Genomic DNA, 45,177 nt, shown 5'->3' on the forward strand with positions numbered 1-45,177 from the left:
AACGGTACGAACCACGAGGGCGGCACGTGCCACGCCGTGGTGCGGATGTGGGTGCGCAGGGCCGAGGAGTCGCCCCCGCGCTTGTAGCGGTCGAAGTCGTCGGCCGTCTGGTCGGCGATCGCCTTGGGGACGAAACGGTCCATCAGCTTCACAGGAGTGCTGCCGCGCAGCCTTGAGAACGCCAGCCAGGAGCGCAACCGCGTCTGCCACGGGCAAACGTACAGTCGGTCCTCGACGCGCCGCAGGTAGGCGTTGGGGCTCTCCTGCGACGGAACGGGCTCTGGGGGCATGCCGAGCAGGCGCCTGAGCGACTCGCCGTGCTCGGCCTGAAGGGCGTTGGCACGCCGTGGACGGTCGCGGGAGTCGGCGTAGTCGGCCCAGACCTTGCGCTCAACTTCGGCGAACGCGGTCAGCGGCTCATAGACACGGAGGTAGGCGGCATAGGGCAGCACGCAGGCATCGTGTCATGAAGGCCAACCTGCTCGCATCGTCGTGCCTACTACGCTGGGAGGCGATCTCCGCCGCGAAGGTGCGGCGGACCGGACAGGGAGTCACTACCGTGACCGACGTCTTCAGTTCGTCCCACAAGGACGTTCACGAGCAGGTCGTGTTCTGCGCCGACGAGCAGAGCGGCCTGCGTGCCATCATCGCCGTCCACAACACCGCACTTGGTCCCGCGCTCGGAGGCACCAGGTTCTACCCCTACGCCAGCGAGCAGGCCGCGCTGGCCGACGTGCTCAACCTGGCCAAGGGCATGTCCTACAAGAACGCGCTGGCCGGGCTCGACCACGGCGGCGGCAAGGCCGTCATCATCGGCGACCCGGGCCGCGACAAGAACGAGGCGCTGCTGCGCGCCTACGGCCGGTTCATCCAGTCGCTCGGCGGGCGTTACATCACCGCCTGCGACGTCGGCACCTACAGCGAGGACATGGACATCGTGGCGCGCGAGTCGCGCTTCGTGACGGGCCGCACGCTCGCCCACGGCGGTGCCGGCGACTCCTCCATCCTCACCGCGTTCGGCGTCTTCCAGGGCATGCGCGCCTCGGCCGAGCGGGTCTACGGCACGCCGTCGCTGCACGGCAGGCGGGTGGGCGTGGAAGGCGTCGGCAAGGTCGGCCACCGCCTGGTGGACCTGCTGCGCGAGGACGGCGCCGAGGTGGTGATCTGCGATGTCAGCGAGCAGGCGATCGAGCGTGTGCGGCAGCGTCACCCCGAGGTCGACGTGGTGGCCGACGCGCAGACCATGACGGGTGCCGACATCGACATCTTCGCTCCCTGCGCCCTGGGCGGCGCGCTCGACGAGGCCACCGTGGCGAGGCTGGGAGCCAGGATCGTCTGCGGCGCGGCCAACAACCAGCTCGCCCATCCCGGCGTGGAGAAGCAGCTCGACGAGCGCGGCATCCTCTACGCGCCCGACTACGTGGTCAACTCGGGCGGCGTGATCCAGGTGGCCGATGAGATCGAGGGTTTCAACATGGACCGGGCCCGCGCCAAGGCGACCCAGATCTATGACACGACTCTGAAGATCTTCGGGATCGCCGCTGACGAGGGCGTCCCTCCGGCGGTCGCAGCGGATAGGCTGGCCGAGCGCAGAATGTCGGAAGTCGGGCGTATTCGGGGCATTTGGCTGGGCCGCTGACGCCCCGCGCCCATACGACGTACCGAGCTGGGCACAAAACAGGTACGGTAATAGGCGAACGATAGGCTGACGCCCAAAGTCAGGGCGGCGTCAGTGTGTGGTGCGTTAGCGACGAGGGGTCGGGGACGACCCCACACGAGGGGGTCGAGCCAATGGGGCGCGGCCGAGCAAAGGCCAAGCAGGTCAAGGTTGCTCGCCAGCTGAAGTACAACAGCGGTGGCACAGATCTTGACCGACTTCGCGACGAACTCGGGGTCGGCGAACCCGGCCAGAACGACGACGCCGACGACATCAACGACGAGCTGGCGGATCGCTATGCCGATTACGCCGAGGACTACGGCGCCGGAGACGACGACGAAGACCGTACGTCCGGCCGTCGATAGCCGTTCTTCAGAGTGATCTGGGCACGCGCTCCGGCGCGGGTCCATCGGTTCAGGGTGCGCGAAGCCCCACGGGTAACCGTGGGGCTTTCGTCGTGCCCTCGTCAGCCGTAGCTCGCCTGCCCGGTGCCGGGGACGATCTCGCCCAGCACCCACGCGGGCAGGCCGCGGCCCTTCAGCAGCCGGATCGACTCGTCGGCAGCCTCGGGCGCGACGATCGCGGCCATGCCGACGCCCAGGTTGAAGGTGCGATCCATGTCCCTCTGAACGATGCCGCCGTGGCCGGCCAGCACCTCGAACACGGCGGGCGGAGTCCACGACGAGCGGTCCAGGAGGGCGTCGAGGTGGCCGGGCAGCGAGCGTGACAGGTTGCTCTCGACTCCGCCGCCGGTGATGTGCGCGTAGGCGTGCACGTCGACGGAACGGGCCAGCTCCAGGCAGTCGAGAGAGTAGATGCGCGTCGGCTCCAGCAGCTCCTCGCCCAGCGGCCTGCCCAGCTCCGGCAGCACCGTGTCCAGGGCGAGCCCGGCGTTCTTGAGCACGTGGCGCACCAGGGAGTAGCCGTTGGAGTGGATCCCCGACGACGCCAGCCCCAGCACCACGTCACCCTCCCGCACCCGGGAGGGGCCCAGCATCCGGTCGGCCTCCACGACACCGGTGCCCGCGCCCGCGAGGTCGTACTCGTCAGGGCCCATGGCGCCGGGGTGCTCGGCCGTCTCGCCGCCGACCAGCGCCGCGCCCGCCAGCCGGCAGCCCTCGGCCACCCCGCCGACGATCTCGGCGATCCGCTCCGGGACCACCTTGCCGCAGGCGATGTAGTCGGTCATGAACAGCGGCTCGGCGCCGCACACCACCAGGTCGTCCAGGACCATGCCGACCAGGTCGATCCCGATCGTGTCGTGCTTGCCCCACTGCTGGGCCAGCATCACCTTGGTGCCGACGCCGTCGGTGGAGGTGGCGAGCAGCGGCCGCCTGAAACGCAGCAGGGCCGAGGCGTCGAAGAGCCCGGCGAAGCCGCTGTCGTCGTCGACCACCTCGGGGCGGCGCGACCGGGCCACCTTGTCCTTCATCAGCTCGACGGCGCGCTCGCCCGCCTCGATGTCGACCCCGGCGGCCTCGTAGCTACTCACGCCTTGCTCTCCAACACGAACTTGCCGACGTTGTCCTGGTCGATCGGGATGGGGTAGGAGCCGTCGAAGCAGGCTCGGCACAGGCGCTCCGCGGGGATCGTGGTGGCCTGGGTGAGCCCCTCGAGCGAGATGTAGCCGAGGCTGTCGGCGCCCAGCGAGGCGCGGATCTCCTCCACCGAGAGCGAGCCCGCGATGAGCTCGGCCCTGGTGGCGAAGTCGATGCCGTAGAAGCACGGCCACGACACGGGCGGCGAGGAGATGCGCACGTGAACCTCCCGCGCGCCGGCCTCGCGCAGCATCTTGACGATGGCGCGCTGGGTGTTGCCGCGCACGATCGAGTCGTCGACCACGACCAGGCGCTTGCCCTCAACGACCTCGCGCAGCGGGTTGAGCTTGAGCCGGATGCCCAGCTGGCGGATGGTCTGCGACGGCTGGATGAACGTACGGCCCACGTAGGAGTTCTTCACCAGACCCTGGCCGTAGGGGATCCCGCTCTCCTGGGCGTAGCCGACGGCGGCCGGCGTGCCCGACTCCGGAGTGGGGATGACCAGGTCGGCCTCCACGGGGTGCTCGCGGGCCAGGACGCGGCCCACCTCGACCCGGGTGACCTGCACGCCACGGCCGGCGATGGTGGTGTCGGGACGCGCCAGATAGACGTACTCGAACAGGCAGCCCTTCGGCTCGGCCAGCGCGAACCTGCGCGACCGGACGCCGCGCTCGTCGATCGTCAGCATCTCGCCGGGCTCGATCTCGCGGGTGAACGTGGCGCCCACGATGTCGAGTGCGGCCGTCTCGGACGCGACCACCCAGCCGCGCTCCAGGCGGCCCAGGACCAGCGGGCGGATGCCCTGCGGGTCACGCGCCGCGTAAAGGGTCGTCTCGTCCATGAACACCAGCGAGTAGGCGCCCTTGACCTGCGGCAGCAGCTCGGCGGCGGAGTCCTCGATGGAACGGGTGCGATCCTGCGCCAGCAGCGTGGTGAGCACTTCGGTGTCGGTGGTCGCCCGGGTGGCGCCCGGCGCCAGGCGCTGGGCCAGCTCCGGGGTGTTGATCAGGTTGCCGTTGTGGGCCAGCGCCAGCCCGCCGACGTCGGTGGAGCTCAGCGTCGGCTGAGCGTTCTCCCACACGCTGGAGCCGGTCGTGGAGTAGCGGCAGTGCCCGATCGCCAGGTGCCCACGCAGGGTGCCCAGCACGGACTCGTCGAAGACCTGGGCCACCAGGCCCATGTCCTTGTAGACGAGGATGCGGCTGCCCTCGCTGACTGCGATGCCCGCGGACTCCTGGCCGCGGTGCTGCAACGCGTACAGCCCGTAGTAGGTGAGTTTGGAAACTTCCTCGCCTGGCGCCCAGACACCGAAGACACCACATGCGTCCTTCGGTGCGCGGTCATTGGGGTCCAGGTCATGGCCGAGTCGGCCGTCGCCCTTCAGCACGTACTTCAGTCTAGGTCGGCGACTCTCGTGCTCGCGCACCAGGGGCGGGATCAGGCCGGACGCGCCGGCCGCCGCCTGCGTGTTTGGCGCATGGTGGGCCAAGGATGACCGGGCTCTTACCGTGTCGCATGGTTACAGATGCCGCTCCCGCGAAAGGGTGAAGTATCCGGCATGCAGACCCATCGGGAGACGCAGACGTGACCACACCTGGGGACCCGAACCAGCATCCTCGGCGCGAGGACCGTCCCGACCGGGACGAGCCCGGCCGCGAGCCGGCCTCCTCCGAGGCCACTGACGAGACGCCCGCCTGGTGGACCGAGGGCGCGCCGGAGGAGCCGCCCGCCCACGAGTCGCGTCCGGGTGGGGAGGCCGCGTCCGGGGGTTCCAGAGGCTCCGACGGCGAGCGGGATCCCGAGGAGCCCGGTGAGGGCGAGGAGCCCATCACGCCCGCGCCGCCGGTCGTGCCGCCTCCCGACCAGCCACCGCCCCCCGGACCAGCCGGTCCGGCCCCGGGCCCGGAGCCTGGTCCGGGACCTGTGCCCGATCCAGGTCCGCGCCCCGGTCCCGCGCCCGGTGGCGGTCCCGGCGAGCCTCGGCACCCCGACCTGCCCACCTCGCCCGAGACGCCCGAACCCACGCAGGTTCCTGAGGAGACGGACGCCGAGCGTACGGCGGTCTTCGACACCAGGGACCTGAACCGCCCCGGCGAGACCCAGTCCTACCCGAGGCCCGGTGGCACCCCGCCCTACCCCGGCTGGGAGGAGGCCGCCACGGAGGGTGAGCCCGGCCCCGCGGGCGCGCCGGCCCCGTCCCGCTACGACCCGCCCACCGAGCCACAGGACGCGCCCGGCCCGTACGAGGGCGGGCGGAGGGACCACGGCGAGGAGACCCCGTACGAGGAGCGGACGGCACCTCAGCGCCTCCCCGAAAGCGGTCAGGGCGCGCCGCGTGACGGCGGCGTGTCCCCGCACGGCGACCAGGAGCCCACGGCGTCTCCTTCCGGCCCTTACGGCGGGCAGGAGCCCGGTGGCACGCCTGCCAGCCCGTACGGGCAGGAGCCGCAGGAGCCCGCGGTGCCCGGCACCTCGCCTTCCAGTCCGTACGGCGGGCCGCCGGGAGTCGGGCCGGTCTACGGCGCGCCCGCGGGAGGGGCCGTCCACACGCCGCCGCCGGGTGGGGCGGGGCCGTACTCGCCGGGTGCGGCAGGCCCGTATCCGCCTGACTGGCGGCCGCCCGCCCAGCCCGGCAACGGGCTGGCGACGGCGTCGCTGGTGCTCGGGGTGGCCAGCCCGTTTCTGGTCTTCGTCTGCTTCACCGGTCTGCTCACCGCGATCCTGTCGATCGTGTTCGGCATCGTGGCGCTGGTCAAGCGGGCGGGCAAGGGACGGGCGATCACCGGGATCGCCTTCAGCGCGCTGGCGCTGATTCTCTTCATCGCCGTGGCCATCTGGTTCTACACCGTGATGGTGGAGTGCGGCCAGCTTCCCGGCGCGCTCGCCGACCGCTGCTTCGAGGAGCGGGTCCCCTGGATGGGCACCCCTCGCTAGGGTCCTACGGCAGCGGTAGGTGCTCGGAGAGGTCGGCGCGGGCGCCGCTCGCCGAGACGGCGCCCTTCGCCATGGCGTCGGCCCAGGTGAGGCGGCCGACGGCCAGCTCGATCCAGGTGCGCGCGTCGGTCTCGACCACGTTGGGCGGGGTGCCGCGGGTGTGCCGCGGCCCGGCGACGGCCTGCACCGCGGCGTACGGCGGGACGCGCACCTCCACGGTCCGGCCCGGCGCGGCGGTGGTGAGCCGGTCGAGCAGGTGGCGCACGGCCTGGCGGGCGGCGTCGCGCTCGGGGCTCAGGCCGCGGTCGTAGGCGGTGAGCACGGCGGCCACCAGAGCGTCGGCCAGCGCGGTCGCGGGGCCGTCGTAGGGCGGCTCGTCGAGCGCGACGAGTTGCGCGTCGAGGGCCGCTCTCAGCTTCTCCGGATCCAGCTTGCGTGGTGGCATCGGACCATTGTGCTCTCCGGAAGCGTTCACCGTGCCGGAGGGTGTCGTTCACCTGCGGTTTTCGTGGTGACCGTAGTGTCCCGGCCGGAAGACCGCGCACTACCTTGGAGGACCTGTGGCGAATCTGTCGCCGCGCCGGCTGCTGCCGCTGCTTTCCACCCCGCACAAGGGTGGCCGTTCCGCGATGACCTGCCAGTTCCGTTGCGGCAACGCGTGCGCGCACGACGTGGCCAACACGAGCGGCAACCCGTACTTCGGTGAAGTGGCAGAGCAGGCGCTGTCGCGGCGCGGGGCGCTGCGCGCGGGTGCGCTGGGCGTGCTGGTGGCGGGCGCCGGTGTCGCCGGGGCCGGTGTCGCGGGGGCCGCGCCGGCGTTCGCCGATCCGGCCGAGCCCGCGGCGGAGGCGGCCAGGCACTCCGGCCACGCCGGCGACATCGCGTTCAGGCCCGTCCCTCCGAACACCGACGACGCGCTGACCGTCCCCGACGGTTACCGCTCGTCCGTGGTGGTGCGCTGGGGTGACCCGGTGGTGCCGGGTGCGCCGGCGTTCGACTTCGACAACCAGAGCGCGGCCGCTCAGGCCAAGCAGTTCGGCTACAACTGCGACTTCGTCACGCTCTTCCCGATGGGCGGCGACCGGGGCCTGCTCTGGGTGAACCACGAGTACACCGACGAGAGCCTGATGTTCCGCGGCTACACCGGCGGGGCCGCCGCCACCGAGGAGCAGATCAAGATCGCGCTGGCCGCGCACGGCGGTTCGGTCGTGGAGGTGGAGCGGGCGCGCGGCACCGGGCAGTGGAAGCTGGTGACCGGCGGGCGCCGCCGCTACAACCGGCGCATCACCGCCCAGACGCCGATGCGCTTCACCGGGCCGGCCGCCGGCAGCGACCTGCTGAAGACCGCCGCGGACCCGGCCGGGGTGAAGCCGCTCGGCATGCTCAACAACTGCGCGGGCGGCACCACCCCGTGGGGGACGGTGCTGACGGCGGAGGAGAACTTCGACCAGTACTTCGTCAACGGCGACAAGGTGCCCGCGGAGCAGGCGCCCTACATCGCCAGGTACACGATCCCGTCGGGCGTCTCGTCGAGCGGCCGCCGCTTCGACCGGATCGAGGAGCGGTTCGACCTGGCCAAGCACCCGCACGAGGTCAACAGGTTCGGGTGGATCGTGGAGATCGACCCGTTCGACCCGGATTCCACGCCGGTCAAGCGGACCGCGCTGGGCCGCTTCAAGCACGAGGCCGCCACCACGACCCTGGCCCGCGACGGCCGCCTGGTGGTCTACATGGGTGACGACTCCCGCTTCGAGTACGTCTACAAGTTCGTCTCGAAGGAGCGCTACATCCGCGGCCACGACCGCCACAACCGCACGCTGCTGGACGAGGGCACGCTGTACGTGGCCAGGTTCACCGGCGACAGTCCGGCCGCGGAGCTCGACGGGTCGGGCAAGCTGCCGTCCGACGGCGCCTTCGACGGCGCGGGCGAGTGGATCCCGCTGGTGACGGGCGACAGGTCGCACGTGGAGGGCATGACGGCCGCCGAGGTGCTGGTCTACACCCGCACCGCCGCCGACAAGGTGACGGCCACCAAGATGGACCGTCCCGAGGACGTCGAGCGCAACCCGGTGACCGGCGCCGTCTACGTCGCCCTGACCAACAACACCAACCGCACCCCGGCCCAGGCGGACGAGGCCAACCCGCGCTCGGCGAACAAGCACGGCCACGTGCTGGAGCTGGTCGAGCGGCGCGGCGACGCGGCGGAGAGGACGTTCGCCTGGTCGGTGCCGCTGGTCTGCGGCGACCCGAACGACTCGGCGACGTACTTCGCCGGTTACGACAAGTCCCAGGTCTCGCCGATCTCCTGCCCGGACAACCTGGCCTTCGACCGTGACGGCAACCTGTGGATCTCCACCGACGGCAACCAGCTCGGCAGCCACGACGGCCTGTTCGTGATGCCGGTCCGCGGCCGGGAGCGCGGTCATGTGCGGCAGTTCCTCACGGTCCCGGTCGGGGCGGAGACCTGTGGACCGCTGATCAGCGAGGACCAGCGCAGCGTGTTCGTGGCGGTGCAGCACCCGGGCGAGGTCGACGGGGCGAGCCCGGACAAGCCGGCCAGCCGCTGGCCTGACGGTGACCAGCCGCGGCCGTCGGTCGCGGTGGTGTGGCACGGCAAGGGCAAGAAGATCGGCGCTTGACCTCTACTTAACTTGAGGTCCTAGGCTCCGATGCCATGAGCATGGAAGTGACTGCGTGGAACCAGCTTTACTCATTGAACAACCGCTCGGAGCGTCGCCAGGTGTCGAAGGCGACGCTCCGTCGCGTCTGGGGCTTCGCCCGGCCGCACCGGGGCAGGATCGCGGTGTTCCTGGCGCTGAGCGTGGTGATGGCGGCGCTGGCAGTGGCTCCACCGGTGCTGGCCGGCAGGGTGCTGGACGCGATCGGGCAGAGCGCGCCGCTGGGCGTGGTCATGGGCCTGGCCGGCCTGATCGCGGGGCTGGCGGTGGCAGAGGCCGGGCTCGGCCTGGTGACCCGCTGGATGTCGGCGGGTCTGGGCGAGGGGCTGATCCTGGACCTGCGCACGGCCGTCTTCGACCACGTGCAGCGCATGCCGATCGCGTTCTTCACCAGGACGCGCACCGGCGCGCTGGTCAGCCGGCTCAACAACGACGTGATCGGCGCGCAGCGTGCCTTCACCGACACGCTGTCCAGCGTGGTGGGCAACGTGGTGACACTGGTGCTGGCACTGACCGTGATGCTCGGGATCTCCTGGCAGATCACCCTGCTGGCGCTGCTGCTGTTGCCGGTGTTCGTGCTGCCCGCCCGCCGGATGGGCGTCAGGATCGCCCGGCTCAGACGTGAGGCGGCCGACCACAACGCGACCATGGGCACCCAGATGACCGAGCGCTTCTCGGCGCCGGGCGCGACGCTGGTGAAGCTGTTCGGCAGGCCGGCCATGGAATCGGCCGACTTCGCCGCCAGGGCGAGCCGGGTGCGTGACATCGGCGTGCGCACGGCCTTCACGCAGTCCGTCTTCGTCACCGCGCTGACGCTGGTGTCGGCGCTGGCCCTGGCGCTCGTCTACGGGCTCGGCGGCTTCTTCGCGCTGCGCCAGCAGCTCGACCCGGGCTCGGTGGTGGCGCTGGCGCTGCTGATCACCCGCCTCTACTCGCCGCTGACCGCGCTGGCCAGCGCCCGGGTGGACGTGATGAGCGCGCTGGTCAGCTTCGAGCGGGTCTTCGAGGTGCTCGACCTGGAGCCGCTCATCAAGGACAGGCCGGGCGCGCGCGAGGTGCCCGCCGGGCCGGTGTCGGTGGAGTTCGACAAGGTGCGCTTCGCCTACCCCTCGGCGGACAAGGTGTCGCTCGCCTCGCTGGAGGAGGTGGCCGCGCTGGACAGCCGTGGCGGGGTCGAGGTGCTGCACGGCGTCTCCTTCAAGGCCGAGCCGGGCCAGATGGTGGCCCTGGTGGGCTCCTCCGGCGCGGGCAAGTCGACGGTCGCGCAGCTCCTGCCGAGGCTCTACGACGTGGACGAGGGCGCGGTCCGGATCGGTGGCGTGGACGTGCGCGACCTGACCGCCGACTCCATCCGCGAGACGCTCGGCATGGTCACCCAGGACGGCCACCTCTTCCACGACTCGATCAGGGGCAACCTGCTGTTCGCCCGCCCGGAGGCGAGCGAGGCGGAGCTGTGGGACGTGCTGCGCCGGGCCAGGCTCGCCACGCTGATCGAGTCGCTGCCCGACGGGCTCGACACCGTGGTGGGCGAGCGGGGCTACCGCCTGTCGGGCGGCGAGCGCCAGCGGCTGACCATCGCCAGGCTGCTGCTGGCCAGGCCCAGGGTGGTGATCCTGGACGAGGCCACCGCGGCGCTCGACTCCACCTCGGAGGCGGCCGTGCAGGAGGCCCTGGCCGAGGCGCTGGACGGGCGGACCGCCGTGGTGATCGCCCACCGGCTCTCCACGATCCGCGCCGCCGACGTCATCCTGGTCGTCGAGGACGGCCAGGTGGCCGAGCGCGGCACGCACGCCGAGCTGCTCGCCGCGGGCGGCCGCTACGAGGAGCTCTACCGCACTCAGTTCGCCGACCCGGCCATCGCCGCCTGAGGCCGCTCCTCCTGCTCCGGGTTACGGGGCGGGCGCAGCGTGTAGAGGGCGACCGGGATGGCCGCCAGCACGACCGCGGCCGCGATCACCAGGGTGAACTGGTAACCGTCGAGGAAGGCGGCCAGCGGCGGGCCGTCGCTGGCCGCCTGCCTGGCGCTCAGCAGGGCGCCCAGGACGGTGATGCCGAGCAGCCCGAAAACCTCCCTGGATACGTTCAGCACCCCGGAGGCCACCCCTGACCGGCCGGCCGGCATCCCGCTGAGCACGGCCGCGGTCAGCGGCACCAGCATGCCGCCGCCCAGGCCGTACAGCACGAACCAGGGCAGCACGTCCCCGTAGCCCGCGTCCGCGCCCACGCCGGAGAGCATGAAGATGGCCGCCCCCATGAGCGCCATCCCGAGCGCCACGGTCCGCCCGATGCCGAGCAGCCGGCTGATCCGCTGCGACAGCACCGCGACCACCGCCATGATCAGCGCCATCGGGACGAACGCGGCGCCCGCCTCGGTCGGGCTGAAGCCGAGCACGTTCTGCAGCCAGAGCGCGCTGAAGAAGTAGATGCCGAACACGCCGAACGACCAGATGCCGCTGGTGATGGTGCCGCCGGTGAACTGCCTGGCCCTGAAGAGCGACAGGTCGATCATCGGCTCCGCGGCCCGCCTCTCGATGAGCACGAAAGCCACCGCGGACACCAGCGAGAGCGCGAAGGCGGCCAGGATCTCAGGCGAGGTCCAGCCCGCGGCCTCGCCTTCGATGAGCGCGTAGGTCAGGGCGAACAGCGCGATCGCCGAGGCGGCCAGGCCCGGCAGGTCGAGGCTGTGCCGTACCCGGGTGAAGGCCGGCCGCACAGCCCACAGCGCGAGGCCGAGCGTCGCCGCCCCGACGGGCACGTTGATCAGGTAGATCCAGCCCCAGTGCAGGTTCTGGCTGATGAAGCCGCCGGTGACCGGGCCGAGCGCCATGGACAGGGCGCCGGAGACGCTCCAGATGCCCACGGCCCTGCCCCGCTCGGCGGGGTCGGGGAAGATCTGGGTGAGCAGTGACAGCGAGGTCGGGGTGAGCAGGGCCGCGCCGACGCCCTGCACGGCACGGGCGGCGATCAGCGTCCCGCCGCCGGTGGCGAGCCCGGCGGCCAGCGAGGCGAGCGTGAAGACGGTCAGGCCGGCGACGAACACCCGCCTGGCGCCGAACAGGTCCGCGAGCCTGCCGCCGACGAGCATGAGCCCGGCGAACACCAGGATGTAGCTGCTGACGATCCACTCCAGGCCGGAGATCGTCAGGCCGAGCTCACGCTGGATCGTCGGCAGGGCGACGTTGCCCACGTTGTTGTCCAGATAGGTCATGAAGGTGCCGAGCGTCACCGCGCCCAGGGCCCACCACTTGCGGTCCACAAACGCCTCCTATACGTCGTACTTGTACGTCGTATAGTGGAACTTGTACGACGTATAGTTGTCAACCGTGATGGGAAAACTGACCGCGCCGGCGATCGTCGAGCGGGCCCTGGAGATCGGCGACGCCGAAGGGCTCGACGCCGTGACCATCAGGCGGCTGGCGACCGACCTCGGCGTCACCCCGATGGCCCTCTACTGGCACTTCAAGAACAAGGAACAGCTGCTGATCGGCCTGGCCGACCACCTCATCGCCGGATTCGCGCCCGAGCCCGCCGACGACCGGCCGTGGCAGCAGCGGCTGCGCGGACTGCTGGAAGGGCTGATCGGCGTGCTGCGCGGCCACCCGTGCGCCAGAAACGTGCTGGAGCAGGTGAGCCAGACCTCGGTGCCCAGGTTCCTGGCGGTCTGGGACGAGGCGCTCGGGCTGGCCCGCTCGGCCGGTTTTAGCGTGGAGGAGAGCTGCCTGATCACCAAATACCTGCTGCAGAGCGCCATCACCATCGCCGACGCGCCGGTCCACTACCAGCCCGGCCGAACCGCTGAGGAGGTGGCCGAGATCTTCAGGGTGAAGCGGCTGGAGCTGGAATCGCTGCCCGCCGGCCGCTATCCGCACCTGGTGGAGATGGCCGGCCCGATGGTGAGCGGCACCCCCGGCCTCTACGACACCTTCGGCGTGGACCTGATCTGCGCGGGCATCGAAGCCCTGGCGGCCAGACGTTAGAGTCCTGGCCATGACCTTCGAGCTGGTTTGCGAGATCGAGCCACCGACCAAGCCCGATCTGAAGCACGTACGGCATCAGATAGGCACGCTCAGCAAGATCGCGCACTCGTTCCTCGTCCCCGACAACCACATCGGCCGCGCCACCGTGTCGAGCGTGGCCGTGGCGCACGAGGTCGAGGCGATGGGCGGGCGGAGCATCGCCTGCCTCAACTCCCGCGACCGCAACCTGCTCGGCTTCCGCCGCGACCTGCTGACGGCCGCGGCCTACGGGGTCGACCAGTTCCTGTTCGTCTACGGTGACAAGCCCACCAGCGGCAACCGCACCAGCGACCTGACCGTGCGCTCGATGATCGAGGAGGCCAGGGAGTTCTCGCCCGACCTCCGCGTCGGCGCCGCCGCCGGCCTGCGCCCGCTGCCCGCCTGGAAGCGCACGGCGGACTTCCTGTTCGCCCAGGTCAGCTTCTCGCTGGAGGCTCTGCTGCGCTGGCGCGAGGCCAACCCTGTGGACGTCCCCGTCTATGCCGGCGTCATGGTCCTGGCCAGCGAGCGGCACGCCCGCACCATGGCCGCCACCATCCCCGCCATCGACATCCCCGAGGACCTGATCGCCCGCGTCGCCGCCGACCGCATGGCGGGCGTGGCGGCCGCGTGCGAGCAGGTCCTGGCGATCCGCGACTCGGGGGCCTTCGACGGCGTCCACCTCATCCCGGTCTCCCGCTACCGCGACGTCGAACCCCGCCTGGCCGCCGCGCTCACCTAGGCCGGCGCGGGGAGCGGGCCAGGGCGGCGAGGAGGGCGCCGGCCAGGGCGACGGCGAACAGGACCGTGTACGTCCGCTCGAAGCCCTGCATGAGCTGGCCCACCGCCACCGGTGAGAGCGCCGACAGGGTGCCCGCGTACACCTGGGCCCGCACCTCCGGGCTCACCGCGCTGCCCAGCACGCTGAGCGACAGTCCGACGCTGAGCACGACGCCGACGTTCATCACCATGAGCCGGAAGCCGTTGACCACCCCGAGGCTCCCGCTCGGCAGGGCGCCCATGACCTGCGTGGTGTTGCCGGTGAGGAACGTGCCACTGCCGCAGCCGCAGACGAACAGGCCGATGCCGATGATCCAGTAAGGGGTGGCGGGATCGGCGGTGAGCAGGAGCGTGCCGAGCCCGGCGGCGCTCATCAGCGCGCCGCCGATGGACAGCAGGTACGGCGAGACCCTGCGGCCGAGCAGGCCCACGACGGGCGAGGCCAGCGCCATGCCGACCGGCACCGGCAGCACGCTCAGCCCGGCGGTGAACGGGTCCACGCCCCTGGCCGCCTGGAAGTAGAGCGCCACCACCAGGATGAGCGCCGCGCGGGCGATCGCGTTGCAGAAGGACGCCAGGTTCGCGCAGGCCAGCATCCGGCCGCCGAACAGCCGCAGGTCCAGCACCGGGTGGGTGGCCCGCCGCTCCACCAGCACGACCAGCGGCAGCAGCACCACGAACAGGCCCGCGCCGATCAGGGCGACGGGGCTGGTCGGCCCGGCGGAGCCGGCTTCGGACAGGGCCAGGATGATGGCCGACAGCGCGGCGAACACCAGCGCGTTGCCCATCGCGTCCACCGGCCGTTTCGGCCCCTTCGGCACCTTGCGCAGCGTGACGGCGCCCCAGACGATCGCGATCACCCCGGCGGGCACGTTCACCCAGAAGATCCACTGCCAGCCGGCGGTCGCGGCGATCAGGCCGCCCAGGGTGGGGCCGGCGAGCTGGGCCACCGACAGGGTGCCCATGTAGACGCCCATGCCCTGGCTGAGCCGGTCGGGCGGGAAGGCCTCAGTGATGATCACCGTGCCGTTGGCCAGGATCATCGCCGCGCCGATCGCCTGCAGCACCCGCATCGCGACCAGGAACCACACGTCCGGCGACAGCCCGGCGAGCAGGGAGGCCACGGTGAACAGCGCGAACCCGGCGAGATAGACCTCCCGCCTGCCCAGCAGGTCGGCCACCCGTCCGAAGAACACCAGGCTCGCGGTGTTGACCAGGAGGAACGCCAGCAAGATCCACCCTGACTGAAACGGCGTGGCGTGGAAGTGCCGCACGACCGTGGGGAGTGCCACGTTGAGGGTGCTGCCCGCGATGCCGATGAGGACGAGTCCCAGGCTGGTGACCGAGCACACGCGCCAGGCATAGCGCATGCGGCCGGCGTAATCGGGGGTGATCGCGACCATGCCCTCCACTATGACGTACGACGTACGTACGGTCCGCGTCGGGGCCGAGTTCTATTCTAGAAACGCATTCAGCGCGCGCGTCTGCGCAGGCCATCCATGTCGTGGACCACCACGCGCCGCCTGCCGGTCTCGATCAGCCCGCGGTCGCGCAACGTGCGCAGCGCCTTGCTGACCGCCTCCCGCGAGGAACCGGTCCAGCCGGCCAGCTCGTCCTGTGACAGCGGCAGCGCCACGCGCACCCCGCCGTTCGTCTTCTCGCCGTAGCGCTCGGCCAGCTCGATCAGCCGCGTCGCCACCCGTCCCGTGGTGTCGAACGCGCCGAACTCGATGCGCTTCCTGTCGGAGTCACGCAGCCGCTCGGTGACGAGCTGCATGAGCAGGACGGCGATCCGCCCGTGCTCCTGCAGGAAACCGGTAAAGTCGCGGATGACGACGCCCACGATGGGTTCGAGCGTGGTCACGGTGGCCGATCGCGGCGAGCCGTCGATGGCGGACATCTCGCCGAGCAGCGCGCCGGGGCCGCGAACGGCGAGCACCACCTCGGTGCCGCTGCTCGTGTGGGAGGAGACCTTCACCCGGCCCTCCATCAGCACGAGCGCCCACTCCGAGGTGTCGCCCTCGGACATCACTGTGGTCCCGCGATCCCACCGCCGAGGCCGTCCAGCGGCCCGCAGGGCCTCGACGTCTTCGGGGGTGAGCATGGAGAGGAACTCGCCGGGATCTGGCTTCATGTGCCTGATTATGTCCGTACGGCGCGCGACCTTTCTATGTCATTGCCGTCAGAACGTACGCCTCCACGGCCTCTTCCTTGCCCTTCAGGTTCAGCTTGCCCAGCGGCCGCACCGTCGCGCCGGCTCCGAGCTGCTTGTGCGTGGTCGCGCCGATCACCACCGTGCCGGGCTCGGCCAGGGTCTGCAACCTGGCGGCCACGTTGACGCAGTCGCCCATGGCGTTGAAGCCGCGCAGCCTGGGGCTGCCGATGTTGCCCACCAGAGCCGGACCGGTGTTGACCCCGACCCGGAACGTCGGCCACTCGACGTCGTTCGCCCGATTCCAGGCGGCTTCCTCGGCCACCTCGGAGGCCGCCTGCTGCATCGCCAGCGCCGCCCGGCACGCCGCACCGGCGTGGTCGTTCTGCGTGGCGGGGGCGTTGAAGAGGGCGAGCAGCGCGTCGCCGACGAACTGCACGATCGTGCCGCCGTTGTCGAGGATGCAGGGCACCGCGGCCGTGTGGTAGCGGTTGAGCATCTCCACGATCTCGCCGGGCGTCACCCGCTCGGAGAACGTGGTGAAGCCCTTGAGGTCGGCGAAGAGCGCGGTCAGCTCCTTCATCTGGCCGCCCAGCGCCGCCTGCGTGGGATCGGCGAGCAGTGCCTGGGCCACGTCGGGCGACATGTACTGCCGGAAGAGCGTGTCGAGCTCCTGGTAGAGGCGCGCGTTCTCCAGGGAGATGGACAGCTGCCCCGCCAGCGTCGCGGCGAGGGCCTCGTCCTGCCCGGTGCGCCCGAGCGGCACCTCCAGAACCCCCGCCAGATGGTTCTTGACGGTCAGCGGGTAGGCGACCAGATTGTCGCGCCTGATGGGGGTCGTCCCGGTGAACTGATACTCGCGCGAGCCGATCTGCGCCCGCCCGTCGGCGACCAGGCCGATCCGCACGTCACCGTACGCCTGGCGGACGCTTTCGAGCGCGGTCGCGAGCAGCTCGGTCTCCGGCAGGCCGATCCGGGTCTGGGCGCTCACCGTGACCAGCGCGGCCAGCCGCTCGGACAGCTCCCGCTCCTCGGCCAGCGCCCGGCCGGCCCGGTCGAGCACCGCGGCCTGCCCCTCGTTCAGCCGGAACTTGCCCGACATCCGGGTCGCGGCCAGCGGCTCTCCCCTCCGCACGTGCTCGACCAGCTCCTCCAGGGCCGCGTCGTAGTCGCGCTGGATGCGCCGCACGGTCGCCGACAGCGCCACCGAGTCGAACAGCCCCGCGCTCGACCCCTCCCGCCTGAACTGCAGGTAGGCGCTGTAGGCGACGAAGACGAACGCGAACGTCAGCAGGATGTGCCACTCCCACCACGTCAGATGCCAGTTGAGCTGCGACATCCCGGCGATCATCGATTCGGCCAGCAGCGCGTAGGCGGTGAGGAGGCTGATCAGCATGGCTGACGGCCGGCGCCGGTGCAGCTGGAACATCATCACGCCGGCCGCCACGTACAGGGCCAGGCCGGGCAGCGACAGGATCGCCACCCAGTCGACCGGTGAGGTCAGCGGCGGCCGGCTGAGCGGCGTCACGCCCGGGATCAGTGAGGCGAGCCCCCACAGGGCCATGAACCCGAACAGCACGCCGCGCACCAGATGCTGGGAGCGCAGCACCGCCTGCGCCGCCTTCTCGCCCAGCGGGAAGGCCGAGGCGAAGGCGAACCCCGCCGCGATCGTGAGCCCGACCTGCTGCCCGAGGTCGAAGCCGAGCGTGCCGGTCGGCAGGATGACCTTGGGCGTGGCGAGCCCGTGCAGGAAGAAGAACCCGGCGCTGCTCAGGAAGACCATCGACACCAGGAACAGCCTGGCGTCCTGCCTCCGGCGGGACGCCTCGCTGATCATCGTGCCGAGCGCCACGTTCAGCCCGGCCACCAGGACGATCATCCAGAAGTGGCTGGGGTTGTGCTGCCACATGATGTTCAGGTGCGGCTGGGCCAGGAGCAGCCAGAGCCCGAGCAGGGGCAGTCCCAGATGGATGGCCCACACGACCCCGCGCACGGGTTGCGTGGCGGGAGGGAGGTACGGGCTGGGGGTGGACAAGGTCACTCTCCGCTCAACGCGCTTCGCTACGAACGCCCTTGATTATCCACCCGCTAGTGAGCATGCCAATGCGGCTTTTTACGCACATGAATCTTCTTGACTCGTCAAGTAGCGTCAATCGCTTGTGTCACGCTATGCGCCGTAATGAACACGTTATGTGAACCCTGTCATCCGTTGGAACGATCGCCGCCTCACTGCTCACCGTCGGTGGCGTCGCCACCGCCTCCTCGGCGGTCAACGAGGTGACCGCGTGCGTGCACAAGCAGTCCCGGTACGCCCGCATCGTCAACCCGAAGACCCCGTGCCGGAAGACGGAGGTCCGGATGGTCATCGGCGGCGGCAGCACCGGTCCGCAGGGCAGGCCTGGCCTCCAGGGCAAGCAGGGCATCCCCGGCAAGGACGGCGCAACGGAGGCAGCCATGGAAACGCCGGCACCGTCTACGCGGTCTGCCTGAAGAAGTCCTAGGCAAGAGAAAGGGCCGGTACGGAGTCCGTGCCGGCCCTGGGTGTCTCAGATCAGCCGAACAGCGCCGGAAGCGTCGCCGAATGGGTCTCGCGCAGCTCCTCGACCGGCACGTCCAGCACGTTCTCCACCACGAGCGACGTGCCGCCGGTGGAGCCGAGGCCGTAGCAGGGGACCTCGTGCTCGGCGCAGAGCGCGGCGAGCTCGTCGAAGGACTCCGGCCGGACCGCGACCAGCGCCCTGGCCGCGGACTCGCTGAACAGGCCGATGAACGGGTCCTCGGTCAGCGCCACGGTGACGCCGACGCCCCGCGCCAGGCAGGACTCCGCCAGTGCGATGGCCAGGCCGCCGTCGGACAGGTCGTGCGAGCCCTCCAGCAGGCCACGCCTGGCCGCCTCGACCAGGACGGTGCCCAGCGCCTGCTCGGCCACCAGGTCCGCCTCCGGCGGCAGGCCGCCGAGGTGGCCGTGGGCGACGTGCGCCCACTCCGAGCCGCCGAACTCCTCGCGCGTCTCGCCGAGCAGCGCCACCCGCAGCCCCTCGGCGGCGAAGCCGGTCGGGACCCGCTTGGCGACGTCGTCGATCACGCCCAGCACGCCCACGACCGGAGTCGGGTGGATGGGGGTCGAGCCGGTCTGGTTGTAGAACGAGACGTTGCCTCCGGTGACCGGCACGCCAAGGGTTCGGCAGGCGTCGGCCAGGCCGCGGACGGCCTCGGCGAACTGCCACATCACCTCGGGGTCCTCGGGAGAGCCGAAGTTGAGGCAGTTGGTGACCGCCAGCGGCTCGGCGCCCGTCACCGCGACGTTGCGGTAGGCCTCGGCCAGCGCGAGCTGGGCCCCGGCGTAGGGGTCGAGCTTGGCGTAGCGGCCGTTGCCGTCGGTGGACAGCGCGATGCCCCGGGTCGTCGGCTCGGCTCCGGCCATGACCTCGGAGATGCGCAGCATCCCCGCGTCGGCGGGCTGGGCCAGCACGGTGTTGGAGCGCACGTAGCGGTCGTACTGACCGGTCACCCACTCCTTCGAGGCGAGGTTGGGCGAGCCGAGAAGCTTGAGCAGGGTCGCCTTCAGGTTGAGGGGCCGGGCCAGCCTGTCGGGGGTGTCGGCGTTGAGCGCCGCCTGACCGGCGGGCTCGTGGAAGGGCCGCTCGTAGACGGGGCCGTCGTCGGCGGCCGTGCCCGGCGGGATGTCCACGATCGTCTCGCCGTCCCAGGTCATCACCAGCCTGCCGGTGTCGGTGACCTCGCCGATCACGGTAGCCGGGACGTCCCACCGCTCGCAGATCGCCATGAACGCCGGGATGTCGGAGGGCCGGACCACGGCCATCATCCGCTCCTGCGACTCGCTCATCAGGATCTCCTCCGGCCTGAGGGAGGCATCGCGGAGCGGGACCAGGTTGAGGTCGACGTGCATGCCGCCGGTGCCCTTGGCGGCCAGCTCGGTGGTCGCGCACGACACACCCGCCGCGCCCAGGTCCTGGATGCCCACGACCACGTCGGCCGCGTAGAGCTCCAGGCAGCACTCGATGAGCAGCTTCTCCATGAACGGGTCGCCCACCTGCACGGCGGGACGCTTGGCCTGCGACTCGTCCTCGAAGGTGGCGCTGGCCAGCACGCTGGCGCCGCCGATGCCGTCAGGGCCGGTGGAGGCGCCGAACAGCACGACCTTGTTGCCGGGGCCGGGAGCGGTGGCGAGCTTGATCTGGTCCTTGCGCAGCAGGCCCACGCAGAGCGCGTTGACCAGCGGGTTGCCGATGTAGCAGGGGTCGAAGACGACCTCGCCGCCGATGTTGGGCAGGCCCAGGCAGTTGCCGTAGTGGCTGATGCCCTCCACCACGCCGGGCAGCACCCGCCGCGTGTCGTCCTGGTCGGCGCCGCCGAAGCGCAGCGCGTCCATGACCGCGATCGGGCGGGCGCCCATCGACATGATGTCGCGGACGATGCCGCCGACGCCGGTGGCCGCGCCCTGGTGGGGCTCGACGTACGACGGGTGGTTGTGCGACTCGATCTTGAAGGTGGCGGCCCAGCCGTCGCCGATGTCGACCACGCCGGCGTTCTCGCCCATGCCGACGAGCAGCGCCTCGGAGTGGGGCGCCTTGGTGGCGAACTGCTTGAGGTGCACCTTGGACGACTTGTAGGAGCAGTGCTCGGACCACATGACGCTGTAGATGGCCAGCTCGGAGCCGGTGGGACGACGGCCGAGGATCTCGCGGACCCGGTCGTACTCCTCCTGCTTCATGCCCAGCTCGGCGAAGGGCATCGGCTCGTCGGGCGTGCCCTCGGCCCTCTTGACGGAGTCGGTGCTCATGCGTTCACCAGCTTCTTGAGGATGGAGGTGAAGAAGCCGAGGCCGTCGGTGCTCGGGGCGCCGACCAGCTCCTCGACGGCGTGCTCGGGGTGCGGCATGAGGCCGACGACGTTGCCCGCCTCGTTGCGGATGCCGGCGATGTCGTTCATCGCGCCGTTGGGGTTGCCGCCCACGTAGCGCACGACCACCTGCCCACCGGCCTCCAGCGACGCCAGGGTCTCCGCCGAGGCGACGTAGCGGCCCTCGCCGTGCTTGACCGGCAGCACGATCTCCTGGCCGGGCGCGAACGCGCTGGTCCAGGCGGTGTCGGTGGACTCGATCCGGACCCGCTGGTCACGGCAGACGTAGTGCAGGGAGGCGTTGCGGGTCAGCGCGCCGGGCAGCAGGTGCGCCTCGCACAGGATCTGGAACCCGTTGCACGTGCCGAGCACCGGCAGCCCCGCGCGGGCGGCCGGGATGAGCTGCTCCATCAGCGGCGCGAACCGCGAGATGGCTCCGCACCGCAGGTAGTCGCCATAGGAGAACCCGCCGGGCAGGAAGACGGCGTCGACCCCCTTCAGGTCGTGGTCGCCGTGCCACAACGGCACGGCCTGCGCACCCACGAGTCCCACGGCCCTGGCGGCGTCCTGGTCGTCGAGAGTGCCTGGAAACGTGACTACGCCCACACGGGCAGCGCTCATGACTGTCGTCCCCTCCGAGGAAATGAGCACACGCCACCGTCTCTCGGGGCGGACGGCGGGCGGCACTCCTAAGGTTATCCGGTGCCGTCAGGTGTTCTTCGACGCGCCCTGACATGCGAGATCGTGCTCGGCGCGGAGGAACGGGGCGTCAGACGGCGGCGAGCTCGCGGGAGCGGTCGTCGGCCGCGTCGTCCCAGGCGAGCTGCTTGCGCATGTGGACCGTGGTGCCACGGCCGGGGGTGATGCCGAAGGAGATCTCGTCGACCACCGAGCGCATGATCAGCAGGCCGCGGCCGTTCTCGGTGTCGGCAGGTGGAAAGTGGAGCGGCATCGACGGCAGACCACCCCCGTTGTCGGCCACGCGCACATCGCAGCGGCCGTATCCGATCGACGCCGTCACTTCGTAGCGGTTGGCGGGACCGCCGTGCCGCACCGCGTTGGAGCAGGCCTCGGAGACCGCGAGCAGCATGTCGGCGATGCACGACTCGCTCACATGCAGCGATCGCATCGCATCGCCAAGCACTCGCCTGACCATCGGGATGCCGATAGCATCCCGAGGCAGTGCCAACGAGAACTCAATGTCCACCGGACTCCTCCGGGCTCCGGAATGTCACCTGGAGTAGGTTTCCCCGTGAAATCGGGGCTAACCGCAAAATCACGCTGTTGTTATTTAGTGTTGGGTAGCCCGTGGCATTGTGGCACGCCAGAATCCCGCTTTAACCCATCAGGGTTATTTCAGGTATCAAATGTGGCGTTCTACCACGCAGGCTAGCCCTCGACGCGGAGGGTGAAGTCCTCGATCACGGTGTTGGCCAGCAGGGTTTCGGCCATCTTTCGGACATCCTCCAGCGCCGCCTCGTCGGCCGGGCCGTCGAGCTCCACCTCGAAGCGCTTGCCCTGCCGCACGGCTGACACGCCGGAGAATCCCAGCCGTGGCAGCGCACGGGCTATCGCCTGGCCCTGCGGATCGAGAATCTCGGGCTTCAGCATGACGTCTACGATGACGCGCGCCACTGCGTTCCTCCTGGGTAAGGCGGGGTTGGCAAAGGACAGCCTACCGGCGCGTGTGGCAACGGGTACAACGGGAACGGGGAGAGGATGGGGCTTGCGCGAAGGGCTGTGACGTCTGCCACCATGGCCCCAAGCGCGTTCGAACCACCACCAGATGGTCCGACGCTGAGAAGGCCGGACATAGGTGGCGACCCCATCGAAACCGGCCCTGACCACAGGAGTGGCACGTGACCTCCGACGCCTCTCGTGGTGCCGAAGCACCCCCTGAGCTCGTCCAGTTGCTCACCCCCGAGGGAGAGCGGGTCGAGCACCCCGACTACGACATCGACCTGACGCCCGAAGAGGTCAGGTCCCTCTATCGAGACCTGGTTCTCGTCAGGCGTATCGACCTGGAGGCCGTGGCCCTGCAACGGCAGGGCGAGCTCGGCATCTGGGCCTCCCTCCTCGGCCAGGAGGCCGCGCAGATCGGCTCCGGCCGGGCTCTGACCGACACCGACATGGCCTTCCCCACCTACCGCGAGCACGGCGTGGCCTGGTGCCGCGACGTCGACCCGGTGAAGCTCCTCGGCCTGTTCCGCGGCGTCAACCACGGCGGCTGGGACCCCAAGGAGCACAACTTCCACCTCTACACGATCGTGATCGGCAGCCAGACCCTGCACGCCGTCGGCTACGCCATGGGCATCCAGCGCGACGACGCCACCGCGGCCACCATCGCCTACTTCGGCGACGGCGCCACCTCCCAGGGCGACGTGAACGAGTCGTTCATCTGGGCCAGCGTCTTCAACGCGCCGATCGTGTTCTTCTGCCAGAACAACCAGTGGGCCATCTCCGAGCCGCTGGAGAAGCAGACCCGCATCCCCCTCTACCGCAGGGCCTCAGGCTTCGGCTTCCCCGGCATCAGGGTCGACGGCAACGACGTCTTCGCCTGCCTCGCCGTCACCCGGCAGGCGCTGAAGAACGCCCGCGAAGGCCAGGGCCCCACCCTGATCGAGGCGTTCACGTACCGGATGGGCGCCCACACCACCACCGACGACCCCACCCGCTACCGCGTGGCCAGCGAGCTGGAGGCGTGGAAGCTCAAGGACCCGATCGAGCGCGTCAAGGCCTACCTGTTCAAGAACGAGCATGCCGACCAGGAGTTCTTCGACTCCGTGGAGGCCGAGGCCGACCGGCTCGGCGCCGATCTGCGCACCCGCTGCCTGGCGATGCCCGACCCCGAGCCGCTCGACATCTTCGACCACGTGTACACCGAGCCGCACGCGCTGATCGACGAGGAGCGCGCCCACTACGCCGCCTACCTGGAGGGGTTCGAGAGATGACCGTGCTGAGCCTTTCCAAGGCCCTCAACGAGGGCATGCGCAAGGCCATGGAGGACGACCCCAAGGTCCTCATCATGGGCGAGGACGTCGGCAAGCTCGGCGGCGTCTTCCGGGTCACCGACGGCCTGCAGAAGGACTTCGGCGAGGACCGTGTCATCGACACGCCGCTGGCCGAGTCCGGCATCGTGGGCACCGCGATCGGGCTGGCGCTGCGCGGCTACAGGCCGGTGTGCGAGATCCAGTTCGACGGGTTCGTCTTCCCCGCCGCGGACCAGATCATCACCCAGCTCGCCAAGATGCCGATGCGCTCGCTCGGCGCGATCAAGCTTCCCGTCGTCGTGCGCATCCCCTGCGGCGGCGGCATCGGCGCGGTCGAGCACCACAGCGAGTCGCCGGAGGCCTACTTCACCCACACCGCGGGGCTGCGGGTGATCGCCTGCTCCAACCCGGCCGACGCCTACTCGATGATCCAGCAGGCAATCCACTGCGACGACCCGGTCATCTTCTTCGAGCCCAAGCGGCGCTACTGGGAGAAGGCCGAGGTCGACACCTCCGACACGGGCTGGTGGACCCCCATGGACAGGGCCAAGGTGGTCCGGCCCGGCGCCGACGCGACGCTGCTCGCCTACGGTCCCATGGTCAAGACCTGCCTGGAGGCCGCCACCGCGGCCGAGCAGGACGGCCGCTCGCTGGAGGTCGTCGACCTGCGCTCGCTCAACCCGCTGGACGCCCCCGTGGTCATGGACTCCGCGCGCAGGACCGGCCGCGTGATCGTCGTGCACGAGGCCCCCGTCAACAGCGGCTTCGGCGCCGAGCTGGCCGCCCGCATCACCGAGCAGTGCTTTTACCACCTGGAGTCGCCCGTGCTGCGGGTGGGTGGGTTCTCCACCCCCTACCCGCCGTCCAAGCTGGAGGAGCACTACCTGCCGGACCTCGACAGGGTGCTCGACGCCGTCGACCGCACCTTCGCCTTCTGAGAGGGGGACTCGTTCATGAGACGTGAATTCAGGCTCCCCGACGTAGGCGAGGGGCTGACCGAGGCCGAGATCGTCCGCTGGCACGTGCAGCCGGGTGACGAGGTGAAGGTCAACCAGATCGTCGTCGAGATCGAGACCGCCAAGTCCATCGTCGAGCTGCCCATCCCCTGGGCCGGCGTGGTCGCCGGCCTCCTGGCGGGCGAGGGCGAGACCGTCGACGTGGGCCTGCCCATCATCGCCGTCGACACCGGCGCTCCCGACACCGGCGCTCCCGCCGCGGCCGAGGAGCGGCCGGCGCTGGCGGAGGACCTGGTGCCCAACCCGCCGGCGGAAGGCGCCGTCGAGCCCGGAACCCACGGCAGCCCGGCACCCAAGGAGGAACGCCAGGCCGTCCTGGTCGGCTACGGGGTCAAGACCGGCGCGACCAAACGCCGCCCCCGCAAGTCCTCCGCCGGTCCGGCGACTCCGGTCGCCAACCCCGAGCGCGTGGAAGTGGCAGGCTCCCCGGCCCTCCCCAGTACCGGGCCGGCGGGGGGGACCACGGCGGAGCCCGGCGCTGCCGGCCTGAGCCGCGTATCCGTCCTGGCCAAGCCGCCGGTGCGTAAACTCGCCAAGGACCTGGGCGTCGACCTCGCCGGCCTCACCGGGACGGGGCCGCAGGGCTCCATCACCCGCGAGGACGTCCACGCCGCGGCCGGCGCAGAGCAGGCGCCGCAGGCGATCCAGGCCGCACAGCAGCCCGAAGAGCGCATCCCCGTCAAGGGCGTCCGCAAGATGACGGCGCAGGCCATGGTCGGCAGCGCCTTCACGGCCCCGCACGTCACCGAGTTCCTCCAGGTGGACGTGACGGAGACGATGGAGGCGGTCAAGCGGCTGCGCGCGCTGCCCGACTTCGCCGAGGTCAAGGTCTCGCCGCTGCTGCTGGTGGCCAAGGCCGTGCTCACGGCGGCCAGACGGCATCCGGTGATCAACTCCGCGTGGGACGAGGCGGCCCAGGAGATCGTGGTCAAGCACTACGTGAACCTGGGCATAGCCGCCGCGACCCCGCGCGGCCTGGTGGTGCCCAACATCAAGAGCGCCCACCTTCTCTCGCTCCCCGACCTGGCCACGCAGCTGGGACAGCTCGCGGAGACCGCCAGGGCGGGCCGCACCCAACCGGCCGAGATGGCGGGCGGGACGATCACGATCACCAACGTGGGCGTGTTCGGCGTCGACACCGGCACCCCGATCCTGAATCCGGGTGAGGCCGCCATCCTCGCCTTCGGCCAGGTCAGGGACATGCCCTGGGTGGTCGACGGCGAGCTGGCCGTGCGCAAGGTGACGACGCTGGCGCTCTCCTTCGACCACCGCATCGTCGACGGCGAGCTGGGCTCGCTCTTCCTGCGTGACGTGGGCGCGATGCTGGAGGACCCGCTCCGCGTCCTCGCCTGGAGCTGAAACCCGCCGGGAGGGCCGTCACCCGCCGGCCCTCCCCGCGCGGGGTTCACGACGCCCGGGCCAGCGCCTTCTTGTCCCGCGCCGTGGGCCCCCAGGAACCGGCCACCACGGGGACGCCGAGCGCCTCGGACACGGCCGACGGCCAGTCCGTCACCGCCGCGCCGTACACCGGCCGCTCCCGCATCAGCCGCGCGGCGAGGGCGCCCTGCCGCTCCAGCGCCCGCCCCTCGTCCAGGTGCGCCTCCAGGACGGCCGGCGGCCCTCCTGCGTAGGCCACGCACATCCTCGACACCGGCGCGTCCAGATGCGTCAGCACCAGCCCGTCGCACCCGCCGGCGGCCTCCAGCGCGTAGCGGTGCGCGACCGCGTCGAAGTGTCCCAGTCTGAACGGCCCCTGCCACGGGCCGGCGCCGTTGTGCGGCTCGGGCAGCTCCAGCGCCGGGTCCTCGGTGACCAGCGGCCCAGGCCCGTGCCTGGGCGTGTAGGTGCGCAGCACGCCGGTCCGCACCGCGCCGGCCCCCTGGAGCAGGTCCAGCGCGTTGCCGAAGGTCGTGGTGCTCCACGTCGTGTACGGATGGAAGCCGTGCCGCTCGTCGAGCAGCACCCCCTGCGCGCCCTCGAAGACCACCGGCCCCCGCCCGAGCAGCCCCGGCAGGTGCCCGTCATCGGTGAGAGCCACCCGCGAGGCGAACGCGCCGTAGGCCGCGACGCAGTCCTCCACGGGCGGCCCCGCCGCGCCCAGCGCCTCGCGTACGGCCGCCAGTTTGCCCGCCAGCGCCCGCGGCCGCGCGCAGTCGCCCACGCGCGGGGCCAGCTCGGGCGACGCCAGCGCGAACGCCATCGTTTCGCCCACGCCCATCCCGCACGACCCGTGCCGGTCAGCCCCGCGCGCCAGCTCGCGCTGCCTGCCCGCCTCGACGTGGTACGGCGTCGCGAGCAGCGCCTCACGGTCCACGCTCAGCAGCCCGTACGGATCCGGCACGCCGATGGAGGACAGATGGGCCGCTTCGGCGGACAGGGCGAGCGGATCGACGACCACGTACCTCGACAGGTGCGTGGGCACGCCTCGCAGTGTGCCGGACCCGAACTGGGCGAACGTGTGCCGCCTGCCGTCGGGCAGCACCACGTTGTGCGCGGCCTGGGCGCCCCCGTTGAACCGGACCACCGCCTCGACCGGCCGCGAGGCGCACAGCCAGTCCACCACCGAGCCCTTGCCCGCGTCGCCGTAGCCGAGGTCGGCGACGATCACGTGCTCGGTCACCCGTCGAGCCCGTCGAGCGGCTCCGACACGACCAGCGTGCCGCGGTCCAGCTTGGCGAGCGCCTTCGACACCGACGGCCCGGCGGTGGACCCCAGGCCGGCCAGGTCGTCGAGCCCTTCCTCCAGGTCGATGGCGTCCTCGCCGAGCCCCACCGTGAGCGCGATCGTCTCGCACACCGCGTCGAGGTCGTCGAGCTCCAGCACGTTCTGCCCGAGCAGGCCGCGCCAGGTCGCCAGGACCTCCCGGTCGCCGGCGTAGCTGCTCCCGGCGGGCAGGATGAAGTAGACGTCGTACTTCCTGGTCAGCTCGGCGACCAGGTCGGCCACCTTGATGTCGCCCTCGTTCGGGTCGCCGATCAGCGAGCTCACCATCTTGCCGCTGACCCGGGGGTAGGGCAGCTCGTCGCCGATGATGAACAGATAGCCGCGCTTGCCCCGCTTGTCGTAGCAGTCGATCGAGGTGTGCCTGGCCATGAAGTACATCGCCAGCTCGTAGGACTCCCTCTTCTGCCCGCCGCCCCCGCCTTCCAGCAGGATCCGGCCGAGGTGCTCGTCCATCCGGTTGTCGGACTCGAACTGGCCCACCTGCAGCGGCGCGCGGTCGCAGGTGGCGTCGCCGATCGCGCCGAACATGATCTGCGGGTCCTCGGCGTAGCCCTTGCGCAGCAGCAGCCCGAGCAGGTCGGGGAGCCTGGTCTGCAGCATGCGCGGCACGTGGCCCATGGAGCCGGTCACGTCGAAGAGCACCGAGACGGCCAGGGAGTTCGGGTGCTCGGCCGAGTCGCGGCTCTCCCTGGTGACGCCGTACGGCGCGAGATCGGGGTGGGTGGTCCTGGCGCCGCTGTCGGTGTGGGCGAAGGCGCTGGCACCGGTGGCGGCCCGGTAGTTGGCGGCGGAGGTGTAGACGTCGGTGGACCAGATTCCGCTTCCCATGGGGGATCCTCTCTAGAGGTGAAGGGGCCGGTACGCGCGCGGCCCGTAGAGCTTTTCGAGCAGCTCGTCCAGCTCGGCGAGCAGCGCCCAGGCGTCGGCCGGCGGGCGCAGCAGGCAGCCGCGGACGAACGCGCGCATCGGCTTGGGATGCTCGCCGAGCAGCCCGGCCACGCACCGCGTGACGGCCTGGACGTCGGCCCGCGCGCCGGTCGGTGCCGCGTCATGGGCGTGGCACCAGTCGACGAGGATGAGGCCGTGGTCGAGGGGGTGGACCAGCACGTGGCGGGGGAGGACCGCGCCGTGGGCGATCCCGGCGTGGTGGGCCAGCCCGGCGGCCACCAGCATGCGCCGCCAGATCCACGCCACGTCCCTGGGGTCGAGCCCGGTGCCGATCCGGTCCAGGGCGACGAACCCGTCGGGGGCGCGGCTGATCACGTTCGCTTGCCGTACGGTACCGCCGGTTTTGTGACGAAATTTGTCGATCAAGCGGGGGATGTAGGGCAGGAAGCGCGGGTCACCGTGGACGGCCATCCTGCGCAGTGCCGTGGCCTCGCGCACCAGCAGGTGACTGTGCGCCGGGACGCGCGCCACCTTGAGCACCGCGTCCCTGCCGTCCGGGTGCGGCCCCGCCGTTCCGGGCGCGGTGTCGCGGCTCGCCGGGTAGAGCACGGCGGTGCCGCCCCTGTGCAGCGGCGGCCCGATCCGGTAGGGGCCGACGAGCTGCCCGCGGTTGAAGTCCTCCCACAACGCGGCCAGCCGGGCGAACGCCGCCCCGGAGCCGGGGGAGAGGTCGGGATGCAGCAGCCGGGCCAGCCGCCGGTAGACCCGCACGGGGGAGTCGCCCGCGAACAGCTCGGCGGCCGATCGCGCCCCTGTGACGATCGCCTCCGCCTCGGCCGGGTTCACCGGATCTCCTCCTCTCGCGAGGGCCGGAGCAGGGCCGGGTGGAGCAGCCGGGCGTCGCCCGCGCGGTAGAGCCTGGCCCGGGGGCCACCCCTGGCCCCGCCGGTCTCGGTGGTCTCGCCGGTGCTCTCCACGAAGCCGGGGACGGACAGCACCTTGCGGTGGAAGTTGCCCGCGTGCAGCGGGGTGCCCCAGACGGTCTCGTAGATGAGCCGGAGCTCGGAGACGGTGAAGGTGTCACCGGCGAAGGCGGTGGCCAGCGGTGTGTACTCCAGCTTGGCGCGGGCCCGCTCGACCCCGTCGGCCAGGATGCGGCCGTGGTCGAAGGCGAGGGGCGGCAGGTCGTCGACCGGGTGCCAGACGGCCGCCGCGGCGTCCGTGCCCGCCTGCGGGTCCGGCAGGTCGGGGGCGAAGGCGAGGTAGGAGATCGACACGACCCGCATCCGCGGGTCCCGTGCGGGGCTGCCGTAGCTGGCGAGCTGCTCGATGTGCGCGGGCCGGGTGTCCAGGCCGGTCTCCTCGGCCAGCTCCCGCACCGCCGCCTCGGTCAGGTCCTCGTCCGGCTTGACGAACCCGCCCGGCAGCGCCCAGCTCCCGGCGTAGGGCTCGACCCCGCGCTCGACGATCAGCACGTGCAGCCGCCGGTCGCGGATGGTCAGCGCCACCACGTCGACCGTCACCGCGACGGGGGCGTAGTGCCGGGGGTTGTAGCCGGCCAGGAACTCTTCCATCGACGTCCTTCTCAATCTGAGTATTTCTCGATTCGAGAATAACCATGGAGGGGCGGCGCTGTCGATAGGGTTGCGCCATGATTCGTCACGTCGTGCTGTTCACCTGGACCGAGGACGCCACCGAGGAGCAGAAGGCCACGGTGGCGGCCGAGCTGCGCAAGCTTCCCGGGCAGATCCCGCAGCTCCGCTCCTACACGGTCGGTCGGGACGCCGGTCTCAATCCCGGCAACCACGACTTCGCCGTCGTCGCGGACTTCGACGACGAGGACGCCTACCTGGTCTACCGCGACCACCCCCAGCACCAGGCGGTGATCGCGGAGCACATCAAGCCGATCGTGGCGAGCCGGGCCGCCGCGCAGTTCAGCTGCTAGGCGGCGCGTCGTCACCCCAGCCGAGCCGCTTGATCACGAGCGAGCGGTACGTCGGGCCCACGTCCCGCACGGTGACCAGCTCGCCTCTGTAACGCCCGACGACCACCTGCCGGGTGCCCAGGACCAGCGCCGGCGAGGGCGCCCTGTTGCGATCAGACTTCCGGCGGGTTGTTCTCGCGGTGCATCAGCCGGTTCTCGGAGGTGTGGCCACGCCTGGGCGCCAGCACGATGCTCAGCACGACGCCGATCCCACCGACGATCATGAAGATCAGGCCGATGATGTCCATGTGCACGCTCTCGCCGAACACGTCCGGCTCGATCGCGAATCTCAGGATGGCGCCGAGCGTGAGGAAGAAGATGCTGACCCCGACACCCATTACGGCCTCCCAAGCAAACGGCGAGTACGCCCACGGTCATACCCGAGTATGGGCGATCACACCCGCCACATGTCAGCCCTCGCCGGGGGACTCGTCCCTAACGGCGGAACGCCCGCTCCGCGAGACGCGGGACGGGCGTTCTCCCCGGTGACTGCCGCGGGAGGCAGAGGGGTCAGAAGGCCTCCTCCGGGAGCTGCATGAGCTCCTGGCCGGTGGCGGCCAGCACCCGGCGCTCGGCGGCCAGGCGGGGCAGCACGGTCGTCGCGAAGAACGAGGCGGCGGCGACCTTGCCCTGATAGAACGGGTCCTCGCCGTCGGCCAGCTTGGCCAGCGCCACCTCGGCCTGGCGCAGCAGCAGCCAGCCGATCACCAGGTCGCCCAGCGCGAGCAGGAACCTGGTCGTGTTCAGGCCGACCTTGTAGACCTCCTCGGGTGCCTCCATCGAGCCCAGCGCCCATCCGGCCATCGTGTCGCCCATGGCCTTGATGTCGGCCGCGGCCTCGGCGAGCAGCTTGCGCTCCTCCTTGAGCCGGCCGTTGCCCGCCTCCGACGCGGCGAACTCGTTGATCTCGGCCAGCAGCGCCCCGATGGCCACACCCTGGTTCCGCAGGATCTTGCGGAAGAACAGGTCCAGGCCCTGGATCGCGGTCGTGCCCTCGTACAGAGAGTCGATCTTCGCGTCGCGGATGTACTGCTCGATCGGGTAGTCCTGCAGGTAGCCGGAGCCGCCCAGCGTCTGCAGCGACCGGGAGAGCAGCTCGTACGAGCGCTCCGAGCCGACGCCCTTGACCAGCGGCAGCAGCAGGTCGTTCATCGCATGTGCGTGCTGGTCGGCGGGGTCGAGCTGGATGGCGTCCTGGAAGGTCGCCGTGTAGAGCACCAGCGCGCGCATGCCTTCGGCGTAGGCCTTCTGCAGCATGAGCTCGCGGCGCACGTCAGGGTGGTTGAGGATGGCCACGCGCGGGGCGGTCTTGTCCGACATCCTGGTCAGGTCGGCGCCCTGCAGCCGCGACTTCGCGTATTCCAGAGCGTTCAGGTAGCCGGTGGACAGCGTGGCGATGGCCTTCGTGCCGACCATCATGCGGGCGTGCTCGATGACCATGAACATCTGCTTGATGCCCTCGTGCACGTCGCCGACCAGCCAGCCGATCGCCGGGTGCTTGTCGCCGAAGGTGAGCTCGCAGGTCGTGGAGACCTTCAGGCCCATCTTCTTCTCGACGTTGGTGACGTACGCGCCGTTGCGCTCGCCCAGCTCGCCGGTCTCGAGGTCGACGTGGAACTTCGGCACCAGGAACATCGACAGCCCCTTGGTGCCGGGGCCGTGCCCCTCGGGGCGGGCCAGCACGAGGTGGAAGATGTTCTCGGTCATGTCGTGCTCGGCGCTGGTGATGAAGCGCTTGACGCCCTCGATGTGCCAGGTGCCGTCAGGCTGCCGCACCGCCCTGGCCCGGCCCGCCCCGACGTCGGAGCCCGCGTCGGGCTCGGTGAGCACCATGGTGGCGCCCCAGTTGCGCTCGATGGCCAGCTCCGCGAAGCGCTTCTGCTCCGGGGTGCCGAGGTTCCACAGGGTGTAGGCGAAATTGGGGCCGGCGGCGTACATGTAAAGGGCCGGGTTCGCGCCCAGGACCAGCTCGGCCGTCGCCCACGCCAGGCTGCGCGGGATGCCCGGGCCGCCAAGGTCGGCGGGCAGGTCGAGGTGCGCCCAGCCGCCGTCGACCAGGGCCTTGTAGGACTTCTTGAAACCGTCGGGGACCGTGACCGACGAGGTGGCGGCGTCGAACACCGGTGGGTGCCGGTCGCCCTCCTCGAACGAGTCGGCCAGGACACTGGTGGACAGCCTGTTGACCTCGTCCAGGAGGCTGCGGGCGGTGTCCTCGTCCACGTCCGCGTAGGGTCCGGTGCCGAGAATCTCGCGTCGCCCGAACACCTCGAAGAGGTTGAACTCCAGGTCACGCACGTTGCTCTTGAAGTGGCCCATGGGTGCAGATCTCCTTGAACCGGGGTCCTTATGTACTGGCGAGTAACCTTACTAGCAATGCTACCCGCGGGTAACCATCGATATGCGTGGCATGCTCATCTCCATGGACGCCGAAGAACTCGCCGCACGATGGCGAGAGCGCCTGGAATCCTGGGCCATTCCGGAGGAGATCCTCGCCGCGGCCCCGGTCGACCCCTGGTGCTATCCCCTGGCCCGCTTCGCCACCCGCACCGACCGGGCTCTCGCCGAGCCCGACGACGGCCCCACCATGGCCCGTCTGGCCGAGGCGCTGCCCGAGGGCGGCACGCTGCTCGACGTCGGCTCCGGTCCCGGCGCCGCGTCACTCCCGCTGCGTGACAGGATCGGCCACCTGTGGGCCGTCGACTCCTCCGCCGAGATGCTGGAGGAGCTGTCGGCCAGAGCGGACAAGCTGGGCGTGCCGGCCACCACCGTCGAAGGCCGCTGGCCCGACGTGTCCGGCCGGGTGCCCGAGGTGGACGTGGTGGTCGCCGCCCACGTCGTCTACAACGTCCCCGACCTGGTGGACTTCCTGCAGGCACTCGACCGGAGCGCCAGGCGCCGCGTGGTGCTGGAGCTCCCGCACCGCCACCCGATGAGCTGGATGGCCCCACTCTGGCGGCACTTCCACGGCGTGGACCGTCCCGTCAGGCCGGTCGCCGAGGACTGCGTGGCCTTGGCGGCGGCGCTCGGCTTCGCGGTGCGCGTCGAGGAGCGCGAGGCCCCGCTGGAGCGGTTCGACTCCCTGGGGGAGCTGGCGGCCAGCGCGTGCCACCGCATCTGCCTGGACCCGTCGCGTTCGGAGGAGGTGGCGCGGACGGCGCTGGAGCTCGGCATGTGGCCCCTGCCCCGCGACCGGTGGGTGACCCTCTGGTGGGAATGACCCCACCCGGGACGGCGTTCCTCTAGGTGAGCCTCAGCTCCCGGACGAGACGCGCCGTACCCGGTAGGCCAAGACGACGCGCCGCACCGTCGTCTCGCTCGGAGGAGTCGTTTCCGATGGCTTGGATCATTCTCGTTCTGGCCGGCCTGGCCGAAGTCGCCATGGCCCTGTCGCTCAAACTCAGCAACGGCTTCACCCATGTGTGGTGGACCGTCTCCTTCCTGGCGACCGCCGTGCTCAGCTTCGGCCTGCTCGCCTACGCCCTGAAGTCGCTGGAGGTCGGGCCCGCCTACGCGGTCTGGACGGGGATCGGCGCCGTCGGCACGGCCGTGCTGGGCATGCTGGCGATGGGGGACGAGGTCTCCGCGGCCCGGCTCATCTCCATCGCGCTCATCCTGGCGGGTGTGGTCGGCCTCAACCTGGCCGGTTCCCACTAACCGGTTTGACGTGGTCGCCGGTGTCGCGATTGGCTGGCGAAATGATCGAGATACACGCTGTGACCATCGACTGCGCCGACCCGTACGAGCTGGGCTCCTGGTGGAGCAGGGCCACGGGGCTCCCGCTCGGGGAGGGTGACCAGCCCGGCGACGACGAGGTGATGCTGCGCACCAAGCAGGACCCGTTCCTGCTGTTCATCCGGGTGCCGGAAGGCAAGACCGTGAAGAACCGGCTGCATCTGGACGTCAATGGCACCGAGGGGCGCACCCGCGACCAGGAGGTCGAGCGGCTGCTGGGCCTGGGGGCGACGATCTTCGACGACCGCCGCACTGCGGAGGGTGTCGGCTGGGTGACCATGCGCGACCCCGAGGGCAACGAGTTCTGCGTGTGCAGGAGCGAGGCCGAGAGGGGGGTGCCGCGGTGACGGGTGTCAGCGCGCGGAGCGGGCTCGTCCCTGCATGGTGAGCGTGAGGATCGCGGCGATCACGTAGACCAGGGCGCCGTGCCAGCCCGCCTGGAACGCGGAGCCGATGACACCCTCACCGTCGAGCACGAGTTGCACCGGATAGTCCAGCACCGCGGCGATGCCGGCGGGCAGCAGCGCGAACTTCCACGGGTGCTGGAGCCCCCAGACGCGCGCCTGCCGGGTGACACGGTCGCCCTCCTCGGGCTTGGCCACCGCGCCGATGGCCGCGATCAGCGCGAACAGGCTGATGCCGAGGCCCAGGGCCCAGACCAGGTCACCGCCGTCGGTGAGCAGGCCCATGCCGAAACTGGCGGCGCTGACGGCGCCACCGCCGATGACCGCTGCCTTCCAGGGGGCGCCGCGCAGCGCGGCGCCGGACAGCGAGATTTCGTCGCGTCGGGTGATTTCGTTCATGTCCCCAGAGTGCCTTTTCGCACCCCCTGACCACATCGGGGACGGACCCTGATTTCCACCCTGACATGATTTGGACATGCAGGAAATCGAGATTGAACGGCTCGGGCCGGAAGAGGGGGAGCGGCTGAGGGCGATCCGGCTCCGCGCGCTCCAGGACACGCCGGACGCGTTCGGCTCGTCGTACGAGAGGGAGCAGCCCTTCCCGCCCGACAAATGGACGGAGAGGCTGAAAAATCCGGAATCGCGATGGATGGTGGCCACCGACGGGGGCGCCGACGTGGGGCTGGTCTGCGGGCTGGCCGAAGAGGGCGGGATGCACCTGCTGTCCATGTGGGTCGCACCTGAGGCCAGAGGGCGCGGCGTCGGCTCACGGCTCGTGGACGCCACCGTCGCCTGGGCGCGTGAGTACGGCGCGGAAGAGGTCGGACTGTGGGCCGTCGACCGGAACGCGGCGGCGCGGGCCCTTTATGTGAGAAAGGGCTTCACCCGCAGCGGCAAGGTCATGGCGCTGCCGTCCAACCCGCAGCTCATGGAGTCCCACTATGTGCTGTCGCTGCTCTTCCGGCCGGCCCGCAGGCAGGACGTGCCCGAGATCGTCGCGATGCTTGCCGACGACCCGCTCGGCGCCAGGCGCGAGGGCGACCCGGGTGACGAGCGCTATCTGGCGGCCTTCGACCGGATCGACGCCGACCCCTACGACGAGCTGATCGTGGCCGAGCGTGACGGCAAGGTCGTCGGCACGATGCAGCTCACCTATCTGGCGGGGCTGTCCCGGCTGGGCGCCGAGCGCTGCCAGATCGAGGCCGTGCGCGTCTCGGCCGCCACCCGGGGGCAGGGCCTGGGCCGCCGGATGATCCAGTGGGCGGTTGACCGGGCCAGGGCGCGTGGCTGCGCGATGGTGCAGCTCACCTCCGACAAGTCCCGCAACGACGCGCACCGTTTCTACGACTCGCTCGGCTTCACCGCCTCGCACGAGGGTTACAAGCTCTCGCTGAGCTGAGCGAGCATCCACCTGCACCACTCGGCCCGGTGCCGCTCGTAGCCGAGCCCGCACCGCAGCGCCGCGTAGTTGCCGAACCGGGGGCTGCCGAACGCCGGCGGCCCCCCGATCGCCTCCTCCTCCCGCTCGTACTCGGCCAGCCGGGCCTCGTGCGCCGCCAGCTGGTCGGCGAACAGCCGCCTGAGCGCCTCCGGGTCGGCCAGCGCGGCGGCGTACGTCTTGAGCACGAGCTCGTCCCGCTCGGGCCGCTCGCGCGGCGGCGCGGTGACCCACTCCCGCAGCGCCGCCGTGCCCGCGGGGGTCACGCTGTAGACCTTCTTGTCCTGCGGCCCCGGCCCGTGTCTCGTCTCGAACGAGACCAGGTTGCCGGCCAGCAGTTTCTGCAGCTCGGCGTGGATCTGGCTGTGACCGGCCGTCCAGAAGTAGGAGACCGGCCGCCGCATGGCCGCGGCGATGTCGTATCCGGTGCGCTCGCCGCGGGCCAGCACGGCGAGGATCGCGAATCCCAGCGTTGAGGTCATGGTGCCCTCAAGGGTATGGTCCTAGCAACTATGTCACTTTAGACATAGTCTCGATGAAGGGGGCGGCCATGCGCGCGATCGTCTGCTCGGTGGGACTCGTACTGGTGCTGACCGCCTGCGGAGGCGCGGTCAGCACGACGGAGGCGAGCGGAGCCCCGCCGTCGACGCGGGCGGCCACCCCCAGCCCCACCCCCACCCCCACCCCCACGAAAGCCAAGGTGAAAGGCCCCAACGTGAGCGGCTGCTTCACCGAGGAGGACGGCAGGATCTTCACCCACGGTGAGGGCGATCTGCCCGGTGTCATCACGGGCACGGGCCCGGTGGGGGTGGTCATCACCTACGAGCGCGGCGGCAACGTCTGCACCTGGCGCCCGCTGTCGGACCGCCTGGTCGCGGCCGGCTACCGCGTCCTGCTGTACGCCAGGAAGTCCGACGCGCCCCCCGAGGACGTCGCCCAGGCCATGGCCAGGCGCCTGGGCAAGGAGAAAGGCGTCGAGCGCCTGTGGCTGGTCGGCGGGTCGGTCGGCGCCACCGTCTCGGTGCCCGTGGCCGGGCGGCTCGGCGCCAGGGCGGCAGGCGTCGTCGCGCTGTCAGGAGCGATCGAGGCCGCGGACGCGGCCAAGCTGGAGGTGCCGCTGCTCCAGATCGGCACCGAGAACGACGGCTACGGCGGCGCCAGGGACCTGCAACCGGCCCACGACGCCGCCACCAGGACCCCCGACAGGCAACTCCACATCATCAAAACCGAGAGCATGCACGCCTCGGAGCTGTTCCGCAGCTCCTACGGGCCGGACGTGCTGGACCGGATCATGGCCTTCATGGCCCGGCACAAGGGCTGACCTCGACCAGGTTGTCGTGGTAGACCGCGCCCCTGCCCAGGTCGGCGTCGCGCTCCTCGACGACCGCGTTCGGGTTGGCGCCGCCGGGGCTGAGCTTGGGCCAGCGCCCCTTGGGCGTGGCCACCACGCCGCGCGCCACCCGGTCGCTGACCTCCACGTCGGCCAGGAACTCGCCGCCCGCGTTGTGCACCCGCACCCGCTGCCCGCCGACCAGCCCGCGCGCCTCGGCGTCGGCGGGGTTGACCAGCACCACCGGCTCCTTGGCCCGCCGCAGCAACTCGGGGTTGTTGCCGAAGGTGGTGTTCAGGAACGTGTGCGAGGCGGGCGTGATCAGGGTCAGCGGGTACGGCGCGTCGCCGGCCGTACGAGCCGACCGGGACGGGACGTACGCCTTGCCCGCCGGCGGGAAGCGCAGCCGGCCGGACTCGGTCGGGAAACCGCCGGCGTACGGCGCGAAGGGGACGGGATAGTTCATCCGCACCCATCCCTCCTTGCGCAGCCTGTCGACCGTGATGCCCGCGAGCGACGGGTGGTCGGCGGACAGGAGGCTCTCGGCCAGCTCCAGATCCGAGTCGAACAGCGACGGCTCGGTCATGCCCATGTGCGCGGCCAGGCGGCGGAAGGTCTCCGTGGTGGACAGGCACTCGCCGGGAGGCGCCACCGCGGGCTCGTTCCACAGCAGGTAGAGGTGGCCGTAGCCGGCGTGCAGGTCCATGTGCTCGGTCTGCATGGTGGCGGGAAGCACGATGTCGGCGTAGTCCACCGTGTCGGTGGGGAAGTGCTCCATGACGACCGTGAACAGGTCCTCGCGTTCGAGCTGCTTCCTGATCCGGTTGCTGTCGGAGGTCGAGCCGACCGGGTTGGCGGCGTACACCCACAGGCACTTGACCGAGTCCGGCTTGGCGAGCTCGGAGGCCAGCCGGGTCATCGTCAGCGTGCGCACCGGCGCGGCCAGCAGGTCCTCGCGGGTGTCGATGGCGAGGTGGACGTGGTCGCTGGTGGAGTAGGAGACCCCGCCGCCCGGGTGCCGCCAGTCGCCGGTCACCCCGGGGATCGCGGCGATCGTGCGCATCGCCGCGCCGCCGCCCTCGTGCCGTTGGATGCCCATGGTGGCGCGGATGGCGGTGGGCCTGGTGTGCGCGAGCCGCATCCCCAGGCTGTGGATGTCCTCGGCCGGGATGCCGGTGATCTCCGCCACTGTTTCGACCGGATATTTCAGGATCTCTTCGCGGAAGCTCTCCCAGCCCTCCGTGTACTCCGCCAGGAACTCCTCGTCCTGCGTGCCCTCGGCGAGCACCACGTTCAGCAGGCCGAGCGCGAGCGCCGCGTCCGTGCCCGGCCTGATCGCCAGATGCTGGTCCGCCTGGTCGGCCGTCCTGGTGCGGATCGGGTCGATGGCCACCACGTGCGCGCCCGCCGCCCTGGCGTCCTGGACGAACTTCCACAGGTGGTGCCCGCTGGTCAGCGTGTTCGTGCCCCACAGCAGGATCAGCCTGGACAGCGCGAAGTTCTCCGGGTCCATGCCGCCCGCGCTGCCGTTGGTCAGCCTCAGGCCGGTGGTGCCCGCCGCCGAGCAGATGTTCAGCCAGTGCTTGGATGCGCCGAGCGCATTCCAGAACCGGCGCCCGGCCACACCCTCGCAGCCCTGCAGGTATCCCAGCGAGCCGGTGCCCAGGTAGGGCCAGATCGCCTCACCGCCGTACTCCTCGACGATGCCGCGCAGCCGGGTCGAGATCTCGTCCAGCGCCTCCTCCCGGCTGATCCGCTCGAACTCGCCGGAGCCCTTGGGCCCGACGCGGCGCATCGGATGGAGGATGCGGTCGGCCGCCCGGGTGTGCTCCAGATAACGGTTGACCTTCACGCAGAGCGCACCGCGCGTGTAGGGGTGGTCGGGGTTGCCGCGCATCTTGACCGCCTCGCCGTCCTCGACGGTGACGACCCAGGAGCAGGTATCGGGACAGTCCAGCGGACAAGCCCCCAAAACGCGCAATTTGCCCGACATGAACCACAGTTTATGGCCGTCCCATCAACGCGACCGCGGCGCGTGCGCGGTAGACATCAGGGTGAAGGGTTGGAGTTCCACCGTGTAGCCTGCCAACGCTTCGAAGCGTTCGGGGATGGGCAGGTCAACGCTGGTCGCGTCCATACCCGGGTCGAGGGCCCAGATGACGATTCGGGACACTGATGCCCAAAGATCGTATGGTCTGGCCGGGAAGGTGCAGAATCGCTGTCGGTGGCCGAAATCAGAGAACGCGAAAACGCGGAGGATCTCTCAAAGGAGGATCCGGCCGTGACCGAAGCGCGCCCTGAATTGGACGTCTACGTGGTCGAGCCGCTGCTCCCGCAGCGCCTGCGCCGTCCGTCAGACCTCCTGCGGCTCCTGGCGACCCTGCTGGCGCTCTCCGCGGTCATCCTGCTCGCCCTGGTCGCCAAGCAGACGCTGAACGGCCTGGAGAGGGACGTCACCGAGGGCACCACGCTGGTGCCCCTGCTCAGCCGGATCGCCACCTTCGTCGGTGGCGCGGCCGTGCTCATCGTCCCGGTCGCCTTCGCCGTCGAGCGGGTCTTCCACCGCGACGGCCTGCGCGTCGCCGAAGGGCTGATCGCCGCCATCATCGGCATGGTCGGCTCCTTCCTGCTCGGCCAGTGGCTGGTCGGCGGCAACGCCGAGGACCTCACCCAGCTCCTGACCGGCGGCCGCTCGATCGAGCCGCTCAACACCCTGCTCACCTCGGTCATCGCCTACGCCACCGCGGTGCGGATCTCACGCAGGCCGAGCTGGCGCGCGCTGATGTGGACCGTGATCGCCCTCGACATCCTCGCCCTCTACTCCGGCAGGCAGATCACCCTGCCGGGCGCCATCGTCACGGTCCTGTTCGGCATGGTCATGGGTTACGCCACCCTGTACGGCGTCGGCAGCCCGAACACCAGGCCGCCCGGCAACGCCGTGGTGACCGCGCTGCGCAAGCTGTCGTTCTCGCCGGTGTCGGCCCGCCGCATCGACGACGACCACCAGGGCAGCCGCCGCTACGCCATCGGGCTGGCCGACGGGACCAGCCTCGACGTCACCGTGCTCGACCGCGACCGCCAGGTGGCCGGCCTGCCCTACCGGCTGTGGCGGCGAATCCGGCTCAACTCCGAGACCAGGCGCAGGGCCATCCGGTCGCTCCGGGCCGAGTTGGAGCGCGAGGCGCTGATGGCCTACGCCGCCCAGGCCGCCGGCGCCAGCACGCCGCGCCTGCTCGGCACCAGCGAGATCGGCACCGAGGCGGCGCTGCTCGCCTACGAGCACCTCGACACGCGCCCGCTCGACGAGGTGCCCGACGAGGAGCTCGACGACAACGTGCTCGCGCAGATCTGGGAGCAGGTCTCGCTGCTGCAGATCCAGCGGCTCGCGCACCGCAGGCTGACCGGCGAGGGCATCCACCTGGACCAGGCGGGGCGGGTCGTGCTGACCGACGCCCGCAGCGGCGAGATCGCCGCCGGAGACCTGCTGCTCCGCCTCGACATCGCCCAGCTCCTCACCTACCTGGGGCTGCGCGTCGGCGCCGAGCGGTCCGTGGCCAGCGCGGCCGCCATCATGGGCTCCGACGCGCTCGCCACCGCGATGCCGCTGCTCCAGCGCATCGCGCTGACCCGCGAGACGCGCGCGGCACTCAAGAGGGACAAACATCTGCTCACCGGCATCCGCGAGCAGATCGTGGCGCTCAAACCGCAGGGCAAGGTCGAGGAGATCCGGCTGGAGCGGTTCAAGCCGCGCACGCTGGTGACCATCATCGCCAGCACGCTGGCGGCCTACTTCCTGCTCTCCCAGCTCAGCCAGGTCAACGTGGTGCAGGTGGTCACCACCGCCAACTGGGCCTGGTCGGGGCTGGCGCTGCTCACCTCGTTCGTCAGCTTCGTGGCCGCCGCGCTGATGCTCAGGGGGTTCGTGCCCGAGGCCCTGCCGCTCTGGCGGACGGTGCTGGTCCAGTTCGCCGCGTCGTTCGTGAAACTGGTGGCGCCCGCCGCGGTCGGCGGGGTCGCGATCAACACCCGCTACCTGCAGAAACGCGGCATCTCGCCGGCCCTGGCGGTGGCCAGCGTCGGCGCCTCGCAGTTCGCCATGCTGGTCTTCCACATCGCGCTGCTGCTGCTGTTCGCCTACATCACCGGCTCCAACACCGCCACCACCTTCACGCCCTCACGCGGCCTCGTCGGAGTGCTGCTGGCCGTGGCCCTGCTCATCGTGGTGCTGTTCGGAGTGCCCCGGCTGCGCAGGATGATCACCAGCCGGATGCACCGGCTGTTCGCCAACGTGCTGCCCCGGCTGCTGGACGTGCTGCAGTCGCCGCGCAAGCTGCTCGAAGGCTCGGCCGGCACCCTCATGATCACGATCACGTTCGTGGCCTGCCTGTACGCGTGCCTGCGCGCCTTCGGCGGCACGGTGGACTTCACCACCGTCGCGGTCGTCTATCTGACGGCCAACGCCATCGGCTCGGCCGCGCCCACACCTGGCGGCCTGGGCGCGGTCGAAGCCTCGCTCACGCTGGGACTGACCGTGGCCGGCGTCCCCGCCGAGCTGGCCACCTCCGCCGTGCTGCTCTACAGGCTGCTCACCTTCTGGCTGCCGGTGCTGCCCGGCTGGGCGGCCTTCACCTTCCTGCAGCGCAACGAGGCCCTGTGAGCTGATTACGAGGCCGCTCCGATGATCTTGTCGATGGCCTGCAGCTCGTCCTCGGTGAAGGCCGGGCCGTCCACGCACGCCACGTTGTCCTCCAGCTGCCGCACGCTGCTCGCGCCGATCAGCACGCTCGTCACCCGGGGGTCCCTGAGCGTCCACGACAGCGCCATCTGCGCCAGCGTCTGCCCCCTGCCCCCGGCGATCTCGTTGAGCGCCCGCGCCAGGTCGCGGTCGATCCGCTCCTCGCTGAGGAACCTGCTGGTGGCCGCTCGCGAGTCCGAGGGCACGCCCTGCAGGTAGCGGTCGGTCAGCAGCCCCTGCGCCAGCGGCGAGTACACGATGCACCCCATACCCGCCTCCTCCAGCGCGTCCAGCAGCCCGCCCTCGATCCAGCGGTTGATCATCGAGTAGGAGGGCTGGTGGATGAGCAGCGGGGTGCCCAGCTCGCGCATGATCCTTGCCGCCTGCGCGGTCTGCTCGGCCGGGTAGTTGGAGATCCCCGCGTACAGCGCCTTGCCCGAGCGCACCGCCCGGTCCAGCGCCCCCATCGTCTCCTCCAGCGGCGTGTCGGGATCCGGCCGGTGGCTGTAGAAGATGTCGACGTAGTCCAGCCCCATCCGCCCCAGCGACTGGTCCAGGCTGGCCAGCAGGTACTTGCGCGAACCCCACTCGCCGTACGGTCCGGGCCACATGTCGTAACCGGCCTTGCTGGAGATGACCAGCTCGTCCCGGTAGGGAATGAAGTCCTGCCGGAAGATCTGCCCGAAGTTGCGCTCCGCGGAGCCGTACGGCACGCCGTAGTTGTTGGCCAGGTCGAAGTGCGTCACCCCGAGATCGAACGCCCGGCGCAGGATCGTCCGGGAGTTCTCCAGCGGGCGGTCGTCCCCGAAGTTGTGCCACAGCCCCAGCGAGACGGCGGGCAGCTTCAGCCCGCTCCTGCCACTGCGGTTGTACGGCTGCCGCTCGTAGCGGGTGTCGTCTGCTTGATATGTCATTCCGTGCTCTCTTCCGTGCCACGTTCGATGATCCAGGAAAGCGCGAAGGCCTCCTCGCGCCAGGCGTCGTAGCGCCCGCTGCGCCCGCCGTGACCCGCGCCCATCTCAGTCTTGAGCAGGAACGGCCCTCCGCCCGCCACCGCGCGCAGCCTGGCGATCCACTTGGCCGGCTCGTGGTACATCACCCGCGTGTCGTTCAGGCTGGTGATCGCAAGAATCGGCGGATAGGTCCGCTCGTCCACGTTCTCATACGGCGTGTAGCTCTTCATGTACGCGTACACGTCCGCGTCGTGCAGAGGGTCGCCCCACTCGTCCCATTCGATGACGGTCAGCGGGAGCGACGGGTCGAGAATCGTATTCAGGGCGTCGACGAACGGCACCTCGGCCACGACGCCCGCGAACTCCTCCGGCGCCAGGTTCGCGACCGCGCCCATCAGCAGCCCGCCCGCGGACCCGCCCCTGGCGATCACCTTCGAACTCCAGCCGGACTGCTTGAGGTGCCTGGCAGCCGCCACGAAGTCGGTGAAGGTGTTCTTCTTCTTGGTGAGCTTGCCCTCCTCGTACCAGCGCCGGCCCATCTCACCGCCGCCGCGCACGTGCGCCACGGCGAAGGCGAAACCGCGGTCGAGCAGCGAGAGCCTCGGCACCGAGAAGCCCGGGTCGATGGCGCTCTCGTAGCTGCCGTAGCCGTACAGGACCGTGGGAGCGGGACTGGCGGTGTCCTTGCGCCTGACGATCGAGACGGGGATCTCGGTGCCGTCCTCGGCCACGGCCCACTCGCGGAACTGCTCGTAGTCTCCCGGGTCGTAGCCGCCGAGCACCGGACGCTGCTTCAGCAGGATGAGCTCATGGGTGGCCAGGTCGTAGTCGTAGACGCTGGCCGGGGTGACCATGCTGGTGTAGGCGAGCCTGAGCCGGTTGGTGGCGAACTCCGGGTTGCCCGCCGGCCCGACGTCGTAGAGCGGCTCGGGGAAGTCGATCTCGTACGCCTCCTCGCCCTCGTACGGCAGCACGCGCAGACCGGTCAGGCCGTCGCGGCGGAAGTGGACGACAGCGTGACCCGCGAACGCGTCGACCTCCAGCAGGCGGGTGTCGTCCCGGTGCTCGATCAGCGGGGTCCACGAGCCGGGGTCGTCCAGCGGGGCGGTGGCCAGCTCGAAGTTGCGGGCGCCTTCGTTGTGGAGCACGTAGAAGAAGTCGCCCGCGTGCTCGACGCCGTACTCCACGCCGGTCTTCCTGGGGCGTACGAGCTCGAACTCGCCGGTCGGGTCGCCGGCGTCCAGGATCCGGACCTCGCTGGTGATCTTGCTGCCGGCGCCGAGCACCAGGTATCGCTCGCTGCGGGTCAGGCCGATGCCCACCCAGTAGCGCTCGTCGGTCTCCTCGTAGACGAGGACGTCCTCCTCGGTGCCGAGGGTGTGCCGGTAGACCTGGAAGGGACGCCAGGCATCGTCCACACGCGTGTAGAAGAACACCGAGCCGTCGGCGGACCAGGCGCCGCCGTAGAAGATGCCCGCGATCTCGTCCGGAAGCTGCTCGCCCGTCGCCAGGTTCTTGAACCGCAGCGTGAAGCGCTCGTCACCGCTGAAGTCGGTGGAGTAGGCCAGCATCGTGCCGTCAGGCGAGACGGCGCTGGTCCCCATGGAGAAGAACGCGCTGTCGCCCGCCAGCTCGTTGCCGTCGAGAATGGTCTGCTCACGCTCCAGGCGCTCGCCCGGCGTGATCTTCGGCGGGGTGTCGCCGTCGGCCGGCACCCGGCAGGAGACGGCATACTGCTTGCCCTCCTCCGTGCGGGTGAAATACCACCATCCGCCCTTTCGGCTCGGTACTGACAGGTCGGTTTCCTGGGTGCGGCCCTTGATCTCCTGGAAGACCTGCTCCCGCAGGTCGGCCAGATGCGCGGTCCGCTCTTTGAGAAAGGCGTTCTCCGCCTCCAGATAGGCGATCGTCTCGGGATCTTCTTTGTCGGTCAGCCACGCGTACTCGTCGATCACGGTGTCGCCGTGATGGGTGCGCTCAGTCGGAACCTTCTTCGCCACAGGGGGCGTGTTGCTGCTCACGGGGGGAGTCTATGTTCGGCCGTGATCGTTTCGTGGCCTGCCGCCTTCCCGAAGTCGGCACGAGCGGTCCAGGGCGCTGCTAATCTCTAGAAGCCGACATGGTGCGGCGCAACCACTCCTCTCATTCAGGTGATATCGGTGTGGGCTGCGCGGCTGGTGTCGGTAACTCCTTCTGGCTCGCCGGTGTGAAGATCGGTTCGCTGAACAGTCCAAGGGCTGGTAAGTTAGAGGGGTTGCCCTGGAGACGGGGCGGTCGAAATTCCCGCAGGTCGAGTGAGTCCGGTCAATTTGACAGGGGCTTGAGCGGCTGGAAGGATTAAGACATAACAAAGACGAAATGAACGTCTCTGAGCGGGGATCCCGGG

General features: G+C 70.5%; 40 protein-coding genes, 1 pseudogene and 1 riboswitch (1 of these 42 cut by a window edge). Of the genes and pseudogenes, 18 read left to right on the forward strand and 23 right to left on the reverse strand.

Going from position 1 to position 45,177, the window contains the following annotated elements; all coding sequences use genetic code 11:
• Positions 1–452 carry the 5' portion of a hypothetical protein gene (locus V5E28_RS38895; protein ID WP_336214634.1) on the reverse strand. It extends 412 nt beyond the left edge of the window, so 452 of the gene's 864 nt are visible here — the first part of the coding sequence; its start codon is at positions 450–452; its stop codon lies beyond the left edge, outside the window.
• Positions 453–559: 107 nt separating this feature from the next.
• Between V5E28_RS38895 and V5E28_RS38900 the strand changes: the two genes are divergently transcribed.
• Both V5E28_RS38900 and V5E28_RS38905 read left to right on the forward strand, forming a co-directional pair.
• Entirely contained in the window at positions 560–1,639 is a 1,080-nt protein-coding gene (locus V5E28_RS38900) for a Glu/Leu/Phe/Val family dehydrogenase (RefSeq protein ID WP_336214635.1), read from the forward strand.
• A 152-nt stretch (positions 1,640–1,791) separates the two neighbouring features.
• Positions 1,792–2,022: a DUF3073 domain-containing protein gene (locus tag V5E28_RS38905; protein ID WP_336214636.1), complete on the forward strand. Its 231-nt coding sequence runs from the start codon at positions 1,792–1,794 to the stop codon at positions 2,020–2,022.
• 101 nt (positions 2,023–2,123) lie between these two features.
• Here V5E28_RS38905 and purM read toward each other — a convergent pair whose 3' ends face one another.
• Together purM and purF are read right to left on the reverse strand one after the other, a co-directional pair.
• Positions 2,124–3,149 (reverse strand): phosphoribosylformylglycinamidine cyclo-ligase, encoded by a 1,026-nt coding sequence (gene purM, locus V5E28_RS38910; protein WP_336214638.1) that lies wholly within the window; start codon positions 3,147–3,149, stop codon positions 2,124–2,126.
• Positions 3,146–4,582 carry an amidophosphoribosyltransferase gene (purF, locus tag V5E28_RS38915; protein WP_336214639.1) on the reverse strand — a complete coding sequence of 479 codons (1,437 nt, stop codon included), beginning with the start codon at positions 4,580–4,582 and terminating at the stop codon, positions 3,146–3,148. The genes purM and purF overlap by 4 nt, the downstream gene beginning before the upstream one ends.
• Positions 4,583–4,779: 197 nt before the next feature.
• Here purF and V5E28_RS38920 point away from each other — a divergent pair, with 197 nt between their 5' ends.
• A complete protein-coding gene (locus V5E28_RS38920; protein ID WP_336214641.1) occupies positions 4,780–6,129 on the forward strand; it encodes a hypothetical protein in 1,350 nt (449 codons plus the stop codon).
• Between the two features lie 4 nt (positions 6,130–6,133).
• On the opposite strand, the gene V5E28_RS38925 is transcribed toward V5E28_RS38920, so the two are convergent.
• The gene (locus V5E28_RS38925; RefSeq protein WP_336214643.1) at positions 6,134–6,574 is read right to left on the reverse strand and encodes a sterol carrier family protein; all 441 of its coding nucleotides are present in this window, start codon (positions 6,572–6,574) and stop codon (positions 6,134–6,136) included.
• A 115-nt stretch (positions 6,575–6,689) separates the two neighbouring features.
• On the opposite strand from V5E28_RS38925, the gene V5E28_RS38930 reads away from it, so the two are divergent.
• Positions 6,690–8,768 (forward strand): PhoX family protein, encoded by a 2,079-nt coding sequence (locus V5E28_RS38930; RefSeq protein WP_336214645.1) that lies wholly within the window; start codon positions 6,690–6,692, stop codon positions 8,766–8,768.
• A gap of 35 nt (positions 8,769–8,803) precedes the next feature.
• On the forward strand, positions 8,804–10,675 hold the full coding sequence (locus V5E28_RS38935) for an ABC transporter ATP-binding protein (RefSeq protein ID WP_336214647.1): 1,872 nt from the start codon (positions 8,804–8,806) through the stop codon (positions 10,673–10,675).
• Here V5E28_RS38935 and V5E28_RS38940 read toward each other — a convergent pair.
• Entirely contained in the window at positions 10,645–12,063 is a 1,419-nt protein-coding gene (locus V5E28_RS38940) for a DHA2 family efflux MFS transporter permease subunit (protein ID WP_336214648.1), read from the reverse strand. The genes V5E28_RS38935 and V5E28_RS38940 overlap by 31 nt on opposite strands.
• A 70-nt stretch (positions 12,064–12,133) precedes the next feature.
• Here V5E28_RS38940 and V5E28_RS38945 point away from each other — a divergent pair, with 70 nt between their 5' ends.
• Both V5E28_RS38945 and V5E28_RS38950 read left to right on the forward strand, forming a co-directional pair.
• Entirely contained in the window at positions 12,134–12,784 is a 651-nt protein-coding gene (locus V5E28_RS38945) for a TetR/AcrR family transcriptional regulator (protein WP_336214693.1), read from the forward strand.
• Positions 12,785–12,794: 10 nt separating this feature from the next.
• Positions 12,795–13,544, forward strand: a complete 750-nt coding sequence (locus V5E28_RS38950) for a methylenetetrahydrofolate reductase (protein ID WP_336214650.1) — start codon at positions 12,795–12,797, stop codon at positions 13,542–13,544.
• Here V5E28_RS38950 and V5E28_RS38955 read toward each other — a convergent pair.
• The 7 genes from V5E28_RS38955 to purS form a co-directional block, all read right to left on the reverse strand.
• The gene (locus tag V5E28_RS38955) at positions 13,537–14,985 is read right to left on the reverse strand and encodes an MFS transporter (RefSeq protein WP_336214652.1); all 1,449 of its coding nucleotides are present in this window, start codon (positions 14,983–14,985) and stop codon (positions 13,537–13,539) included. The two genes, V5E28_RS38950 and V5E28_RS38955, sit on opposite strands and share 8 nt — an antisense overlap.
• Positions 14,986–15,053: 68 nt before the next feature.
• Positions 15,054–15,716 carry a Crp/Fnr family transcriptional regulator gene (locus tag V5E28_RS38960; protein WP_336214653.1) on the reverse strand — a complete coding sequence of 221 codons (663 nt, stop codon included), beginning with the start codon at positions 15,714–15,716 and terminating at the stop codon, positions 15,054–15,056.
• Between the two features lie 34 nt (positions 15,717–15,750).
• The gene (locus tag V5E28_RS38965) at positions 15,751–17,769 is read right to left on the reverse strand and encodes an adenylate/guanylate cyclase domain-containing protein (RefSeq protein WP_336214655.1); all 2,019 of its coding nucleotides are present in this window, start codon (positions 17,767–17,769) and stop codon (positions 15,751–15,753) included.
• A gap of 516 nt (positions 17,770–18,285) precedes the next feature.
• Entirely contained in the window at positions 18,286–20,538 is a 2,253-nt protein-coding gene (purL, locus tag V5E28_RS38970) for a phosphoribosylformylglycinamidine synthase subunit PurL (RefSeq protein ID WP_336214657.1), read from the reverse strand.
• Positions 20,535–21,218 (reverse strand): phosphoribosylformylglycinamidine synthase subunit PurQ, encoded by a 684-nt coding sequence (purQ, locus tag V5E28_RS38975; RefSeq protein ID WP_336214659.1) that lies wholly within the window; start codon positions 21,216–21,218, stop codon positions 20,535–20,537. Before purQ ends, purL begins: the two co-directional genes overlap by 4 nt.
• 148 nt (positions 21,219–21,366) lie before the next feature.
• The gene (locus V5E28_RS38980; RefSeq protein WP_336214661.1) at positions 21,367–21,753 is read right to left on the reverse strand and encodes an ATP-binding protein; all 387 of its coding nucleotides are present in this window, start codon (positions 21,751–21,753) and stop codon (positions 21,367–21,369) included.
• A 233-nt stretch (positions 21,754–21,986) separates the two neighbouring features.
• Complete coding sequence (gene purS / locus V5E28_RS38985; protein ID WP_336214662.1) at positions 21,987–22,232, reverse strand: phosphoribosylformylglycinamidine synthase subunit PurS; 246 nt, start codon at positions 22,230–22,232, stop codon at positions 21,987–21,989.
• Between the two features lie 224 nt (positions 22,233–22,456).
• On the opposite strand from purS, the gene pdhA reads away from it, so the two are divergent.
• The 3 genes from pdhA to V5E28_RS39000 are packed head-to-tail and all read left to right on the forward strand — an operon-like array spanning position 22,457 to position 25,962.
• Positions 22,457–23,548 carry a pyruvate dehydrogenase (acetyl-transferring) E1 component subunit alpha gene (gene pdhA / locus V5E28_RS38990; RefSeq protein WP_336214664.1) on the forward strand — a complete coding sequence of 364 codons (1,092 nt, stop codon included), beginning with the start codon at positions 22,457–22,459 and terminating at the stop codon, positions 23,546–23,548.
• The gene (locus V5E28_RS38995) at positions 23,545–24,525 is read left to right on the forward strand and encodes an alpha-ketoacid dehydrogenase subunit beta (RefSeq protein WP_336214666.1); all 981 of its coding nucleotides are present in this window, start codon (positions 23,545–23,547) and stop codon (positions 24,523–24,525) included. Before pdhA ends, V5E28_RS38995 begins: the two co-directional genes overlap by 4 nt.
• Positions 24,526–24,540: 15 nt before the next feature.
• A complete protein-coding gene (locus tag V5E28_RS39000; RefSeq protein ID WP_336214668.1) occupies positions 24,541–25,962 on the forward strand; it encodes a dihydrolipoamide acetyltransferase family protein in 1,422 nt (473 codons plus the stop codon).
• Between the two features lie 46 nt (positions 25,963–26,008).
• Here the strand turns inward: V5E28_RS39000 and V5E28_RS39005 are convergent, their stop codons facing one another.
• The 4 genes from V5E28_RS39005 to V5E28_RS39020 are packed head-to-tail and all read right to left on the reverse strand — an operon-like array spanning position 26,009 to position 29,789.
• On the reverse strand, positions 26,009–27,223 hold the full coding sequence (locus V5E28_RS39005) for an adenylosuccinate synthetase (protein WP_336214670.1): 1,215 nt from the start codon (positions 27,221–27,223) through the stop codon (positions 26,009–26,011).
• Positions 27,220–28,155 (reverse strand): hypothetical protein, encoded by a 936-nt coding sequence (locus V5E28_RS39010; RefSeq protein ID WP_336214672.1) that lies wholly within the window; start codon positions 28,153–28,155, stop codon positions 27,220–27,222. The genes V5E28_RS39005 and V5E28_RS39010 overlap by 4 nt, the downstream gene beginning before the upstream one ends.
• 12 nt (positions 28,156–28,167) lie before the next feature.
• A complete protein-coding gene (locus tag V5E28_RS39015; RefSeq protein WP_336214674.1) occupies positions 28,168–29,061 on the reverse strand; it encodes a molecular chaperone DnaJ in 894 nt (297 codons plus the stop codon).
• Complete coding sequence (locus V5E28_RS39020) at positions 29,058–29,789, reverse strand: NUDIX hydrolase (RefSeq protein WP_336214675.1); 732 nt, start codon at positions 29,787–29,789, stop codon at positions 29,058–29,060. The genes V5E28_RS39015 and V5E28_RS39020 overlap by 4 nt, the downstream gene beginning before the upstream one ends.
• Positions 29,790–29,866: 77 nt before the next feature.
• Between V5E28_RS39020 and V5E28_RS39025 the strand changes: the two genes are divergently transcribed.
• A complete protein-coding gene (locus V5E28_RS39025; RefSeq protein ID WP_336214676.1) occupies positions 29,867–30,160 on the forward strand; it encodes a Dabb family protein in 294 nt (97 codons plus the stop codon).
• Between the two features lie 152 nt (positions 30,161–30,312).
• Here V5E28_RS39025 and V5E28_RS39030 read toward each other — a convergent pair whose 3' ends face one another.
• Positions 30,313–30,537, reverse strand: a complete 225-nt coding sequence (locus tag V5E28_RS39030; RefSeq protein WP_336214677.1) for a hypothetical protein — start codon at positions 30,535–30,537, stop codon at positions 30,313–30,315.
• Positions 30,538–30,709: 172 nt separating this feature from the next.
• Complete coding sequence (locus V5E28_RS39035; RefSeq protein WP_336214679.1) at positions 30,710–32,515, reverse strand: acyl-CoA dehydrogenase; 1,806 nt, start codon at positions 32,513–32,515, stop codon at positions 30,710–30,712.
• 103 nt (positions 32,516–32,618) lie between these two features.
• Between V5E28_RS39035 and V5E28_RS39040 the strand changes: the two genes are divergently transcribed.
• The 3 genes from V5E28_RS39040 (at position 32,619) to V5E28_RS39050 (ending at position 34,278) form a co-directional block, all read left to right on the forward strand.
• Positions 32,619–33,416, forward strand: coding sequence for a class I SAM-dependent methyltransferase (locus V5E28_RS39040; RefSeq protein ID WP_336214681.1), 798 nt, complete (start codon positions 32,619–32,621; stop codon positions 33,414–33,416).
• A gap of 25 nt (positions 33,417–33,441) precedes the next feature.
• Positions 33,442–33,499, forward strand: a riboswitch (guanidine-III (ykkC-III) riboswitch).
• Between the two features lie 33 nt (positions 33,500–33,532).
• A complete protein-coding gene (locus V5E28_RS39045; RefSeq protein WP_336214682.1) occupies positions 33,533–33,853 on the forward strand; it encodes a DMT family transporter in 321 nt (106 codons plus the stop codon).
• 41 nt (positions 33,854–33,894) lie between these two features.
• Positions 33,895–34,278: a VOC family protein gene (locus V5E28_RS39050; RefSeq protein ID WP_336214683.1), complete on the forward strand. Its 384-nt coding sequence runs from the start codon at positions 33,895–33,897 to the stop codon at positions 34,276–34,278.
• A gap of 6 nt (positions 34,279–34,284) precedes the next feature.
• On the opposite strand, the gene V5E28_RS39055 is transcribed toward V5E28_RS39050, so the two are convergent.
• The gene (locus V5E28_RS39055; RefSeq protein WP_336214684.1) at positions 34,285–34,734 is read right to left on the reverse strand and encodes a hypothetical protein; all 450 of its coding nucleotides are present in this window, start codon (positions 34,732–34,734) and stop codon (positions 34,285–34,287) included.
• 76 nt (positions 34,735–34,810) lie between these two features.
• Between V5E28_RS39055 and V5E28_RS39060 the strand changes: the two are divergent.
• Both V5E28_RS39060 and V5E28_RS39065 read left to right on the forward strand, forming a co-directional pair.
• Positions 34,811–35,221: pseudogene (locus tag V5E28_RS39060) on the forward strand (GNAT family N-acetyltransferase); the annotation flags it as partial.
• Between the two features lie 42 nt (positions 35,222–35,263).
• The gene (locus V5E28_RS39065) at positions 35,264–35,734 is read left to right on the forward strand and encodes a GNAT family N-acetyltransferase (RefSeq protein WP_336214695.1); all 471 of its coding nucleotides are present in this window, start codon (positions 35,264–35,266) and stop codon (positions 35,732–35,734) included.
• Here V5E28_RS39065 and V5E28_RS39070 read toward each other — a convergent pair.
• A complete protein-coding gene (locus tag V5E28_RS39070; protein ID WP_336214686.1) occupies positions 35,713–36,255 on the reverse strand; it encodes a PadR family transcriptional regulator in 543 nt (180 codons plus the stop codon). The two genes, V5E28_RS39065 and V5E28_RS39070, sit on opposite strands and share 22 nt — an antisense overlap.
• A gap of 68 nt (positions 36,256–36,323) precedes the next feature.
• On the opposite strand from V5E28_RS39070, the gene V5E28_RS39075 reads away from it, so the two are divergent.
• Complete coding sequence (locus V5E28_RS39075) at positions 36,324–37,094, forward strand: alpha/beta hydrolase (RefSeq protein ID WP_336214687.1); 771 nt, start codon at positions 36,324–36,326, stop codon at positions 37,092–37,094.
• Here the strand turns inward: V5E28_RS39075 and V5E28_RS39080 are convergent.
• Positions 37,072–39,096, reverse strand: coding sequence for a molybdopterin-containing oxidoreductase family protein (locus V5E28_RS39080; RefSeq protein ID WP_336214688.1), 2,025 nt, complete (start codon positions 39,094–39,096; stop codon positions 37,072–37,074). The two genes, V5E28_RS39075 and V5E28_RS39080, sit on opposite strands and share 23 nt — an antisense overlap.
• A gap of 288 nt (positions 39,097–39,384) precedes the next feature.
• On the opposite strand from V5E28_RS39080, the gene V5E28_RS39085 reads away from it, so the two are divergent.
• A complete protein-coding gene (locus V5E28_RS39085) occupies positions 39,385–41,760 on the forward strand; it encodes a lysylphosphatidylglycerol synthase transmembrane domain-containing protein (RefSeq protein ID WP_336214690.1) in 2,376 nt (791 codons plus the stop codon).
• Between the two features lie 5 nt (positions 41,761–41,765).
• Here the strand turns inward: V5E28_RS39085 and mgrA are convergent, their stop codons facing one another.
• Together mgrA and V5E28_RS39095 are read right to left on the reverse strand one after the other, a co-directional pair.
• Positions 41,766–42,752 (reverse strand): L-glyceraldehyde 3-phosphate reductase, encoded by a 987-nt coding sequence (mgrA, locus tag V5E28_RS39090; RefSeq protein ID WP_336214691.1) that lies wholly within the window; start codon positions 42,750–42,752, stop codon positions 41,766–41,768.
• Positions 42,749–44,812 (reverse strand): S9 family peptidase, encoded by a 2,064-nt coding sequence (locus tag V5E28_RS39095; RefSeq protein ID WP_336214692.1) that lies wholly within the window; start codon positions 44,810–44,812, stop codon positions 42,749–42,751. The genes mgrA and V5E28_RS39095 overlap by 4 nt, the downstream gene beginning before the upstream one ends.
• Positions 44,813–45,177: the final 365 nt, after the last annotated feature.

The sequence above is a fragment of the Nonomuraea sp. LPB2021202275-12-8 genome (assembly GCF_037044575.1).
Lineage (GTDB): Bacteria > Actinomycetota > Actinomycetes > Streptosporangiales > Streptosporangiaceae > Nonomuraea.

Excerpts from the sequence above, each read along its gene's own strand:
- V5E28_RS39020 (WP_336214675.1), bottom strand. The coding sequence starts at position 29,789 with ATGGAAGAGTTCCTGGCCGGCTACAACCCCCGGCACTACGCCCCCGTC.
- V5E28_RS39000 (WP_336214668.1), top strand. The coding sequence starts at position 24,541 with ATGAGACGTGAATTCAGGCTCCCCGACGTAGGCGAGGGGCTGACCGAG.
- V5E28_RS39070 (WP_336214686.1), bottom strand. The coding sequence starts at position 36,255 with ATGACCTCAACGCTGGGATTCGCGATCCTCGCCGTGCTGGCCCGCGGC.
- purL (WP_336214657.1), bottom strand. The coding sequence starts at position 20,538 with ATGAGCACCGACTCCGTCAAGAGGGCCGAGGGCACGCCCGACGAGCCG.
- V5E28_RS39010 (WP_336214672.1), bottom strand. The coding sequence starts at position 28,155 with ATGGGAAGCGGAATCTGGTCCACCGACGTCTACACCTCCGCCGCCAAC.
- V5E28_RS38950 (WP_336214650.1), top strand. The coding sequence starts at position 12,795 with ATGACCTTCGAGCTGGTTTGCGAGATCGAGCCACCGACCAAGCCCGAT.
- V5E28_RS39075 (WP_336214687.1), top strand. The coding sequence starts at position 36,324 with ATGCGCGCGATCGTCTGCTCGGTGGGACTCGTACTGGTGCTGACCGCC.
- V5E28_RS39050 (WP_336214683.1), top strand. The coding sequence starts at position 33,895 with ATGATCGAGATACACGCTGTGACCATCGACTGCGCCGACCCGTACGAG.
- V5E28_RS38925 (WP_336214643.1), bottom strand. The coding sequence starts at position 6,574 with ATGCCACCACGCAAGCTGGATCCGGAGAAGCTGAGAGCGGCCCTCGAC.
- V5E28_RS38905 (WP_336214636.1), top strand. The coding sequence starts at position 1,792 with ATGGGGCGCGGCCGAGCAAAGGCCAAGCAGGTCAAGGTTGCTCGCCAG.
- V5E28_RS39035 (WP_336214679.1), bottom strand. The coding sequence starts at position 32,515 with ATGGGCCACTTCAAGAGCAACGTGCGTGACCTGGAGTTCAACCTCTTC.
- V5E28_RS39040 (WP_336214681.1), top strand. The coding sequence starts at position 32,619 with ATGGACGCCGAAGAACTCGCCGCACGATGGCGAGAGCGCCTGGAATCC.
- V5E28_RS38935 (WP_336214647.1), top strand. The coding sequence starts at position 8,804 with ATGAGCATGGAAGTGACTGCGTGGAACCAGCTTTACTCATTGAACAAC.
- V5E28_RS39065 (WP_336214695.1), top strand. The coding sequence starts at position 35,264 with ATGGAGTCCCACTATGTGCTGTCGCTGCTCTTCCGGCCGGCCCGCAGG.
- V5E28_RS38945 (WP_336214693.1), top strand. The coding sequence starts at position 12,134 with ATGGGAAAACTGACCGCGCCGGCGATCGTCGAGCGGGCCCTGGAGATC.
- V5E28_RS38955 (WP_336214652.1), bottom strand. The coding sequence starts at position 14,985 with ATGGTCGCGATCACCCCCGATTACGCCGGCCGCATGCGCTATGCCTGG.
- V5E28_RS39025 (WP_336214676.1), top strand. The coding sequence starts at position 29,867 with ATGATTCGTCACGTCGTGCTGTTCACCTGGACCGAGGACGCCACCGAG.
- V5E28_RS39030 (WP_336214677.1), bottom strand. The coding sequence starts at position 30,537 with ATGGGTGTCGGGGTCAGCATCTTCTTCCTCACGCTCGGCGCCATCCTG.
- V5E28_RS39045 (WP_336214682.1), top strand. The coding sequence starts at position 33,533 with ATGGCTTGGATCATTCTCGTTCTGGCCGGCCTGGCCGAAGTCGCCATG.
- V5E28_RS38995 (WP_336214666.1), top strand. The coding sequence starts at position 23,545 with ATGACCGTGCTGAGCCTTTCCAAGGCCCTCAACGAGGGCATGCGCAAG.
- V5E28_RS39080 (WP_336214688.1), bottom strand. The coding sequence starts at position 39,096 with ATGTCGGGCAAATTGCGCGTTTTGGGGGCTTGTCCGCTGGACTGTCCC.
- V5E28_RS38960 (WP_336214653.1), bottom strand. The coding sequence starts at position 15,716 with ATGAAGCCAGATCCCGGCGAGTTCCTCTCCATGCTCACCCCCGAAGAC.
- mgrA (WP_336214691.1), bottom strand. The coding sequence starts at position 42,752 with ATGACATATCAAGCAGACGACACCCGCTACGAGCGGCAGCCGTACAAC.
- purQ (WP_336214659.1), bottom strand. The coding sequence starts at position 21,218 with ATGAGCGCTGCCCGTGTGGGCGTAGTCACGTTTCCAGGCACTCTCGAC.
- V5E28_RS39055 (WP_336214684.1), bottom strand. The coding sequence starts at position 34,734 with ATGAACGAAATCACCCGACGCGACGAAATCTCGCTGTCCGGCGCCGCG.
- V5E28_RS38980 (WP_336214661.1), bottom strand. The coding sequence starts at position 21,753 with ATGGTCAGGCGAGTGCTTGGCGATGCGATGCGATCGCTGCATGTGAGC.